The sequence below is a fragment of the Pseudoalteromonas sp. S8-8 genome (assembly GCF_000497875.1).
GTDB classification, from domain to species: Bacteria; Pseudomonadota; Gammaproteobacteria; order Enterobacterales; family Alteromonadaceae; genus Pseudoalteromonas; species Pseudoalteromonas arctica.
The window spans coordinates 1-57,671 of record NZ_AUTR01000046.1; the positions used below are offsets into that span (position 1 = coordinate 1).

Here is a 57,671-nt window from a genome sequence, read left to right on the forward strand (position 1 = left end):
TTGAGGATGGAAAAACGTGTTGATAGCTAGGCAAAAAATTCGCTATTTAGTTGTTCTAAATGAGAATTTTTTAACGCAGGTAGTGACACGTTTAGCCCCTAAAAATGATTAAGTATTATTGCGGGTTGGTATTAATTCAACCATCTAAAAACTGCGTTTTTAAACGCCTGCAAGCAGCGCGTCTACAGGTGGATTTTAGCCACCGCGTTAAGTTTTCCACGTAGGCGCAGAGCTCGCTCGCGCGAGAAGCGCAGCTTCTAATTACTTAATCACCCACCCTAAAAACTACGTTTTTAAACGCCCGCAAGCAGCGCGTCTACAAGTGAATTTTAACCACCGCGTTAAGTTTTCCACGTAGGCGCAGAGCTTGCTCGCGCGCGAAGCGCAGCTTCTAATTACTTAATCACCCATCCTAAAAACTACGTTTTTAAACGCCCGCAAGCAGCGCGTCTACAAGTGAATTTTAACCACCGCGTTAAGTTTTCCACGTAGGCGCAGAGCTTGCTCGCGCGCGAAGCGTAGCTTCTAATTACTTAATTACACAACAAACTTAACCTTTAAAAACAAAAAAGGGCCAAGGCCCTTTTTTATGATGTTGCGCCTAATCATACAGGCCAAATACTGAGTGCTTAAACAACTTCACCAGCTACTATAGTATTAAAGCTGTCGTTGTCATGTAAGCTTGCAAATGCGCTCTCATGTAATAGCTCATTACGTAAATTTGGAGAGTATTCAAGTGCCATTTTAATGTCGGCTAATGCATCAGCATGCTTATGTGTTAGCGCATAAGCACATGCTCGTTGCCAATAGGCATAACCATAGACACTATCTATATCAATGGCTTGATTACACAACTCAATGGCTTGCGCTGTTTCATTTATTTCTAATAACGCATCGGCCTTATAAGCAATGGCTTCAACATCCTCTGGTTTACGTTTTAAAATCTCATCAAATATTTCAATTTTATTAGCAAAATCACTTTCTAAATTGGCACGCATCCATAACGAATGAACCTCGTTGGTAACCGATATGCGCTCTTGGTTACTGAGTATTTCTTCTGAGCGTACGCGTAGTTTTTCTTCAAGAATTTTTAATCGGTCTTCATACTCGTCAGTAATTACACTTACACGTGTATTTACAATATCTTCTACTTTGTTTTTAACATCACGTAGTGAGTTCCAGCCCACTAAAACCAAAATAGAAGCCGTAGCGGTAATTATAAAAAATACATTATTAATAGTGTCGGTAGTGTACGTTAATGCGCGATCTGCAGTATCAAGCTGTGCATGAGTAACTTGCTTAGTTACATCCTCACGGAGTTTTTGTTGATCTTGCCTTACGGCTTTTAGCTCGTCGAGTATGTAGCGCTCCATTAGCGGTTTAAACATAGACTCTTTAAGTTGTTTGAGGGCTTGTTGCTCTTGTTGTGCTGTAGGGGCTGCTGGTTTTTGTTCAGCAGAATTTACTATGCCCGAAAAAAAAGTTAAACAAACAAAAAGTGTAGATAGGTAATAACGCATCGGTACGCCTAATTAAATTAATTACTGTAATAACTTTAACATGCAGGGCTGAATGGCACTAGGGCGCGTTGACTTTTCAGGATTAAAATTGACCTAATTTAGATAGGAGCAATAGTTGTAAGAATTTTTTAGCCCAGTGAGCTTAGCAATAATAGGGTAAAGCATGAGCATTTTGCTAATACTTAGGTGGTTTTAAGAAAAAATAGGCAAAAAAAACCAGCTCAATATGAGCTGGCAAAAACTGCTTAAAACAACAATATGTCGTAGGGATTCACAGGAGAACAACTTCATACTAACTGAATCTTTATGAACAAATACTTAATTCAATTCAATTAGTTAAAAATATAAGAATACTCAAAGTATTCGGTTTATAAAGTAAAGGTGCATTGGGCTTAAGTAATGCACCTTTATAATTATAACTATATAACTATATAACTACAATTTCATGGTGAAGGGGGGTATTCCAATGTGCGCTTTAAATAAATTAAAGCCACTTTCAAACCCTTCACATACCATTACGCCGAAATTTTTCAATTCGATCACAGGTCTAGTGAAAAGGTTAAGGTTAATTCACTAATTTGTTTTTTTATCTTACGTAATACCTTACACGAGCGTCATCAGATTTATTTTTACTATTATTCTGAACGTAATTACAAAGCTATTGTTAAATACATCATTAGCAAAAGGCTAATCAAAAATATAAATTGGAGCAATCGTTTTAAATAGTATGTTGAGGCTGGCGTAGCATAATTTATGCGCCTATATTAAGGATACGTAAGTGTTTAGGCAGGCACACTAAATAATAAGCAAGCCGATTAAATAAAAATAACCGTTACTTTTTAAAAAGTTATAAATACATAAGCAACAATACTGATTGATTAAGTATTTTACTTTTCTATTATAAGGATTCCACAATGAGCAACCCTAAAGCAGGCCAATGTCCGGTCATGCACGGCAGTAATACTAAAACGTCTAATCCCAATACTGATTGGTGGCCAAATGCCCTAAACTTAGACATTCTTCATCAGCACGACACCAAATCAAACCCATACAATAGCGACTTTAATTACGCTGAAGCATTTAAATCAATCGATCTTGACGCGCTAAAAACAGACGTAAAAAGCTTAATGACCGATAGCCAAGATTGGTGGCCAGCCGATTGGGGACATTACGGCGGTTTAATGATTCGCCTAGCATGGCACTCAGCGGGTTCATACCGTTTAGCCGATGGTAGAGGCGGCGGCGGTACAGGTAATCAACGTTTTGCGCCACTAAATTCATGGCCTGATAACGGTAACCTCGACAAAGCGCGCCGTTTACTTTGGCCAATAAAGAAAAAATACGGTAACAAGCTTTCATGGGCCGACTTAATTATTTTAGCAGGCAACATGGCATACGAATCAATGGGTTTAAAAACCTTTGGTTTTGCCGGCGGCCGAGAAGATATTTGGCATCCTGAAAAAGACGTTTACTGGGGAGCTGAAAAAGAATGGTTAGCGCCAAGTGATGGTCGTTACGAAAGTGTAGATAAACCAGATACCATGGAAAATCCATTAGCCGCAGTACAAATGGGCTTAATTTATGTAAACCCTGAAGGTGTAAATGGTATTCCTGATCCGCTTAAAACAGCAGCCCAAATTCGCGAAACTTTTGCGCGTATGGCAATGGATGACGAAGAAACCGCTGCATTAACGGTAGGCGGGCACACAGTAGGTAAAGCACATGGTAATGGCAAAGCAGAAAACTTAGGACCTGAGCCAGAAGCTGCTGACGTACACGAGCAAGGCCTTGGTTGGAATAACACTACAACACGTGGGATTGGCCGCGATACAGTTACATCAGGTGTAGAGGGCGCATGGACTACGCACCCAACACAATGGGATAACGAATACTGTAAGCTTTTATTAACCTACGAATGGGAACTCACTAAAAGCCCTGCAGGCGCTCATCAGTGGGAGCCTATTAATATTAAAGAAGAAGACAAGCCTGTCGATGTAGAAGATTCATCAATTCGTTTGAACCCAATGATGACAGATGCTGATATGGCCATGAAAGTGGACCCAACGTACCGTAAAATTATTGAGCGTTTTTATAACGACTTTGAATACTTTTCAGACGTGTTTGCACGTGCCTGGTTTAAACTAACTCACCGCGATTTAGGTCCTAAATCGTGTTACTTAGGTGCTGACGTACCAAGCGAAGACTTAATTTGGCAAGATCCAATTCCAGCCGTTGATTACACATTAACAGACGACGAAATTAGCAATCTAAAAACCACATTATTAAATTGTGGTGTTAGTGCCGCTGATTTAATAAATACAGCTTGGGATAGCGCACGTACTTATCGTGGTTCTGATAAACGTGGCGGCGCAAATGGTGCACGCATTCGTTTAGCACCGCAAAAAGATTGGCAAGGTAATGAGCCAGAACGTTTAGCATCAGTACTTAGTGCGCTTGAAAAAGTGCAGGCTGGCTTGAGTAAACCTGTTAGCATCGCCGACTTAATTGTTTTAGGTGGTACAGCAGCCGTAGAACAAGCTGCAAAACAAGCCGGTGTTGATGTAAACGTGCCGTTTGCTCCAGGACGTGGAGATGCAACAGATGAAATGACTGATGCAGAATCGTTTGATGTACTAGAACCCATTCACGATGGTTTTAGAAACTGGCTGAAAAAAGATTACGCAGTATCAGCTGAAGAGTTATTACTAGAGCGCAGCCAACTAATGGGATTAAGTGCACCAGAAATGTCGGTACTTATTGGTGGGATGCGAGTACTAGGTACTAACTATGCTGGCAGCGAACATGGCGTATTTACAAATAGCGTAGGCTCATTAACCAACGACTTCTTTGTAAACTTAACTGACATGTCAAACCGTTGGGAGCCAACTCAAAAAGGTTTATACAATATAGTAGACCGTAAAAGTGGCACTACAAAATGGACTGCAACACGCGTTGATTTAGTATTTGGATCAAACTCTATATTGCGCGCACTTGCTGAGTTTTATGCACAAGACGACAACAAAGAGCGCTTTGTACATGACTTTGTAAACGCATGGGTAAAAGTAATGAACGCAGACAGATTCGATCTTAAATAATCTGTACGCTAAATAAAAACGGGGGAGTAATAATTTACTCCCCCGTTTTTGCATATAGTCCCGGTCAGTATTACTTATAAAATATTGTAATTTATCTAAGTCATATAAAAATTAGGCATTAAAAAAGGCGGCAAAAGCCACCTTTTTATAAAACAATAAAACTTATAGAAGTGCAAAAAGCTTTTGTAGTTGTGGCATGTATTCGCTCACAAGTTCAAGGTTGCTTTCGCTTACTAAAGACTCTGTAGACTCCTCAGCTGCGCTTGACGATTTACCAAACGAACCCATTAACGAACTAGCGCCTTTATCTTTAGCACTTTTCATGCTTTGAAAACCGCCCATTACTTTATTCGCTGTTTCTTGATTATCAGCAGATAAACCCGATTTAAGGTTTTCGATATAAGCCATTGATACTTCAGAACCTACAGTTACTAGTTGCTCTGGTGTAAAGCCGTAGCGGCCTGTAACACCCGCGAAGCTTTTGTATAGGTCTTGCTCTTTAATCATGCTTAGTGCGCTATTAGCTAAAGAGCTTTGTTCGTCAACACTTTGATCTGCAGAACCACCTAACATACTTGCTAAGTCTAAGTCTTTTAAAGACTCTTGGCTGCTTGCCCAGCTCGTTACAGCTGGCAGTGCTTTCATATAGCTTTGAAGTTGACCTTCGTTAATATCTACTGCAAGGCTTGAGAAACTCATTGCTAATAAGCTAAGTGATACAAGTATTTTTTTCATTGAGCATTTCCTAGTATTAAAGTTGTGCCAATTAGAAACTAATAAGCAACACTTGCCAACACAAAATAATATATTGGCTGATTTTATAGTACAATTTATGAGAATTTATTTAAGTTCTAAGAATTTAGTTCATTCACCACAAGCTAATGTACTGATGATATAATACATTTTTGACAAATAGAGCTGAACACAATGTTAACAATTTCAAATACTGTCACTATCGATGAATGGGAACTAGAGCTAACGGCTATTCGTTCGCAAGGTGCCGGTGGTCAAAATGTTAACAAAGTCGCAAGTGCAATTCATTTACGCTTTGATATTAACCGCTCTAAATTACCTGATTTTTATAAAGAGCGTTTGCTAGCCTTAAATGATACAAGAATTACCAAAGAGGGCGTTTTAATAATTAAAGCGCAAAGCCACCGTACGCAAGAGCTAAACCGAGAAGATGCCCTTAAGCGCTTAAAAGATTTAATTCTTAGTGCTACCGTTGTTAATAAAGCGCGTCGTGCCACCAAGCCTAGCCGTAATTCACAGCGAAAGCGCATGGACAAAAAAACTAAACACGGCCAAAACAAAGCGCTACGCGGCAACATAAAGTTTTAGTTTTAAACGGTATTAATAAAGTAGAGAAGGGACTTGATGCCTATATGCAGGCACCATTTTTACATCGTATTGTACGTATAAAAATATAAGTGAGGGGTAGCCTCACTTATATTTAATAACTATTAATACCTACTTAGCCATTTCTAAATCAGATTCTGCATTTGCCAACATTGCAAACTCTTCATCAGCGCTTTTAGCAACCAAGTGTTTTGAGCTATAGCCAAAGTAATATGCGGCGCCCACAATAAACAGCACCATAGTGTATAAAAATGCACGAGGGTCAAACGCATACACACCCGTTAATGCTATAAGCGAAAGTACTAAAGCAATACTTGACGTAACTACGCCACCTGGAGTTTTGTACGGGCGAGGTAAATCAGGTTGTTTAACGCGAAGTAAAATATGGCTCAGCGCCATTAATGCATACGAGAGCGTTGCACCTACTACTGCCATTGCAAGTATTAAGTCACCCTCACCACTGAGTGATACTAAAAAGCCAAATACTGCCGGTACAATCAACGCACGTGCTGGCACTTTGCGATTAGTCGTAATAGACAACGAACGTGGTAAATAACCGGCTCTAGATAAAGCAAACACTAAGCGACTATAACCATAAATAATAGAGAAAAACGAAGCAACTAAACCCGCAAGCCCTAATATATTTACAACGGTTGCTAAGCCCTCACTACCCGATGCATTTAATGCATCAACTAAAGGCACTGCACTTGCCCCCATTGCAGCAGCACCGCCAGCACCAGGCACTAAAACAACAACTAAAAAAGCAGTAAATAACAAAAAGATCATTGCACCAATAATGCCTTTTGGCACATCTTTAGCGGGATCTTTTGCTTCTTCAGCAGCAAGCGGTACACCTTCAACCGCTAAAAATAACCACATGGCAAACGGTAATGCAGCCCAAACCCCGTACCAACCTAAAGGTAAAAACTCACTGGCTCCCACTGCATTTGTTACGGGGACGTCAAATAAGCGCGATGCATCAAAATTTGTGATTAAAACAAAAGCCGTTGCAATAATAGCTAATACCGCTAAACCACTTATTACCATCATTACTTTAAGCGCTTCTCCTACGCCCGCTAAATGAATTCCCACAAATAGTAAGTAAAATAATGCATATACCCATGGGCCATTAAATCCGGTGAGGGCTTCAACTGCCGAGCCTATAAAAATAACAATAGCAGCGGGTGCTAAGGCATATTCAATTAATACGGCAAGCCCGGTTAAATAGCCTCCCGCTGGCCCCATAGCTTGACGCGCAAAACTATAACCACCGCCTGCAGCAGGTATTGCAGCTGACATTTCAGCAAGCGATAGTACAAGCGCTAAATACATAACGGCCATTAATACTGCAGCAATGGCAAAACCACCCCAACCGGCTTCGGCGATACCAAAGTTCCAGCCTGCAAAGTCACCCGATATTACATACGACACACCCAAACCTGCGAGCAATAACCACCCCGCAGTACCTCGTTTTAACTGTCTTTTAGCAAGGTACTCTGTATTATTATTAGTAGACATAACCTTTCTCCGTTGATGTTTAGTTTTTATTTTTTTATTTCATGTGTTTTTAATTCCTAGATTAAAATTACTCAGCAATTAAAAAGTTAGTGGTTGAAACCTGGTGCTCAATTACATCATCTTGTGTGCGGTCTTTTAAATTAACCCCAGTTAGTTTTAGTTTTTTAGCTTCACGTAATAAGTACAGTGCGCGTCGCGCCGCTTCTGTATAAGGTAGGCCTGCAGGGCGAATATTCGATATGCAATTACGACATGCATCGTTAAGTCCTGTTTTGGGCTCCCATGTCAAATATAAGCCAAGGCTATCTGGCGAACTAAGTCCTGGGCGCTCTCCTATTAACACCATAACCACCTGCGCATTTAGCAACTCACCTATATCATCTCCAATCGCTACTCGCCCTTGCTCAACCAAAGTAATGGGAGCAATTTTAAATTGCTTGTCTGTTGTAAGGTGCGTTAATAGCTCTGTTATAAATGGGTATGCATTTTTTTGTACCGCCAACGACGAAAGTCCATCAACCACTACAATCGCTAAATCGTATTTAGCCTGCGTAGTGTGCTTTTGTTTATTCATATAGCTGAGAAGTACTTGCCTACCATTTTCATCAAGTTTGCGGCCTAAATCGGGTCGCTGAAGGTAAGTAACCCTGTCAACGGCTTGGCTGTGTAAATGCAGGGGAGGGGCAACCTCTTTTAATACGCTAATACTGCCTAGTTGCTCAGTCATTTCGTTAATATCAAGCGGAAAACTCACCGCATCACGCGCTTGTGCATGAGATAGCTGAAAAGCCAGCATTTCTGAGGTTGGCAAACTTATACCAGCGCGACCAAGCCCAATACGGGCGTCGGTAAAACGCCGTAAATCACTCCAAGGGTTGTGCACTACATTACCGTTATTTTTATGCTCATTTACTGAGTTATCTAATGGAGTGGTCGGTTTTGAACGTGATTTCATGAGCCACCTCCAGCAATTGCACCCAGAGGTTTAGCAAAAGCGGGAGGCAAGGTATCTGAAAGTGTGATGTCGGTAGTGCTTTGCATAATTTTCATTTTGCTTAGCCATGCTTCAAACTCAGGGGCGGGTCTAGAGCCAAGAACTCGACGCACATATAATGCATCATGAAACGACGTAGTTTGGTAGTTAAGCATAATATCGTCAGAGCCAGGTATTCCCATTACAAACGAGCAACCTGCAACACCTAATAGCGTTAGCAAATTATCCATATCGTTTTGATCGGCCTCTGCATGATTGGTGTAACACACGTCGCACCCCATCGGTATGCCTAGTAACTTAGCGCAAAAGTGATCCTCAAGTCCTGCTCGGGTAATTTCTTTACCATCAAACAAATATTCAGGGCCAATAAACCCCACCACGGTATTAACCAGTAACGGATTAAACTTACGAGCAACTGCATAAGCGCGAGCTTCACACGTTTGCTGATCAAGCCCATGATGCGCATTTGCTGAAAGCGAACTGCCTTGCCCGGTTTCAAAATACATCACGTTATTGCCAACAGTACCGCGCTTTAAACTCAAGGCCGCATCTTGCGCTTCGGCTAAGGTATTTAAATTAAAGCCAAAACTTGAGTTAGTAGCCTCTGTGCCGCCAATCGACTGAAATACCAAATCAACCGGTGCGCCAGCTTCTATACATTCAATAGTGTTAGTAACATGGGTAAGCACACAGCTTTGCGTCGGTATGGCGTATTTTTGAATAACATCATCCATTAATGTCATTAATTTAATGGCTTGGGCAACGTTATCGGTTGCTGGGTTTATACCTATTACGGCATCGCCATTACCGTATAGCAGCCCATCAAGCATGCATGCAGCAATACCGTTAATATCGTCAGTTGGATGATTTGGTTGTAAACGTGTAGATAAATGCCCAGAGAGGCCAATAGTGTTTCTAAAAGCACTCGTAACATGGCACTTTTTAGCAATTAATATGAGATCTTGATTGCGCATTATTTTGCTAACAGCAGCAGCCATTTCAGGCGTAATACCTTGCCTTATACTTGCAAGTACAGCGGGTGTTGCAAAGTCACTTAAAAGCCAATTACGAAAGTCACCTACGGTTAAATGTGCAATAGCCATAAAGGCATTGGCATCGTGCTCGTCAATAATTAAGCGTGTAATTTCGTCATCTTCGTAGGGAATAAGTACCTCATTTAAAAATGTTTTAAGAGGTACATCGGCCAATGTCATTTGTGCCACAGCACGTTCTTGTGCTGATTGTGCAATTACGCCCGCTAAGCGATCACCCGAACGTTGCGGCGTTGCTTTAGCCATCAACTGCGCTAAGTTCTTGAATTTATAAGTGTGTGTGCCTAAAGTGTAACTGTACGCTTGCCCCATGATTTACTCCACATAACTAATATGATAAACCTTGGTATAGGTTTTGCTGCATCTTTAGCTATAAATCAATTTTCAATAGTTACAAGACAGCTTATTTTGTACCAAGTAACTATCGAATTTCGGCAAAAGATTATTTATTAATCCAATTCAATTGGTTACATACGCAAAGCGGTGTTAACTTAACCATAATAAAAGTGTAACGAAAAAGAGCATCCCCTATATGGCGCAGCAAAATAGGTACGGCGCACCACTTAAGAGCAAGGTGCAAACACATGACATAGACGAGCAAGCGCATAGCCTTACTCAATGGCAGCAAAAATACGATCAAATGAGCGACGGCAGCTTTTATGGTTTTATTGAAGAAACAGATTATGCCAATATTCATGTGTTTAAAGAATACACCGAGCGAGCGCTTCGTCAGCAATGTAACATCGCCCCCAATTCGGTTTGGCTTGGCATTCCTTGTCAGTCGCAGCAAAGTAAGATTAATGGTCTAAGTGTGGTAAGTAATCAATTTATGTGCCGCACAAGTGATAATGACTTTGAGCTGATAACCCCTGAGCAATTTAATATTTATGGTTTGGTAATCGATTGGAATTCAATTGAATATATGGCGCAGCTACAAGGCGTAACATTGAAAAACCTGTCATCTGCACAATCAGCTCGCTTATCGGTAAGCAACTCATCATTGCAAACGGCAAGGCAAATAATTAATAGCATGGTTGTAGGCAAGGGCTTTGGACTTAAAACCGAATCACAACAAGATATGCTAAACATGTTGGCACTACACTTATTACAAGCAGATAATCCACAACAAAATATTGCGCCAAGTTATAAGCACCGAAAAGCCGTAGTAGATAAAGTAAAAGATTACGTGGCCACAAATCCACAAAACCCAATAACCATAACCGAGCTGTGCGAGCTTGCTTTTGTAAGTAGGCGCACACTTCAGTATAGTTTTGAGAGTATTTTAGGAATTAACCCTTTGCGGTTTTTACGTTTAACACGTTTAAATAATGTAAGGCGGGAACTAAAAAAATTAAACCAAGATAAGCCAATTTCAGTAATAGCAGCCAATTGGGGATTTTGGCATGCGGGACAATTTGCTAAAGATTACACGCAACTATTTGGTGAAAACCCATCACAAACAGTTAAAAATAATAGTTTTAAAGGTTAGAAACTACACTTCTAACGTGAGCAAGTTCCTTCTACAGACGATACTCTAACTTGAGTATAAGCACCTGTAGACGCGCAGCTTGCTGGCGTTTAAAAGCACCGCTTTTACATTTAGTCGGATGCATTAGTAAACAAGTAATTAAATCACCACCGAGAAGTGAAGGAGGAAACAAGGAGCAGTGACTAACCATTACTCGTATTTTCTCTGTGTAGCGCACAGCGCCTCGATGGTGAAATATCATATAACTTAAAAAAAATGGACTTTGTCTGCTCATTTACTCCTCTTTTTCTTCTCTTTGTGCATTCATATTTTAAGGGCTGTTATCCACAAAGAGGTTTAGAGGCGCTGCGCTTTTAGAGGGTAGCTTGGGAGTTAAAATAATAAAGAACTAAAAGTAAAAGCGAGGTATAAAACCTCACCTACATCGTGCAAACACCAAACCCGTAGGTGCGAATTTACTTCGCGCTCATGTAACGTGGCTTAAATGCTTTAAAGGTAAAAGCGAGGTATAAAACCTCGCTTACTATATTCAAAAGCCCTATTTGATCGGTGCTATTTAAGCCGCGATTAAATAGGACTCTTGTCCTGAATGTTTGTTGCTGCGTTTAAACGAGCCTTTGCCTTTTTTAGCTTTAACCACTTGTGGTTTAAATAATTTAGAGGTGACCAACGCTGCTAGTGCATTGTGGTTTATAACGCCTCGCCCTGTATCTACCGCGCTGTTGCTTGCGGTTTTTGCTTTAGATTTTTTAGTCATATATTTCCTATCAACTAATGGTTATTTTAAGTTAAATAATAAAGAGGCTTTTATGTTGGCCTATTTTAGAGATGGCGATTGTAGGCTTAATTTTCAACCGCGCAAGTATTTTTAATGCCCAAAAGGTACTTTTTTAATAATAAAAAAGCATAAAAAAAGCGCAGTTAATAACTGCGCTTAATATTACTTTAGTTTGCTTTATAAATTAAAAACTAAAGCTTACTTTTGCGTAGTACGTTCTGCCGTCAAAACCGTATGGTAATGCGCGTACAGGGTATTTAAATGCACCGTTGGTGATAAAGTTAAGTACTTCGTCGTCGCCTAGCTCGTCTGGCGTTTCGTCAAATACGTTATCGGCACCTACCGAAAGCGCAAACATGTCGTTAATTTGGTAGCTAACATTTAAATCAACTAACACAGCAGACTCAACCGTACTTGTTGGTTTAAATGAACCCGTAGGCGAAAGCTCACCTGGTAATGAAATATGGTCGTTACCAAAGTATTTTACGTCTGTTTCGCCAAAGTAGTTAAAGCGAATGGTTGATGTGTAGGCATCGCGTTCGTAGTCAAACGTAAGCGTTGCACGTTCACTAGGTTGTCCGTCGGTAAAAAAGCTACGTTGTAAATCATCAAAAGCAACCGCTTCAGGAATACCGTCTTCAGCATTTACGCCGTCAATTTTAGTATCGTTTAGGTTACCCGCAAAGGTTACTCCTAAATTGCCGCCTTCAACTTCAGTGCGGTACGATGCAATAATATCAACACCTTGCGTAGTAGAATCAACCGAGTTTGAGAAGTAGTTAGCTTGCACTGCTCCTGTTGCTTGAAGCGCTGCAACTGCTTCTGAGCTAAACGATACGTCGTCAGCCGTAAGTAAGCTGCCAAGAGTAATACGGTCTTCAATTTCTACGCGGTAAAAATCAACCGTTAACGAAAGCTCGCTTGTTACATCGTAAACAAAACCAGCACTGTAGTTTGTTGAAGTTTCAAGCTTTAAGCTATCTACGCCTAACGCACTTGGGAAAGCTGTACCGGTGTTTGCCGTGAACGACTGCGTTAATGTACCGTCTGAACCTAAGTTAGTTGTAAAGGCTGTATAACCACTTTGTTGAAGTGATGGTGCTCTAAAACCAGTGGATACCGCACCACGTACAGCAAAGTCATCTGAAAATTCATAACGTGTTGCTAATTTACCAATTAAATCATCCCCTGCATCTGAGAAATCTTCATAACGTAGCGCACCACTGACGTTCCATGCATCGGTGATCATAGTTTCTACGTCTACATAAACTGCGTAGCTGTTACGGTCGCTGTCGTTAGCCGCTTCAGGGCGTAGGCCGTTATAAGCCTGAAAACCACACTGTGCAAATTGGTCCGGATCGTTTACTGATGGGTACGAGGTATCCATATTTGCTAGTCCACAGGCGTATGATGCTTCATCGCCAGGTACTATTTCGTAGTTTTCTTTACGGTATTCAGCGCCTACTGTTACATATAAAGGTTCACCACGGCCAATATCTACAATACCGTTTACATCAAGGTTAACCGTTGTTTGATCAAATCTAAAACCACCTGAGTAACCGCCACTAGGGCCTGAATTTGCTGCAATATCGGCATCGCTTGCACTTGGGTTATTAAATAAATACTCAGCCGCGTAAGAAGCGTTTAATGTATTGCGTGATGTAAAGTCGTATTGGTTTTCACCATAAACGGCCGAAACATCGTAATTCCAATCTGTGTTTATATCGCCTTTAAAACCAAGCGCGACTGAAATATCTTGTGCTTCGTTATATATGCGCGGTAAAAAACCATCGCTGTATACTTGTATTACGTTTTTAGAGGCTTCGTTAAAGTTACGGTAAAAACCATTACCCAGCGCCGTGCGCTCTGAGTAGCCACCAAACGAGTAAAGCTCGCCGTCGCCCATTGGTAATGCCATGTTGTAAAATAACGATGTAAATTCACTTTCTGAGTTACCTTGGCCCCAGCGTACATCTTCACTTAACGTACCTGGTTCAACATTAAGCGAACCCCCCGTATCACGCTCGGCGCGGTTAGTGCCATCGGCATCACGGTACTCAAGCGATAGGTTAATAAAGCCGCCTTCGCTGCCTATATCAAAACCACGGTTTAAACCTGCTGAAATAGTGTCGCCGTCACCTTCACTTGTGCCGCCGTATTGTACAAAACCCGTTGTAATACCGGTTGAGTTATTAAGAGATAAGTTAATTACGCCTGCAATAGCATCAGAGCCATATTGCGCCGCTGCGCCATCGCGTAATACTTCAACGCCTTTAAGGGCCGTTAGCGGAATGGCATTCATATCGGTACCCGCAGCGCCTGCGCCTACTGTACCGTTAAGGCCAAAAATTGATTGGTTATGACGACGTTTACCATTTACTAATACAAGAGTTTGATCTGGCTGTAAGCCACGAAGTGTGGCGGGTCTAAATAAATCAGAACCGTCAGATACTTGTGTACGCGAAAAGTTAAATGAAGGCGCTGTCGCTTGCAGGCTTTGGCCAAGCTCGGTAAAGCCACCTTTGGTTAAATCATCTGCGTCAATTAAATCAATAGGAGAAGAAGACTCAGTAGAAGTACGGTTAGATACACGCGATCCTAATACAGATATTTGCTCAATGTTTTTAGCAGCTTGCACTGGTGCTTCTTCTGCGTTAACAATGCTTGGTGCGCTAAACGCGAAAGCAACGGCTACAGCAAGTGTGTTTAAACGGTATGTTGGCATAGTGACGACCCTGTTTTTTTGTGTTCTTATAATATGTGTGTGGTTATGGTGCTCATAACCTGTTGCAAACATCCTAGCAACATATGCAAACAAAAAGAAATGAAAAAAACTAAATATTTGGTCTAAGTATGCAAATAAATTTCAAGATAAGAAAAAACCACGTTTAATCGATTAAAATACATGCTGCAAGGGCATTAAACTTCAAAAAAAGATATATTAACTTTTTATTTACATTGTGGTTTTGTTCGTTAGTTTACGCTTTTAAAGGTAATAGGCAGCGGATGGTCGTACCTGTCCCTAATGTGCTGTTAACTTCTATTTTTCCGCCATGATCGCTCACCATAGCGTATACAAGTGTCATACCCATACCGGTACCTTCTCCAACTTCTTTTGTTGTATAAAAAGGGTCAAACATATGCGCTATTGTGTCTTCACTCATTCCACAGCCATTATCTTTTACCTCAATACAGATATTTGTGTCTAGTTCAAAAATGTTGACCTCAATAATGCAGCCTTTTTCTAAATCAAGCTCGCATGCTTGCCAAGCATTCATTAAGAGATTTACAAAAATTTGATTAATTGATGATAAATTGCACCAAATAAGTGGTAGGGGTTCAAACCGCGTTTTTATCTCGCATAGTTTGAGTTTGTTACTTAATAACCTTAAAGCATTATTAGCACCCGTTGTTACATCGGTTAGTTGCTTATCTTGCGAGGAGGAGGGGTGGGCAAAGTTTAATAAGTCATGCACAATTTGTTTTATTCGTTTGAGCCCTTCAACGCTGTCGTTAACTTGTCCCTGCAAATTGTTATAAAGCCACGCATACGGATACTGTAAATTGAGTATGTCGATTTCGTGTTTAAAACGGCTCTCTTTAATTTCGTTGTTTAAGTATTGCTCGTTAAGCTTTAGCAACGTGATGAGCAAAGGGGTAGAATTTTGTAAGCTTTCTATATTACTCATTGCATAGGCAAGCGGGGTATTTATTTCATGGGCTACGCCTGCACAAAGCGTTCCTAAGGTTGCCATTTTTTCGGTTTGCACAAACAGCATTTGCTGGTGTTCTAAATCGGCTACTTTTTTTTGTAATTCATTATTTATGGCAACTAAAACGGTGCTTTTATCTTTGAGTAATTGTTCTGCGGCCAAGCGCAGCTTTTGTTCGTTTAAAAAAGCACGTTCAAAATTACCATCTGATCCATTCATTCCTTTCATCCATATAGATAACTTTATACTTAACGTTTAGTCGTCTACATGCAAATTTGCAACTTTAGTGTGAGCATTTATCTACTTATAGATAATAACCACATTAGGTGACTCCTACTCTATATAAAAGGTAAGCATAAACAGGTCACGGATGTTTTTTTAAGCTATTATTTAGCCAGAAGTAATTTAAAGGCGGCGCAATGACTCAAGTAACACCAAACACACCCATGAATCAGGTTGATGTACTTTGTATTGATGATGACGAAATAGTACTACGTACGTTAACACGACTACTTGAAGTAAATGGCTTAACGGTTATTGTTTGCGATAATCCGCAAAACGCACTAACACTTTTTAAAAATCATGAATTTGGTTTAATTATTAGCGACATGCGGATGCCGGTAATGAACGGTGCCGAGTTTTTAGAAAAAGCGCGTGCGCTGGCACCCGACACTCAACGCATTTTATTAACCGGTTACGCCGATATACAAACAACCCTAGCGGCTGTTAATCAAGGGCAAATAAATGGTTATATTCAAAAACCATGGCAAAACGATTTATTACTTCGAAGCATTAAAGATAGCCTAGAAAAATTTGCGCTAAAAAAGCAAAACAAAAAATTAGAAACACAAGTTAAGGCACAAAACCAAGAACTACTTGAGCTAAACAACACGTTAGAGCAACGAGTAGAAAAACGTACCTTACAAATCAAACAAGTTTTAAAAAAGCTTGAAGACGCCAACGAACGCGAAAAACAAGAGCACAAATCAACCGTTGAGCTGCTATATAATTTTGTTAACGCAAATCCTTACCTTGATGGCAACAAAGCACAAAATATTGCAAATACCTGCACACAAATAGCGCTTTACTTAAACCTGTCGCAAAAAAGCATCGATCTTGCCCCAATGGCGGGTTATTTAGCACAAATAGGTTTACTTGCTATGGATCCTGAACTTTATAAAAAACCGCTAAATCGGCTAAATGAGCAACAACGTAAGACCTTTTATACTCACCCAAGTACTGCACAATTAATGCTAATGCCAGCAATACATTTACACGATTTGTCGGATGCTATTTATTATCAGTTTGAACGTTTTAACGGAAATGGAATGCCCAAAGGCCTTGCTGGAAACGACATACCGATAGGGGCTATGGTATTAGGGTTAGCGCGCGATTACTGGGATGCGTTTGAACAAAGTAATGCAAGCGATGAAAAGCAGCGCCATGAGGACGCACTCGAAAGTGTAAAACTTTATAGTGGTTCGTTTTACCACCCTAAAATAGTTCGTGCGCTTGAAGCAAGCCATGCAAAACTACACGAACAAAAAAGTTCAGCAGGATCAGTACTAATTTGTAATGCCCATGAACTCAAAGAGCAAATGATACTCGGCCATGCTCTGCACAGCCATTCGGGTATAATGTTGCTGCCTAAAGGTCATGTATTTAGCCGTAAATCAATAGAAAAACTGCAGCAACTAGAATCTAAAAAACCAGCCCCATTTAGAATTATGGTTAAAACTGCTAAATGATTGATCTAAACGGCAGTTTTTTTCGTTACAATGTGCATAAAATACATTATTGAATTTGCTTGAAGGAGCACTCTGTGTCGCGATTTTCTGCGGTTACTGACAATCCCCATGATGGGCGTTTTAACCAAAAAACGGGAATACTGCTTACTAACCTAGGTAGCCCTGATGCACCAACAGCTGCTGCGCTTCGTATATACTTACGTGAGTTTTTATCAGATCCACGCATTGTAGAAATACCACGCCTAGTATGGATGATAATTTTACATGGCATTATTTTGCGTGTGCGCCCTAAGCGTTCAGCTAAATTATACGAAAGTATATGGACCGAAAATGGCTCACCGCTTACTCACATTACTCGCCAACAAAGCGTAAAGCTAAATACCTTATTAAAAGAGCAAGGTTATACCAATACCGAAGTCGTAATGGCTATGCGCTATGGCAATCCCTCAATAGAGGCCGGCCTTGAGGAGCTTCGTGATAAAGGCTTAACGCGTATTATTATTTTACCAATGTACCCGCAATATTCTAGCCCAACCACGGGTTCAACGTTCGATGCTGTATCGAGCGTACTGCGTAAATGGCGCTGGGTGCCAGAGCTGCACTTTATTAATGGCTATCATAAAAACACCCGTTATATTGAGTCACTTGCTAATAGTATTAGTGAGGATTTAGAAGCGAATGGTATGCCACAAAAAATTGTTTTTTCGTATCACGGTATGCCTAAACTATTTTTAGAGCGAGGCGATCCGTACCATTGCCTATGTTTACAAACCACGCGCTTAGTTGTAGAAAAACTAGGCCTTGATAAAGACAAAGTAATTAGTACTTTTCAAAGTCGATTTGGTAAAGCCGAGTGGTTAAAGCCTTACACCGACGCAACGCTTGAAGCCCTGCCTGATGAGGGTATTACCGATGTAGCCATTATCAGTCCTGCTTTTAGCGCCGACTGCCTAGAAACACTTGAAGAGCTAGAAGGCGAAAATCGTGAAATATTCGAAAACGCAGGCGGCAAAAAGTACCGTTACATAGCGGCACTAAACGACAGAGACGACCATATAGAAGCTGTGTTTGATGTTATAAAACCTATGTTGTAACCCAAGCTTACTAAAGTATATAGCTAAATATATTTCGCATTAAGCGGTGTTAAAATTAACACCGCTTTTTTTGTTTTTAGGGCTTTTAAAATATTTAGTTAATTAATTCACAAAGAGGTTAAGAGGCGCTGCGCTTTTAGAGTAGTGATAAAACATAAATATACTGGTTTTTGTTTTTAGCTTTTCTCATTTACTCCTCTTTTACTTCTCATTGTGCAAATAAAAGCTTTTAAAGAGCTAATTAATTCACAAATAGGTTAAGAGGCGCTGCGCTTTTAGAGTAATGATAAAACATAAAAATACTGGTTTTTGTTTTTGGCTTTTCTCATTTACTCCCATTTTACTTCTCATCGTGCAAATAAAAGCTTTTAAAGGGCTAATTAATTCACAAAGAGGTTAGAAGCGCTGCGCTTTTAGAGTAGTGATAAAACATAAAAATACTGGTTTTTGTTTTTGGCTTTTCTCATTTACTCCTCTTTTACTTCTCATTGTGCAAATAAAAGCTTTTAAAGAGCTAATTAATTCACAAAGAGGTTAAGAGGCACTGCGCTTTTAGAGTAAGTGATACATATTGGCCGATCTGGTTTTTCTCAGTTATTACTGATTACTTTATCTTTGTGGAAGAAATTACTTATACTTTTAATAATAATTAAAATAAATAAAAACGCATTGTGGAGGGGAAGAATACCTAAGCAACAGCAATTAAACGCTATCGCTTAAAGTATAAATCAATCGCTTTAGTGAGGAGCTCGTCGAGTTGCTCTTCAAATTCTTCAATATTAATATCAAAGTGCTTTAAGTAAGCTCGAGCCTGCACAAGAGATAAATTACGGCTGTTAACGCTATATTGTCGCTCGTCTATGGCTTTATCGTAACGAGGTAAAAATACAAATTGGCCATAAAATGGTGACTTAATATGTTTATTTGCAAAACGACAAAAATCTTCAACATGCTCAGCACCCTTAGGGCCAAGGCAACCGGGCTCGATGCGATACATTAAGCGAATTTTTTTGTCGTCATTTATTTGCATATAAAGCCTTTATCTAAAAAACAGTACGCGTACTATTTTTCCATCTTTAATTTGGTAACTCGAAATAAGTTCTGAACGTTTATCAACTACCTTTTCGTCAGTTGAGCAGGTTTCTGATAGTTCGTGATCAATCACTATATCACCGTGCACTATGCGCTTAATGGGTGATGAGTGAATACACTTTAACTTTTTAAACATTAGCCCATAACGTTCTATTAGTTTTTCTTTACCTTTAAATAATAGCTCATTAGGGAAAATATAAAACTCAACATCTTCGGCATATACCCGCAGAAACTCTTCAATGTTACGCGCGTTATACGCTTTAACTAACTGCTCTACTACCGCAAGTGATTCGCGCGATTGCTTAGCTTTAGTTTGTTGCTTAACTGTCAGCGCTTCTTTTGCTTGCGTAACTGCTTTTTCAGCTTCGGCTACAGCCACTGCTTTTTCTATTTTATTTTTAGGCTTTTCAGTCGGTTTAATCTGCTCGTTACCCAATACCTTTGAATCGTCTGGTTTAGTCGCATCAATTGTTGGCTTTTTAAGCTCAGGTGCTTTGTATTCAAGCGTATTTACTTTGTCGTCAGCTTTGACTTGAGTTACTGATTGCTCATCTTCAACTTTTGGTTTTTCAGCGTTTGCTTGAGCTTCAACTTGCTTCTCTTTTTGCTCAGGCTCGCTTTGTTCTGCGGCGTAAGTAATAAGCGCAACGGTGGTAATTAACGAGGCAAAAATAATAGATAACGGTTTCATAACTTTCCTAAAATGAACACTAAACACGTGTAATACCAATTACATTAAATAAGCGATCTATTATAGCGTTAAGAAAATAGCACTATAACAAGGCGAAAATTATGACATATAGTTGTTCTATATGAATAATTTTTAACGCAGTTAGTGAGTTATTTAATGCGATAGAATGATCATATTTTTGATGAAATTGGCATAAGGGTGCAACATAGCAAATTTTAACGTTATCGGGTAGTTAATACCACCACTGTAGCTTACCAGTACTGCTCTACGGTAATGTTACCGGGTGCTTTGCGGCGGTTACGCGTAAAGTTTTTATCGAGAAGTAGCGCGGTGGTGTCTTTTACCATTTGTGGGTTTCCGCAAATCATAAATTGTGCATTACTAGGCTCAGGGTTTAATTTTACATGTTCAAACAAGCCGTTGCTCTCAATTGCGTTAGTAATCCGCCCACTTAAGCCTTGTAATGGCTCTTCTCTACTTACAACAGGAATATAGTTGAGTTGCTCGGGGTACACTCTTAATAACTCGTTAATAAGTGCTTGATAGCTTAAATCGTTATTAAAACGTACACCATGCACTAAGTTTATGCTTTTGTATTTTTTCCACACATCGGGCTGTTGCAATATTGATAAAAAAGGCCCTATGGCAGTGCCAGTACCTAACATCCAAAGCTGATCGCTTTGTGGTATTTCATCAAGGGTAAAAAAGCCAGTTGCGCGTTGTTCTATTAATACGGTTTCGCCAGGTTGTAATGTAGCTAAACGAGGAGAAAGCAAACCGTCAATAACGTTAATAAGGTAAAATTCAAGATCGGGGTTTTCAGGGGCATTCACATATGAATAAGCCCGAGCAATACGCTTGTCGCCATCCATAATAGAAAGCTTTGTAAATTGCCCTGCTTTAAACGGCTCTACATTAGCATTAACGGTTAAGCTAAAGAGCGTTTCGCTCCACCATGTTACGCTTTTTACTGTTGCTTCAACCCAATTAGACATAGTTACCTCTTGGTTTAGCCATTAAAGTTTTAAATAACTCACTCCATAAACATTAGCATTAAGTGACAAAGACTTACAGGAGAATATGACTAGATTTAAAGCAGTGATGTATGCAGTATTTACCAATAAAATAATGTGAATAATTAGCTCTGCGATGCTGTATACGTTGAGCTTGCTCACGTCAGAAGTGAAGCTTCTAATTACTTAACTCATGATCACAAAGATAAACACAATCCCAAAATGGATATTCACCAACATCATTTACAAGCTCAGCGCGTAACGGGTTTGAAATGATATAGCGTGCTTGGTTAATTAAATCATCTTCTGCTCTAAGCTGGTGCTCAAAATAGTTTTGTTGCCAAACTGGCCCTGTAGAGCAATTGAGCTTATTTATTTTCACAGTGGTAATGCTTTTATACTGCTTCATAACATCAGCAAGCGGTAAATCTTTCAATTGAAATAACCAATGAAGATGATCTGGCATTAAGGTATAACAAATTGTATCCACCTTATTTTGCATATAAACCAAGCCTCTTGTCGCAGTACATGCATTTTCAAAGTTTTTAAATAACGGAATTCTTTGTTTTGTGCATATTGTTACAGAGTAAAATTTATTTTTAGAAGAGTGGCGCCCAACTAATAATTTTTTAGAGGAGTACATAAAGGTTTTAATTTATTGGTTTTTATAAATATAGATAAAAAAGGGTGTTCAACAAGTTAAATTAAACCACAGCGTTAAGTTTCACGGTAGGCGTAGAGCTTGCTCACGCGAGAAGCGCAGCTTCTAATTACTCAACCACCTATTGTAAAAGCGTTGCTTTTAAACGCTAGCAAGCTGCGCGTCTACAAGTTAAATCAAACCGCAGTGTTAAATTTTGTTGTAGGCGTAGAGCTTGCTCACGCGAGAAGCGCAGCTTCTAATTACTCAACCACCTATTGTAAAAGCGTTGCTTTTAAACGCCAGCAAGCTGCGCGTCTACAGGGGTTATGGCCTCTAAAAATTTAACTTTCACCACACATAAAAAAACGGCGCTAAATTTAGCACCGCTTTATAAGCAATAAGAAAAAGTTTACGCTTTTTTCTCTTCACAACTTGCTAGGTATTCGTCAAACGTACCTTGGAAGTCGATTACTTTTTTATCTTTAATATCAATGATACGCGTAGCTAATGACGATACAAACTCGCGGTCATGGCTTACAAAAATAAGCGTACCTTCAAAGTCTTTAAGCGCATTGTTAAGCGCTTCAATGGCTTCCATATCCATGTGGTTAGTTGGTTCGTCCATAACAAGCACATTAACGTCTTGCATCATTAACTTACCAAATAACAGGCGGTTTTTTTCACCACCAGAACAGTTACGCGCTTTTTTGTTTGAATCGTCTGCTGTAAACAACAAACGGCCTAACATGCCACGAACCATTAAATCGTTGTGCTTAGCTGTACGCCATTGCGACATCCAATCAAACAACGTTAAATCGTTTTCAAAATCTTTAGTGCTGTCTTGCGGGCAATAACCAAAGGTCGCATTTTCAGACCATTTAATTTCGCCTTCATTACTTTTAAGCTCGTCTACTAAACAGCGTAAAAATGTAGTTTTACCCACACCATTTTCGCCAATTACAGCAAGCTTAGCGCCAGCTTCTAGTAGTAAGTCGCCACCAGTAAATAATGTTTCGCCATCAAAACCATGGCCAAGCTTATTAACTTCAAGCGCTTGACGATACATTTTTTTACCTTCGTCAAACGAAAGTGATGGGCTCATACGGCTTGAAGATTTAACTTCATCAAGCTTAATTTTATCCATTTTTTTAGCGCGCGAACTTGCTTGTTTAGCTTTAGAAGCGTTAGCACCAAAACGGTTAACAAAGTCTTGTAGCTCGTCAATCTCAGCGCTCTTTTTAGCGTTTTCAGCTAAAAGTTGCTCGCGTTGTAGGCCCGCAGCATCTAAAAATTTCTCGTAGTTACCAGGGTAAATACGCAGCTCGCCGTAATCAATGTCGGCCATGTGTGTACATACCGAGTTTAAAAAGTGACGGTCATGCGAAATAATAATCATCGTACATTTACGTTTGTTAAGCTCGTTAGCAAGCCACGTAATTGTATGAATGTCCAAGTTATTGGTAGGCTCATCCAGTAGCAAAATGTCAGGATTTGCAAATAACGCTTGTGCTAAAAGCACACGTAGTTTCCAACCTGGAGCAACGTTTGCCATTAACCCGTAATGAAATTCTTTATCGATACCCGCTTCAAGCAAAATTTCTTCAGCGCGGCTCTCTGCCGTGTAACCGTCCATTTCAGCAAATATGCTTTCAAGATCGGCTACTTTCATACCGTCGTCTTCGCTCATTTCTGGTAACGAGTAAATACGTTCGCGCTCTTGCTTTACTTTCCAAAGCTCCACGTCGCCCATAATTACCGCGTCTACAACGCTGTATTGCTCAAAAGCAAACTGGTCTTGGCTTAGGTTACCTAATTTCAACCCTGGAGTAATAGATACATTACCCGCACTTGGAACAAGCGCACCGCTTAAAATTTTCATGAAAGTCGACTTGCCGCAGCCGTTAGCGCCAATTAAACCGTAACGGTTACCGTTACCAAATTTAGCTGAAATGTTTTCAAACAACGGCTCTGCGCCAAACTGCATCGTAATATTTGCGGTGGAGATCAAAAAGGGTAATCCTAGATTAGTACTGACAGGAGTACGCTGCAGCAAAACGCCACAAACAAGAACCAGACAATAGGGTAAATTAGCTGGCGAATTATACAGATCAGCCACAACGAATGAAAGATAAAAGGCAGCTAATTTATAACCAAGCGAAAATAACGGCAATTCTCGATTTTAAGCCACTATTTTTAGCGTGAGCGGTGTTGCTTACTTACAGAGGGGAGCGTAAGCACCACCGACAGTAATATTAAAGAAGTGTTGCAGTCAAAGAGCTAAGTTATTACCCATGCTTTAATGCACAGGTTGATAAATTAACTTTATAGCGGCTGCATTTTTAGTAATTAATTGATTAACGGTTGCCACGTCATCAAGAGTTAGCGACTCTTTACTTAGCATAAAATGTACGTTGTTAACGTTAATCGGTGTAATAGACTTTACCTGCGTAATTGAGGGATGTTTTTTTACAAAGTACTGTGCAACAGCAGAGTCTTCAATAACATAGTCAATTCGTTTTTTATCTAACATACTAAATCGATTATTTGCTTGAGCAGTAAGCACCACCTGTGTTGGATACTTAGTTTTTAACTGTTCAAGCTCGTTACCAAAAAAGCTCCCACGGTTAATACCAGCTGTAAACTTTTTACTAAAAAGCTCAGCTAAGCTTGTTACATCAGGCGTATCTTTATGTTTATAAAGCCGCATAACCTCGTCGCGGTAAGGCAAGCTAAAATGCGCATATTGAGCGCGTTGTTCTGTATAACTTGCCGCGTAGGTCATATCTACTCGGCCATTTTTAAGCTCAGCTTGAACACGTGAAAAACTCGGAAAATAAGTCCATTTAATACAAAATTTTGAATCTTTAAAAATAGCGTTTGCAGCATCCACTTCTGCGCCTAAAAATGTATCACCTTGCTTAACAAGGTAAGGCGGCCAATTAGTTTCGTTAGTGCCCATTACTAATGTTTTTGAACACGCAAGGGCATTAAAGTGAGTAAATAGCAGTGTAGTAAATGCTAAAAATAAAGTTTTCATTACACTCCTTAAATTAGTGTTCAAACAACGCTTTAAGTGCTGTTTTATTTTTGTTTATATATTCATTAATTACCGCAAGCTCAGTAACCGACACCGTTTGTTTGCTAAACATTAAATAAATGTCGTCCTTGTTTACATACTCAATATTGGTTACTAATTTTATATTTGAGCCTTTTTTGCCAAAATAAGCCCCCACTAACTCGTCTTCAATAGCAAAATCAATACGTTGTTTATTAAGCATTTCAAAGCGCTTACTAGTTGCACTAGTGTATTCAATCTGCTTTTTATATTTAGTTTTATATTGCTCAAATTCCTCGCCGTAATAGCTTCCAAAGTTAGCGCCCACGGTAAGGCCTTGTTTAAAAATATCTTCGAGGTTTTTAACGTTATGCTGATTGTTTGTATTTTCGTACAAACGCATAACTTCAGTTCGGTAGGTATCACTAAAGTGCACATATTTAGCGCGTTTATCGGTATAACTTGCTGCCCATCCTAAATCAATACGGCCGTATTTAAGCTCAATAAAAGCCCGCTTAGAATTTGGTAGTAACTTAACTTCAAAACAAAAAGGGGAGTCAGCAAATATAATGTTAAGCGCATCAACCTCCGAGCCTTGCAGTTTACCGTTAATACCCATTACATAAGGTGGCCAAAAAGCATCGTGCGATGCCACGCTAAAGGTTCTCTCACAAGCAAACACATTAAACGGAGCCGTAAACAGCAAACATAAAAATACAGTAATTAATTTATTCATTGCGCCTCATAGTTATTATTTTTGCTTATTATTACAACAGTATAAACCAGCTTTTGTATTTTAGCGGCGCGGGCTTGTTAAATTTGTAAATATTCCGTTAAAAATTCATTTTTAGGATAAAACAACTAAACTAGCGTTGTTGGTAGCTTTATCTATGGGTACACTAATAATAAATTTATACATAGCAGGGCACGTTATGTCACCAGCCAAAATACGCAGTGATGTTATAAAACTCAGTGAATTAAGCACTAAAAAACCAGATTATTACTTTATCCAAGGCTACTTAATGGGATTAGGTGTATTACCTCAACTACTTGTTCCCAGTGAGTGGCACCCAGATCTATTTGGAGAGTTTAATATTCAAAACGAGACTGAGCTAAAATACCTCGAAAGCTTAATGGCTCTGTATAACCAAAGCATGGATAAAATAATTCAAAACGAATTAAAAATGCCAGCAAAATGCAGCCTATCTAAACAAGACTACCGTGAGTCACTAAAGCCGAATATGCCCCTACCAAATTACTGTAAAGGGGTTTTACAGGCGCTTAAAAATATAAATAAACGCATGCTCAATACAGAGCAAAAACGTTCTATAAACAGCTTTACTACAGTGTTAAAAGCATTTACAAGCCCCAAAATCGCCGCAAAAGAGTTTGGTGAATTTGCCCAATACAACGCCCAAGAATATAAACGTAATTATGTTTATTTTATGGCCGACGCTATTTTTGAACTTCGATTTAGTAACGAGCGAGCAGTATTTGATGAAAACGAAGCCGAATTTAACAACCACTTTTTAGACGAAGAGCCAAATGAATTAGATGAATTTGATGAACTACTTGAACTAGTACTTGCCGATACCGAGCTAAAAGCACTTGAGCCAATGCAAATGCTTTTAGAAATAATGGAAAGTGGGCTCATAACAAAGCAGTTTATTAAAGACAACACCGGGTACTTTTGGGGTTTGCACGAAACCCGACCTTATATGATGCTTCGCGCGCATCGAGCAAAAATACACGCACTGCATGGTTATACCCAAAAAGCGCAATCAGAACTCGAAGAGTTATTAAAGCTAAACCCAAACGACAATCAAGCAAACCGCTTTTTATTAATGAACTGCCTAATTATTAATAAACAATGGGAAAAGTTAGAAGCGCTATTGGCCGACTTTGATTTTCAAGAACTACACACAACAGCAAGCCGTGCGCTAAGTGCTTTTGTAATGCATGGTGATTCAAAACCCGCTAACGAATACAAAAAAATGCTCCAGCAGCAAAATAAACACTTTAGCAAAATACTCACCGGACAAGAAAAACTAAAAGAACAACAGCCGTCATATTTCAGCCCAGGCAGTAAAGAAGAAGTAGCTGTTTACCTTGATTCGTTAGGTAAGCAGGCGTGGATTTCGGTGCCTGCGAGTCTTTTTTGGCTAAGAAAAAAGTAACAAAAAACGTTTAGCGTGATTTATATCGCGCTAAACATAACGCAGATTCAATTTTGAAGTGCATAACCGCTTTTTGAGTTTTTTATTCAATAGTAGAAATCACGCTTGTTAAGCGTGCAGCATCAATGTCGCTTGTGTTCGTAAAGCGCCATACTTGAAATAATAAATTTCAAACCCGTCAATAAACACATAACATTCAGAAGTCATCGTTAATAACCTGCGCTTTATTGGTTTTACGTTGCCGTGCATTGTAGCCACCTACATCGGCGGCTAATTCATTAATTTCATCAAGGAGCGATCCTTGTAATTGCAACACGACTAAAGCTTCAAATAAAATATCGCTTTTAACTGTCTCGCCTTGCTCAAGTTTTTGCACAGTAGAGCGCGACACACCAATCATTTTTGCAAAGGTGCTTTGCGTGTAATGCAAAGTGCGGTGCTGGCGTATTAAATCCCCTAATCGCTGCGCCATTTTTAAAGCTTGTTCCGATCTCATTAATGAGTGCCTACTCGGTCATTAAGGTGTTAATGATTATTTTAGCGGTATTTGGCTTGTTTGCAAATAAAAGTGATGATTTAAAAGTTATTGGTAATTTGTTTGTTGGTGTTTTAGAGCAGAGATTTTTAATGAGAGGCGGCTTAATATCTCGTTACTAAGGATTGCAAGCGCCCTTGGAATCTGACAACACACTAGAGGAACACAGATAAGGGCGTTTGTATTGCATTTTAAATTTTATACTGCGTATGTATCACTCAGCATCAGTGCTTAATAACAACGGCGTATTAATTTAAAAATTTCTACTTATTAAGCCTATATTTAATGCGCTTGTTCCTGTAGATTAAACAAATAATGAATGCAGTATTAACAGCGCCTTAGCTGTTAAACGATTAGCCAAGGAGCGGTGAGTCTCGTGTCAAACACCACACTTACTTATTACAACCAAAACGCCAAAGCTTTTAGCGACTCAACACTTAACGTTGATATGTCGGCGCTTTATGCTGAGTTTTTACCGCACGTTGCACAACGCGGGAGTATTTTAGATGCCGGTTGTGGCAGTGCGCGCGATGCCGCATTTTTTAAAGCGCAGGGTTTCACTGTAAGTGCGTTTGATGCAAGCCCAGAGCTGGCAGAGTTGGCAAGCAGTTACTTACAGCAACCTGTGGCGGTTAAAACATTCCAAGAGCTAAATAGTGTAAATCAATACGACGGGATTTGGTGCTGCGCTAGTTTATTGCACGTTCCAAAGGCTGAGTTACCGCAGGTGTTTTTAAACCTACAAAATGCGCTTAAACCGAATGGCGTTTTGTATATATCGTTTAAATATGGCGATACAGAACGTGTGCATAATGGTCGTGAATTTACCGATTTAACCGAGCAATTATTAAGTGATTTAATCAATCAGCACACGCAATTGAGCATAATGAAGCACTGGCAAAGTGTTGATCAGCGCCCAGGGCGCGAAAGCGAAGTATGGTTAAATGCCTTGTTAACGCATAGCAAAGCGAAATTATAAGTGAATAGTTTTAGCGAACATCAACACCTGCAGAATAATAACCGACAGCTTATTACGGGTGATAATGATCCGTTATTACCCAACCTTGTACATGCCATAAACAATGCCACTGAGATTGAAATTACAGTTTCATTTATTCAGCCAAGTGGCTTAGCACTGTTGTTCGACCCCCTAAGCGAAGCTTTACAAAGCGGCGCAACGCTCAAACTACTTACCTCAGACTACCTTGATATTACTCACCCTAATGCGTTGAGAGAACTTATGGCATTAGTAGATCGTGGAGCCGATGTGCGTATTTACCAAACGCACAGTAATCAAAGTTTTCATATGAAGTCGTATATTTTTATAAAAACAAACGACCAAAAAGAGATTACTGATGGCTGTGCCTTTATTGGCTCAAGTAATATTAGTGCCAGCGCATTAACCAAAGGTCATGAGTGGAATTTTAGACACGATTATACACAACCAAAAACAAGCCAAGCAGCAAAGCAGTTTTTAAGTATTCGCACAGCTTTTGAAAATATTTTTAATCACGAATTTGTTACCCATTTAAGCCATGAATGGATAAATAGCTACATTACTAGGCGTAAAACACAGCAGTTTGTATCGGTAAACCACGCTGATACAGCTGAGCAAGTTATTGAAAAGAATGAAGCTAAAACACCAAGGCCAGCTCAAATTGAAGCGCTTAATGCCCTAGCGCAAACCCGTACAGAGGGTTTTAAACGTGGTTTAGTGGTATTAGCAACGGGCATGGGTAAAACATGGTTAAGTGCATTTGATGTAAAACAATTCAAAGCTAAACGCGTTTTATTTGTAGCGCATCGCGAAGAAATACTTTTGCAAGCACAGCGTACTTTTTCTGAATTACTTACTCTATCTACTGGGTTTTATAACGGTAAACAGCGAGACAAAAACGCTGAGTGTTTATTTGCCTCTATTCAAACCATTGGCCGAAGTAATCACTTAAAGCAGTTTGCACCAACAGCATTTGATTACATTATTGTTGACGAATTTCATCATGCAAGTGCGCGCGTATATCGCCAGCTTTTAAACTACTTTGAACCCAAGTTTTTACTGGGTTTAACAGCTACACCAGAGCGTACCGACCAAGCTGATATTTTAGGGTTATGCGACAACAACCTAGTATTTGAGCGTAACTTAACGCAGGGGATAGACCAAAAAACGTTAGTTCCATTTCATTACTACGGTATTTGGGATGAAAACGTAAACTACCAAGCTATTCCGTGGCGTAATGGCCGATTTGATCCAACAGCACTTGAAAACAAATTTGCAACCGAAAAACGGGCAGACCACGCACTTTTACAGTGGCAGCAATACAAACAGCAGCGCACATTAGGTTTTTGTATATCTACTAAACATGCTGATTATATGGCGGCTGCATTTAATAATGCGGGTGTAAAAGCGCTATCTGTACATAACCAGTCAAAAGTACGCCGTAATGATGCACTAAAACAATTAGAACAGCGTCAAGTTGAAGTATTATTTACCGTTGATTTGTTTAACGAGGGGACTGATTTACCAAGCATTGATACCATATTAATGTTGCGCCCAAGCGACTCTAAAATACTCTTTTTACAGCAATTAGGGCGGGGTTTACGCACCCTCGAAGGTAAAACACATTTAGTGGTGCTCGATTTTATTGGTAACCACCACAGCTTTTTAAATAAACCTTATGCGCTACTTCATGAAACCACGCCAACTGGTGTAGTTAAAAAGCTTAAAAAACCAAACCTTGCTGATGGCTGCTTTATAAATATTGATTTAAAAGTTACCGACTTTTGGCAACAACTTGCTAAATCACAACGCACCACAGCGTTAGAAGATATAATGCAACTGGCTGAACAACTTGGGCATTTACCCACATTAAGTGAGTTTTACTACCACTACGGCGATATAAAAAAGATAAACAGCAACTATACTAGTTGGTTTGAGCTAATTGCTAAAACACAAAACATTGATGACGAAGCACAGCAAAGTGCTGAGCAATTAGCGCCGTTTTACGACTTTTTACATAAAGGCATACAAACAACCAGTATGACCAAATGCTTCAAAGCTATTTTGCTTGAAGCTTATGTCGCTTTAAATGGCTTTGCTAAATCCCCAACAGTTGCAGAACTTGCAGCCATGAGCGCAAAGGTACTCGCGCGCCATCCAAATTTAAAGCAACACGATTTACCTATTAAAGAACAGCAAGCAGCTGCAGATTCCCAAACATGGCAAAGCTACTGGCGTAAAAATCCAATTAAAGCCTACACCAATAAAAATAAAGACGGCACTCAATGGTTTACCTTACAAAACGACACCGTAAAAGCCATGTTTGACGTAACCGCAGAAAAACGCGAATTACTAAACAGCGCCGTGTTAGAGCTGGTTGAATACACCTTAGCTAAATACAGCCAGCGACTAAAAGTTAAAACGCCAACCACGAAACAAAATACAGAGCAAAAAGCTGACAATGTAACTCAGTTAGAGTTTAAAGATCTTGCAGATACAGTAAAAGAGCAAGATAACGCATTAAAACTACCGTACTTCCCCAATATTAAAATTGCCTGCGGACATTTTAAAACAGGGGATGAAAGCGATATGGAATTAATGGACGCACCATTTGGCGCGGGCAAGCTTGATCCAAACGTGCATTTTTTAGCACGCGCATCGGGCAACTCTATGAACGGTGGTAAAAACCCAATTTACGATGGCGATTTACTGCTACTTGAGCTTATAACATCCGATAAAGCCGGATCGTTACGTGGCCAAATTGTCGCGATAGAGCGAGATGATATAGGCGGAGATGACCAGTACTTATTGCGCAAAGTTAATAAACTATCGAATGGGCAATACGAGCTAATTGCTCAAAATCCAGATTACGAAGTAATGATTGCAGATGAAAACATGCGAACGTTCGCACGGTTTAAACAAATAGTACCAGAGTAATTTGATCATTTTTAGGTGCGCAGCTTCCAGGCAAAGCTTTAAATTGCAGTTTATTTTTGCGTTGTATAAATTAAAAGTAATCATTTCAAAAAGGAAAATAAAAAATGAAATGTAAAAAAATCCATAGAACTGCTGCCTTAGTGCTTGCAGCTCCGTTAGTACTAAGCGGTTGTGCTGCTACAAATAATATATCTAACACAACTATAGGGTGTGTTGGTGGGGCTGTAGTTGGTGCGTTAGGTACTTTTTTGGTAACAGGCGATCCAAAAAAAGCAGTCATGGGCGCAGGGGTAGGTTTTATTGCTGGATGTGGCGCAGGCTACTATTTAGATAAAAGAGAAGAGGAGTTAGCCAAACTTGCAGAGGAAAGCTCATTAAAACCAGAATTTGAGCGTATCTCTAATAACGAAGCTAATGGGGCTAGCTTTTCAGAAAACGCCACTGAAAACGTGATAGCGTCTCAGCTTTCATTATCCACCGAAAAGCCAATGTTCGACTCAGGAAAAGCCCAAATAACAGATTCTGAACAACTTGCAAACTTACAAAAATTTCTCAAAGGTTATGTAAAATCACTTGATCCAGCTTCAAAACTATATGTTGTTGGGCATACAGACAGTTCAGGGTCTGCAGCGTTTAACCAACGCTTATCAGAAAAGCGCGCAAAATTTATTGCTAATGAACTTGTAAATGCTGGCGTAAATGAGAACCGTCTGTTTTTTGAAGGTGTGGGCGAGTCACAACCTGTAGCGAGTAACTTAACGAATGAAGGAAAAAGCAAAAATCGTCGCTTTGAAATAATAGACGTGCTCATAGATACAACCGGCGAGTCGGCTCAAGCGAATACTGTATCAGATGAGCAGGTTATCCAAGTTGCAAGTGCAAAGAAAACACGTATTGAAAATGTAATAAATGACCTTCCTGTTAAAGTTAAAACTAAAAAATCACTACCTACCCCCACCGTGTCTGTAAGTAATAATCAGCACTCTACAAGCCTTGGGTTACAGGGAGTTAAACTTGAAGAGTTTGATAAGAGTTATGTGATAACAGCTTTGGGTGAAAGAGAAGAAGAGTCGTTTATGACTTTTTTTACAGCTGCAAATGCTGACGATTCCGAATTTATGGGAAGTTGTGCCTATGCGGCACCAGTTGTTCAATCTTCACTTAAACCATATAACGGAAGGCCTATTCAGAAAGCTAAAGTTGCAGACAGTATTAGTAATCTTTTTGGAACTGCATGGTACGGTATGGCTGGTTCTACAGCAATAACACTTGGTCCTATCGGTATAGAAAAGAATAATCTTAACCCTACGCATAAACCATATTTCAGTTTCTATAAACAATATGATGGCAGCGCAACTAAGGCTGATCTTAAATACCCTGTAAGTGTAGAAACATACCGTGGAGACGGAACTGTTTTAGTTCGTATGTTTGCTCAGGATGATAATGCACTAATGCGCTGTAGTGATGTGGTATTTAGTACCAATGGTTCTACTCAGACACAAGCTAGTGCTGTTATTTATCAAGAAAATAATGAATTAATGGCAAAAGCATTCAACATGAATTTAGTAAAAGGATAAAACGATGGACTTATTCAGTGTATTACAAACTTATCGCGATATTCTTATTGTTATCGCTGCTACGCTTTCTATTTTTGCGTACATTGCATACACCAACTGGGATGCTGTTAGTTTGTGGTGGAAAGGATTTAAATATCATAACTTTTTATTTAGTAAATTACGTTCACTGGCTAAAAACCCAGATACTGCCGGACGCTGGTTTCATTCAGAAACAGTTGTCTGTCAAGACTATGGTGAATTGTACTCTCAAATTCATAAAGATGGAGATTATTACGAATCTAGTAAAAAATATTTATCAATTGTAGGTGAATCAGGGAGGAAGCCCTTAGGTACATTATTGATGCTTGGCTTGTTTGCAGTTCTCGTTTTAGAAGCTTGGGGTTTTAGCTACACAATGGCTGGTTTCATTGACTTAAGCGCATCTGAAAATACACGAGTTACAATGACTTGGATTGTGGCAATTGCTTTTGCAGTTATTCTTGCATTTTTGACTCATATGATGGGTCATGAGCTTTATCGTAACGGCATTCTTGGTCGTATACGTAATAACTGGCAAGTTGATGATACAGAAAGTAGACCTAGAACTTTAGATGATATCGATTTTGACTACGAAATTGACAATTTTACTGATGAAAATGGACCAAAATATAAGCAACGGCTTAATCGGTTAGATGTTAATTCTCCAAGGAAGAAACATACATTTACAATAGGTGCTTTAGTCGCAATTATTGCTATAGGTATCATCATTACTTTTGTTCGAGTTAAAACACTCGAAGTTGCACAAACACAAGATGCAATGTGCCAACCTAGTTCAGCAACATCAAATGCAGCTTTAACAAGCTTGGATGACCTATATAGTTCAACACCACCACCTCCGCTTGAGTCTCAGAAAGTTTCAGCAGAAGCTGTAGGAAAAGGTGAAAGTGAGATCTGTCAGGCAACAAAAGAAGGTAGCTGGGCTACATTTGGTATGCTTGCTATTTTATTTATTGTTTTACAAGCATTCGCTACTTGGGTTTCTTTTAAGTTTGGTTTTGTAGGTAAACATTCAAAGTCGGCTTGGAAGAATACACACAAGTTCAACACAAAAAATCAATATGAAGCTGCAATGGATGCAAAGAGCAAGAGAATATCACAACGTGCTCAAAAAACACTTGGAGACTTGCAATCTCGTATGGCCAAAGTGCTTATAGATAGCACTATGAATAGCAGTGTATCAGATTTACTTAAGAAGGCATCTGACCGAACTTTCCTTAGGTATGTAGAGCAAGAGTCAGAACAGTCTTTATCAAGTCGAAATCGACAAACACAAACTATGCTTGAGAGAGAGCGTGAGCACTCAGATATTATTTCTAAGTCTGCTAGCCAAGTTACGGCGGATGAATTTAAAGCTGTGAGCTCTAATTCTCGGATTGAACAACCTACAGATGAAGAGATTGAGAGCCAGATTCTTACCGAAACAAAAGAGCAATCGTTAAGTGATGAAGAACTAGAAAAGCAGATTCTTGCCGAAGCACAGGCTAAGAAACAAGAAACTCCAGAAGAGCAGAGAGCTCGTGTTCTTGAAAAATTAAAAGCAGAAGGTAAATTATGATTAAGCAATTGATGTTGCTAGCAGTAATGACTAGCTCTTTAGCCTTTGCTGAGACGGATAGAGATGACATTATTTCTTGTTATACTTACGCTGATATGACTGAATTAAAACCAGCTACCTCAATTAGAGATGTTGTTGTTTTAGTCGATCAGACAGTGAATTTAGATACAAATCTTAAAAAAAGTGTCCATAAACAAGTGCAGCAACTTTTAGGTCCTGGTGATCGCATTCGAATAGTTTCCTTTTCAGCAAATGCACAAGGTCACTATACCGACATTGCATTTGAAGGAGAATTTGACCAGCCTCTCAAGGAGGAACAGCGCAATGCAATGAACCGTATAAAATTAGGGAAATTTGATAAATGTATGGAGATGCAAAGCAATAAAGCTATTGATCTGGTTCATGAAAAACTGAAAGCTTCATTCCACGATAGCGATCAAAGTTATCCTAAAACTGAGCTTGTGGGATCAATACTGGATGTATCTTCAGCTATTTATATTAAAAATAATACTCAACGTAGAATAATGATTCTTGTATCTGATATGTTGGAAAATTCTGATATTTCTAGTTTTTATGCTTCAGGCAGTATTAGAGCCATTAATGCGGATGATGAATTTGCAAAGTATTCAGCAGTTGTTTCTCCAACTGCGCTAGCTCAAGTAGATGTATTTGTTATAGGTGGCGGCTACGCAAACGGTGGGCGAGCATATTCTTCTCAAGCAGACCTTAATTCACTTAAATTGTTTTGGTTGAAAGTTATTGAGCAGGCGGGTGGCTCGCTAAAGCAATTTGGTACCCCAAAACTTTTAACCGATATTGAGTGATGTTCACACTTAAAATATAGCAGTCATTTTTTGTCTGCTTTATTTATCATCCAACCGCTAACTTCCCAGCCTCATGCCACATTTCACTTGGCATGGGGTTGGTTAACTCCCACGTTATATTCATTGGCTGGCTACCGTTGTGGTGTTGGTATTTAACCTCGCCGTAGTTTACAAATCCCATAGTTCTGCCGTTTTCATCTTTGCCTTGTTCGCGCACAAATAACAGGATGGTTTTGCCTGTTTTTTGGTGCTGAATATAACTAAGGCCACGGCCGTGTTCTGGGCGGGCGCTGTTTTGCGTTTGCCAATGGAACAAAGTAGGGCTGATTGCGTAGTCGTGATACAGCGTTGTGGGCGAGTAGGTTTTTTCGCATTTATTCAGCGTTACAAATAACAGCTCTAGGTTTTGATTTTTTAATTCTAAAACGCCTTCGCGAGCGGTCGATTTTTTATTAAACGAGTGCGCCCTAAATGCTGCGAGTATTTGTTGGCGTGTGTAGCGGCTGTGTAATTTTATTGCGTGATTAGATAGGCATGCTAAATCGCTTTCTTGCTGGTGTATGCGGTTTATTAATAGCGTAATTACTTGAGCAAGTTCGTGCTGTAGCTCTTTGTGTTTAAGTGCTTGTAAGCTTTGTTCAAGCGTTTTAAATCCCAAGCTTTTACCAGTGCCATCCCAAAAATTGTAATGCGCCATAAGCGCGTACTGTTGGTTTTGTGCTGTTGGCATAAAGCTAAAGTTGTTATTACATAAATCACGTAAAAAGCACAAGTAACTGAGCGAGTCGCAGCCGAGTAATTGGGTGTTGATTGCGCGGTAATACGCGGCATAAATATCGGTTTGTTCTACTGGAATTTCATCGCCTTTTAGCCAATGCCAGCCGCCGATCTTTTTGTCTTTTGGTTTGTAAATATCTTCAAGAGTAACTTGCGGGTTTATACGTAAAAAATTGCTTAGCGTAAGCGCGTCATTAGTGTGTTGCGAATAGCTATTTATAAGTTGCTGTAAACGGCGTTTAGAGTTTATAGCTTGCTGAATATTTTTTAATATTGTTTGTTGAGTATGCTTTTGTAGCTCAATACGGCAACCCAGCGGTAAATGCGGGAAGTTGTTTTCAATCTCGGTTTTTATCGGTTGGTTGCTTTTACCAATGAGTGCGCGAAATTTACTGGCAAAGTCGTATTCTGGGCGAGCATTACCTACAAAGTCAAGCACGGTACAGCATTGCTTTTGGCTGTTGTCGGGTAAACGCAAACCACGGCCTAGTTGCTGCAAAAACAGCGTTAGGCTTTCAGTTGGGCGTAAAAACAGTAAAGTATCGACTTCTGGAATATCGACACCTTCGTTGAAAATATCAACCACGCAAAGTATTTGTATTTCGCCTTGGCGCAGTGCTTGTTGTTTGGCTGCACGCTCATTGGTGTTTTTGCTGGTGAGTACATCGGCGTTTATATCTGCTAAGTTAAACTTTTTAGCCATAAATTCAGCGTGTTTTTGGCTTACGCAAAACGCGAGTGCTTTAATGGTTTGAACATTGGTTACGATATCAGCAAGGCTCGATATAATTTTGTTAGCGCGGCTGTTCTCCCCTGTATAAAGGTTACTTAGCTCACTTATATCGTAACGGCCACCACGCCATGTCATTTGGCTTAGGTCGGTGTCGTCATCCAATCCAAAGTATTGAAATGGGCATAAATGGCGTTGATTTATTGCCTCTGGTAAGCGAATTTCAGCGGCTATTACCCCGCAAAAATCATCGAGTATATTTGCACCATCTTGTCGCTCTGGTGTAGCGGTTAAGCCAAGTAATATTGCGGGCGTAAAGTGGTTTAATATTGCGCGATAACTAGCAGCGCTTACGTGGTGTACTTCGTCTATTACTATGTAGTCGTAGTAATCATGCGTTAAATTAAGCGATTCAATTTGGCTATTAAGCGTTTGGATGGATGCAAATAATTGGTTATAGCGTTGTGGTTTGTAGTTACCTACCCACAGCTCGCCAAAGTCGTTATTTTTAAGCACGCCACGGTAAGCGCTTTGCGCTTGTTTTAGTATTTCTTCGCGGTGGGCTACAAACAAAAAGTGTGCGTTTGGGTTTTTATCGTAAACAGTTTTAAAGTCGAACGCCGATATTATTGTTTTACCTGTGCCGGTTGCGGCAACTACTAAGTTTTTAAAACGCTTATGTACGCTGCGCTCAGCACTTAGTTTTTCTAAAATAGCGAGCTGATGCGTTTTTGGTGTTATATCAAAATAAAACTGGCTGCTTGATTGCCCAACACCGCGTTGCTCGTTAAGTGAATTAATGAGCTTTTCTTTACACTCAACAGCGCCTGTAAATAGCTCGAAGTCTTTTGATTCCCAGTAGGTTTCAAACGTACTTTTGGTTTTAGCTATTATATGCGGGATTTCTTGTGCGGTAATTTTTAAGTTCCATTCAAGGCCGCTGGTAAGCGCCGAATGCGATAAGTTAGACGAGCCAATATATCCTGTATGAAAACCCGTATTGCGCATAAATAAGTAGGATTTAGCATGTAGGCGTTCTTGCTGATTGTTATAACTTAGCTTTACTTCGGTATTTGGTAGGTTTGCTAAAAACTCAACGGCTTTAGCATCCGTTGCGCCCATGTACGAAGTAGTAATAACTTTGAGTTTATTACCGCTTTTAGTAAACGCTTCAAGCTCATTTTTAAAAATGCGCAGCCCCGTCCATTTTATAAATGAGACAAGCCAGTAAATAGTGTCGGACGATTTAATCTCGCGCTTTAGCTCGGTTTCGAGCGATATACCTGCATTAGCACCGCTAAATAACTCGCTTTGCGTAAGGCCTGTGAGTGGGAATATATCGCTTGAGTAATCTTTGAGGTTGGCCGCAATAGGGTTTTGGGTATTAAATAGCGCGGTAAGTATTCGGCCTTGGCTGTCGATAAGATTTTCGTTAATTAGCTCGTCATCGCGAATATGATCTTTAAGCCAAAGTACAAGGCTGTTAGCTAGGCTAATCTGTTCTTGTAGGCGCTCGTTCGAGTTGGGAATGGCATTTATTGCATGCTCAACAAGCTTACTTAAAAAGCGTGAAAGCCATGTTGCGGCTTCGGCCGTTTCAAGCTGGCGCTCACCCACATAAAATTGATCACGATTTAAGTTTTGCTTAATTACTTGCGTAATTAACTGCTCGTAAATACCAATTTGCTGCATTAAAACCACTCCCTGTTTGCGAGTAGTTAGTTTACTTAAATGCGGTACAGCTACAAGTATTAATCGACTAAGTTACTAGTAATTAAGTACAAACGTGTGAGTTAAGTATTAGCCGAGAGAGTAATCAAATGATGATGCTAAGAAATTATCCCCTTCAACTTCACCTGCAAACACATAATTAATGAGTAATTCATGGATTCGAGGAAAGCGATGCTTGCACATGGATGTGCGTTCATCGCGTTTACGTTCATATTAATTATTTGTTTAAGGGTAAGTGAACTTGAGGGGTGCCGTGTGATTCCAAAGAGAGACCGGCGCTTGTCTTTCTTTGGTTGCCATCGCCAACGCGATATTTGTAAATTATTTTAAAAGCTACGCTTTTCGCGCGAGCAAGCTGAGCGCCTACAGGTGTTTAGGTGAGCTTTGCTTGTTGATTGGGGGAATGAGCTAGTTACTAAAGAGAAAGCGCGATGTAAAATCCTACCTACGGTTTTGTTGAGTGTGGTGGTTTAATTATTGTAGGTGAGGTTTTATACTTTGCAGGTGTTTTATAAAAACCAAGACACAAGGTGAACTCAACCCATAGCTTTAATTTTGCTTTTTGGATTAGTAATGTTGATGTGTTTTTTCACATTTATAGGTACACTATTTTAAAGTTTTAATTCAGGGAATGAATAATGATTAAATGGATTTTACTGGTATTTATTAGCGTATTTACAACTTTTCCTCAAGCTGGTGAGGCTTACACACAAGCTCAATGCGATAGCATTAAAAAGCAGCGCGAAGCTATTCGGTCTCAATTTAGAAGTGGCTACAGTAATAAAGAAGGTGAGCGTTTAACTGCGCGCGATAAAACGCTATTTACCTTACTTGCTAATCACTGCAGTAAGCCTAAAAAGAGTGGTAGTGCTTATCAGGCTACTTCTTCTACCCCAACCCGTACGCCTAATAGCAATTGGTTACTCAATCAAAAAGTATCAAACATGTCTTTGCACAGCGATAGCTATAAAGATGCCGCTAAGCTTGATGCTTGGTCAAAATTTTATAAATTGCCCAAACGTTGCCGTAAGAAAGGGATGAATTCGGCCGACTTTGTATGGTGTAGCGAATATAGGGGTAAGCAAAAAGAGTTGTTTGAAGCACAGTGGCAAGGGCGCCCATAAAGATGTTTAAAACAAAATTGCGCGTGGTGTTTGTATTTTTTGTGCTGCTAATTGCATCGGCGCTCATTGCTAATCATTTTACTGGGCGGGTATTTAATTATCACGATCCTATAGGCGAGGTTAAACGAATTTATAGTAGTTTATCGTCGCAGGTAACTACTGAACCTTTAGCAACTAAACAGCTCAAAAATATAAGCACGGCTACTTTACAAAGTGTATCAGTACCTGCCGATAATCACTTATTGCAAGCTAACAATACGCGCTGCGTGGATGTGTCGTTGGGTAAGGTTAAATATAAACGTAATGGCGATATATTTACGTGGACAGACAGTGACGGTGTGCCGCATTTTAGTGATAAAAAACCGGATTTTGCAGTAGCAACTTACGATACTGGTTTTATTGAACCGTTAGATTACTTTGACCTAACTTTAAATACGCCTAATTTACCTTCGTCATTTAACCAAGAGTTACGTATAAAACTTAATACTGTATTTAAAGTATACGGGCAGATTATTGGCGTGCATGCACTTAAAAAGGTAAAGCTTAATTTAACGGTATTGCCTACGCGTCGTGCTTATGAGGCAGCAATTAAGCAACGCGGTGGTGACTCTACAAACACTGCGGGTATGTATTTTCACGCGAGTAATTCTGCTTTTATTCATTATGATAATGCACACAGTGCAATGCGAACTGCGGTACATGAGGCAGTGCACGCCATTAATAAAGCAGTTTTAGGTTACACCTCTAGATGGTTTAATGAGGGGTTTGCTGAATACTTTGAGCTTACTAAAAATAATATGCAAACAGCTAGGGCGTGTTGACCTTTCGTGATTGATTTTGCAGCTGTATGTTTGGTTTTTAGGCAAGGCAGAGCCTATGTAGTGTGGTTATTCCCCATAAATAGGCGATAACGCAGCATAAATGCCAAACATGCGCTGCCCTTTGGGTTCTTTCTAGGGACGATTAACTCTTTGTTGCTCGGTTTTTACTTAGCCCACTAGGTTACAAACCTCGCGCCGCGATTAAATCGCCCCTAGATTGAACAAATTTCAATCCACAAAGGTCAACACGCCCTAGTGTTGAGTCGAATAGTTCATGGACGAAAAATAACAATATTACTAAAAGTGTATTTTTGATTGATTCGTTAGTGGGTTTGGATGACTCATGGAAAAAAGGTGACATCAGTAAGTTGTATGCAAGCAGTTGGGCTGCAATTTACTTTTTAATGGATACTCAAGCAGGGAGAGTGTTACTTAAGAATATAATGCTTGCTGAGCAAGAATCCCTCTGTAATAAGCTATCTGAAAAGCAATTAAAAACGATGATGTATAAGCAATTTCCTAATCTTAATCGTGAATATTCTCAGCGGTTAAAAAAGCCTTTAAAAGCGCATATATTTTAAATGAGGTAAAAGTTTAAAAGCTACGCTTTTCGCGCGAGCAAGCTGGGCGCCTACAGGTGTTTAGCTTGGCTATTAAGCTCAAAATGTCATTAACTTTCCATAAGTAACCTATATTTTACTTATGGAGTTGGGTTTTATTTTACTGCCTATAAGTAAGTTAAGGTTTACTTATGGGTAGTAAATATACGTTCAAACTTAAAAGTAAGTTATATTTGACTTTTGGATTGGCTACCCTAAAATAAATTGTATAAGTAAACTATAGTTGACCTTTAATGAGTGAATTACCAGCAAAAAAAACACTTGGAAGAGTTGTTAAACGCACTGAAATGCCTGATCTATCAAAGCCGTTTTCGTCGGTGCGACTCGCTAAAGCGATTACTTCAAAGCGAACAGGCATGAAGCTTACGCTGGTTGATGTATCGCAAGCACTTAATATTTCAAAGCCTACGCTGATAAAAATAGAAAAAGGTGATGTGAATGTGCAGTTTTTTAATGTACTCAAAGTGATGGAATACTTGGGGTTGTCGTTTAGCCTTGTCAGTGATGACGAGTCGCACCACAATAACAACGAAGAGGTGAGCGATGAGCAGTGGTATTAAAAAAAACAGCTTGGATGTATTTATTGGGCATACGCAGAAGATAGGTGCGATAGCCCTTGATATAGGCTCTGAAAATGAAATTACATTTACCTATGAGCCTGAGTGGATTAATAAGGGGTTTGCTATTTCACCACACTTACCGCTCAATGGTGATTTTGACTCACGTGATGTGCGTAATTATTTACAAAACTTATTACCCGAGGGCAAAGGTCTTGATGAGATTATAAGTAGTACTACTATCTCTAAAAATAATACGTTTGGTTTGATTAAAGTAATTGGCGAGGAAACGTCAGGCGCTTTGTCGTTTAGAGCAAGTAACAGTGCTTTAAAGCAAACATCTTTTCGTGAAGTAACTAGGGTCTGTTGATCTTTGCGGATTAAAATTTGTCCAAACTAGGAGCTATTTAATCGCGGCGCGAGATTTGCAACCTAGTGGGCTAAGTAAAAACCGAGCAACAAAGAGTAAATAGCTCCTAGGAAGAACCCTTTGGGCAGCGCCTGTTTGGCATTAATGCTACGTTATCGCCCATTTATGGGGAATACCACACTGCATAGGCTCTGCCTTGCCTAAATACCAAACAGGCTGCTGCAAATTTAACCTTGAAAGAACAACAGACCCTAGTGACGAGCTAAGCCAAAAACTTAAACGCTTTGTACAAGTTGGCGAGTCAATTACTCATTGGGATGGCCGAACTCGGCTCTCTGTTGCTGGCGTTCAAGACAAACTAAACCTACTCGAAATCGATAGTAAATTAGGATTTGGTGAAGGGGAGCTATGTTCTAATAAAATTTTTAAATTTGAAACAGGTACCGCTCCTTTCATTGCAGTAAATGAACTTTTTACCATGCTTTTGGCAAAAGAGTCGGGGCTCAATGTTCCCCATGTTGAGTTGCGCACTTATGCAGATGTAAGAGTATTTGTAATAGATCGCTTTGATAGGCGCGTTACACAAGATCAAAACCGTGTATTACGTCGTCATATTATTGATGGTTGCCAAGCCACTAATTTACCTCCTTCTTATAAATATGAGCGTCAGCATGGTGATGATGGGGATGGTATTTATATTCGAGATGGCGTTTCTTTTGCAAAACTATTTAATGTTAAAACAACGAATGTACAAGCGTATGAGGCTCAGCTTATTCGTTGGATGACATTTAATATTTTAGTACGTAATTACGATGCTCATGGCAAAAACATTAGTTTTTTTGTTGGTAAAAATGGTTTAGAGCTTACGCCGTTTTACGACTTGGTAAATATAGAGGCTATTATTGAGCAGGGAAGCATTGACCGTGATATGGGCTATCTACAGCCCAAAATATCAAGGTGTTATGCTATGTCAGTGGGTGAGCATAATTCGCAAAGTGCAGGCAATTTTACTAATGAGATTACAGCTTACATGTTAGCTGATTTTGCTGATGAATTTGCTATTTCACTACCACGGATGCAACTACTTATGAGTCAAACTGTTGACTCTGTATTAGCTGCAATTGATACGGCTAAAGTTTCTGCTGTTAAAAATAACTTGTCTACTGCTGAATTAGCACACATTGATTTGTGCATAAAAATAATTAATAAAACTGCAAATAAGCTGAGTGAGCAAATAATACAACTACCAAATATGGATGCATTTATTTAAATTTTAGAAAATAAATACACGCATTTTGAGTAAGTAATTCATATTTTGGTTGCCAGCATCAACGCGATATTTACAAATTAAAATTAAAAGCGCGAGATAAATTCCGGCTTACAATTTAAAAGCTACGCTTTTCGCGCGAGCAAGCTGGGCGCCTACAGGTGTTGAGCTTGGCCTTATTTAAAAGCCAAAGCGCGATATAAAATCGCACCTACGCTTTTGTTGAGAGTGGTGTTTGCAATGATGTAGGTGAGGTTTTATACCTCGCTTATAAATGGATTGTTTTTACCATTGAAAAATGAATTATTGTTCTGTTTAACGCTTAAAAGTAATGAGGCAATTAACTCTTCTATTCGCCTCATTGCATGAGGCAAATAAATAACATAGACTGAAGCTAATTAACTTTAGGACTAAAGACTATGTGGATATGGCAACAGCAAAACTGGCCAAACTTTACGTGGGATGCTGCGGCGCTTGCTCCTTTACTAAGGGAGCTTTCATATAATCAAGGTTTATTAGTAGGGCGTATGGGCGCGCAAAGTGCTCAACAAAAGCAGCAGGCCCTTGATACTTTACTTGCAAATATTATTCACTCCAGTGCGATTGAGGGCGAAAAGCTCAATGCATTTTCGGTTCGCTCTTCGCTTGCTAAAAAGCTCAATATTAATGAGCAACCTTACCCAACAACAGTGCAAAGCGATAATCTTGCAGAGATTATGCTTGATGCAATAAATAACACAGACTCACCGCTTAATTTAGAGCGATTGCTTAATTGGCATCGCTTATTGTTTGCAGGTGAGCAAAGCTTATTTACTAAAATTGAGGGCGGGCAATTGCGTGCTGACGAGCCAATGCAAGTGGTATCGGGGCGCTTAGATAAACCGGTATTACATTTTACGGCGCCTCCTAAAGAGCGAGTAAATAAAGAGCTGTCGCTATTTTTTAACTGGTTTAACAAAACGCAAAACGATCCTCAAATAGACCCTTTTATTCGGGCAGCTATCGCACATTTATGGTTTGTAACAATACATCCACTTGAGGATGGTAATGGGCGTATTACACGGCTTATAACCGACCTGGCATTAGCGCAAGAACATGCTGAGTCAATTCGGTTTTACGCTATGTCGGTGGCTATTTTAGAAGACAGAAAAAGCTACTACGAAGTGCTTGAAGCCACTCAACGTGGAGAGCTTTGTATTACAAAATGGATTAAGTGGTTTTTACGTACGCTTAATAATGCGATACACCATACGCTTAATAATATTGAGCAAACAATTTTTAAAACCAATTACTGGGCAAGTAAAGATCAAACAAAGTTAGGTGAGCAGCAAGTAAAAGTGCTTAATAAGTTACTTGATGGCCAATTTGAACAGGGTATTAGTGCGAGTCAGTATCAAAAGGTGGCTAAGGTTAGCCGTGCAACCGCAACACGCCATTTATCGGACTTGCAAACGCTTGGGTTTTTAACAAAAACCGCCGCAGGTGGGCGTAGTACACGTTATAAAATTGCCCAATGAGGCAATTACTCATATTATTCGACTCATTACGTGAGGCGAATAGGTGTTTTAAATTGTTACAGGTGAGGTTTTATACCTCGCGGGTGTTTTTATAAAGCCAAAGCGCGATGTAAAATCGCACCTACCATTTAAAAGCTTCGCTTTTCGCGCGAGCAAGCTGGGCGCCTACTGTTGTTTAGGCGGGCTTTGTAGCGTTGATTGGGAGTTATGAGCCGTTACTAAAGAACAAAGCGCGATGTAAAATCGCACCTACGGTTTTGTTGATTGTGGTGTTTGAATTATTGTAGGTGAGGTTTTATACCTCGCATGGTGTTTTTATAAAGCCAAAGCGCGAGATAAACTCACGCCTACAATTTTAAATACTGTGCAACCTCTTATCCCAGCCGCGTTACTTTCACTTTTATTTTACCTGCATTAGCGCCATAAAAGCGGCTTAGGTCGTTTGCAAATGGACAAAACTCGCCTGATTTATCTATTTTAATATCGGCGCCGTTGGCTATTTCAAAAAGGTGGTCGTCGTTTTTATTAATAGCACCAATGAGTGAAAACCATTGTGCGCGAGGAAATCGTCTAAATGGTTCAAGCACAGCCATTGGGATTTCTTTTACGCCAAGTTGTACGTTATCGCGGTTCCAGCCTAATGGCGTGCACTTTATGCCATCGTCAAACCAGTATTGATTTGGGTATGGGGTAAAGCGGTACGTAGCGCCTTGCTCTAGCATGAGGCCGGTTGCGTTGTATTGCTCAGAGGCAAATACCATTACATCTTGGCTTTGGTTAATGCTCAGCACACTCATGTTTTGATTAGCCAGTTCTATATGTTGGCTTAAACCAATAAAACTAAGCGTGGTGTTGTCGTTATAGCTAATTTTGTAATGCAGTTTTTTAAGCGATTCTGGGCGATAACTGGTTAGCTTATTAATTCGTTCGGCTACGCTGAAGTGCACCAAAGGCTCAAGGTTGCTGGCTTCGTCATTAATTAATACATAGCACTGCCTATCTACTAATTTAAAAAACGGGTTAAACCAAAAGTAATTTTGTTGATGACTTAATGCGAGCGGATCGGGCGTTACGGTTACGTCATCTTGTGCTACTAAGTTGCTATCGGGGAGTAGGGTTTCGTAATCTATATCGTGGCTAGTGAGTAACGATATATCAAGTGGTTGTTCTATTAACCACTCAAGTGCATAGCGCAAGCTAATATCGGCTAGGCCATCGCGGTAGTAACCGCCGCCAATGTCTGAATGCGCACCTGCAAACCATAGCTCGGTAATATTGTTTTGATGGTTCATGAGTGTGGGTTCAAAGGCGCGGCGTTTTTCGTCAAGGGCTACGCAGTGCAGCGCGTGAGTAATGTTGTTGGCAATGGTGTGGTTTTCAAAAATAACGTGTTCTGCGCCGCGTGTAGCTTTACTTACTTTAGATAAACCAATAGAGGCGACGGTATCAAACACACATACATACACGTTGTTGCTTATTAAGGGTTCTAAACATTTAGCAAAACGTCTGGCAAGCGCAGCGCCTCGGCTAAAGCCCGTTAGCAGTATGGTATCGCCTATTAGGTAGTGAGCTTTAAAGTCGCTTAACGCTTGATTTAAAATACTGGCTACGTCGTCACCACGAGGTGCAAGGGTTTGGTTTAAAATGCGTTTAAGGCGGCTGCCTTTAGTGCCAATACCTTGATAATAAAAACTGAGTTGGTTAGCAAAAGGAGTAATGGGGGAGTCTTCTAATTTACCGCCAAGCAGCAAATGTAGTTTTAGAATGTTGGTAATATTAGAGTCTTCTTTAAAATGATCTGAGCTAAATTGTTCTGCGTCACGGGGCTCGTTTCCTGTGCCGTCAAAGTTAAAAATTAGCGTTTTACCCGTCATAACCCAATTCCCTTAGTTGTTTTAAATACTCTACACAGACAATGTTAAAAATTAAAGACAGTGATAACGCTCACTGTCTTTAATTTAGTATATATAGATTAGTGCAATTTCATTTTTGGGCGCACTACACGCAGTACTTTTTCGCTTATCCATAATGCAAAGGTTTTTGCGCTGCCATGTATGGCGCGTTGGTGCATACGGTATAAAGATATATACATAAAGCGGGCAATTTTACCTTCAATAAAAAAGGTATTGCTGGTTAGGTTACCCATTAAGTTACCCACGGTGCTGTAGCTCGATAAGTTAACCAACGAGCCATGGTCGCTGTATTTAAAGCCGCGTAGTGGTTGCTGCTTTAATGTTGCTATGAGATTTTTTTCGACGCATAACGCCATTTGATGCGCCGATTGTGCGCGTGGTGGTACTTGCTTGCCGTCGGCTTGGGTAAATGCGCAGCAATCGCCTAATACAAAAATGCTTTCGTCAACGGTGCTTTGTAAAAACTCATTTACTTGAATTTGATTGCTACGAGTAAGCTCAAAAACACCTAAGTCTTTAATAAAATCAGGTGCTTTTACGCCTGCCGCCCACACCATTATATCGGCATCAATATGTTCTTCATCTTTGGTGATAAAGCCTTGCGCAGTGCCTTCTTTCACTTGCGTTTGTTCGCGCACGTTTACGCCAAGCTTTAATAGCTCACGCTTGGCACTTACGGCAATACGCTCAGGTAATGCAGGTAAAATACGCGGGCCAGCTTCAATTAAATGAATGTGTAAACGCTTAGACGACATATTTGTTAAACCATAAAGCTTTAATAGCTCAGACACATGGTAAAGCTCAGCTGAGAGTTCAACACCCGTAGCACCGCCGCCTACAATGGCAATATTAAGTGATTGCTGTTGGTTGTCGTCTTGGTGAAGGCGCGTAAAGCTATCTAGTAATGAGTGTTGAAAGCGCTCTGCTTGTTGGCTTGAATCTAAAAAGTAGCAATGCTCTTTTATACCAGGGGTATTAAAGTCGTTACTTACGCTGCCAATGGCAATAACAAGGTGATCGTAACGAACTGTACGGCCAGGTAAAATAGTGTGGCCTAACTCGTCGTTTAATGGGGAGAGGGTAATTGTTTTATTGCTTTGGTCTATGTTGCAAAAAGTACCAAGTTGAAAACGATAATGATGTTTTGCGGCATGGGCTGAATACACAACGCCATCTAAATCAGGGTCAATAGAGCCTGTCGCTACTTCGTGCAGTAACGGCTTCCATATGTGGGTACGGTTTTTGTCTATTAACAGTATATCTGCTTGTTTTTTTTTCCCTAGCTTATGCCCCAGTTGGGTTGCAAGTTCTAATCCGCCAGCACCACCGCCAATAACGACGATTTTAGGTATTGTAATACTCATAACGTTGCCCTTAAAAATAATATACCCAAGTGATCTGTATTTTTTATTAGTTTTTTAAGGTGACTTGGGTATCAATAAATTATTTTGGCAACAAGTAGTTACTACTCATTTTATGGGTGCCTAGTTTGCGCCTAAATAAAACCGATGTCAGCAATAAATAATGTTATTTGTTGTATACTTATACCCAAACCGTCTCAATATGCAGAATTCAGCGTTTCACAGGGGCTTAATATCAAGGCGTTACTTTGCAAGAATGGCAGCCCCCTTTTAAGAAGTAACAACGATGAGAGTAAGTGCCTGTGAAACGCCCAATGGGTTGGTTTAAAAGCGATTTATACTGCGTTATTGATTTTAACAATAGAACCACTATTATTTGCAATCAATGCCTTGCCTAAATCGCTTTTAACTCCAACTGAAACTCTCATCTTGAGATGGTTTGGGTATACATGCAAATATTTCATCTACACTGCATTTTTATAAGCATGACTATTGTTTAGCCATCAAAAGGACATTTATGACCACGCCACTAATTCAATCACTTGAGCAGCACTTTGGTTTTAGCCAATTTAGAACAGGGCAACAACAAACTATAGAGCAGCTTTTAAATGGTCAATCGTCGTTGGCTATATTTCCGACCGGCTCGGGTAAATCGTTGTGCTATCAATTAACTGCGTTGCATTTACCAAATTTAACCTTAGTGGTTTCGCCTTTGCTTGCATTGATGAAAGATCAAATTAGCTTTTTAAATAGCAAAGGTATTTATGCTGCCAGCCTTGATTCGAGCCAAGATCAAATGCAAAGCAGCACCGTAATGAATGATGTGCGAAACGGTAAAATTAAAGTATTAATGGTGTCGGTTGAGCGCTTTAAAAACGAGCGTTTTAGAGAGTTTATAAGCCAAGTGGCGCTTTCGATGTTAGTGGTAGACGAAGCGCACTGTATATCAGAATGGGGCCATAACTTTAGACCCGACTACCTTAAACTGCCGCGTTACCGCGAAGAGCTTAATATTCCTTTAGTGTTGTTACTTACAGCAACGGCCACTAAAAAAGTAAAACGCGATATGGCAGAGCGCTTTGCTATTGCGCCTGAGTGCATTGTGCAAACGGGCTTTTACCGCGCTAATTTAGATTTAAGTGTGTTGAGCGTTAAAACCGCCGATAAAAACACCGAGCTTACCAACATAGTGCGTGCGCAAAGTGGCCCAGGTATTGTGTATGTAACGCTACAGCAAAGCGCTGAGCAAGTTGCTAATGTGCTAAGTGCTCAAGGTGTGCACGCGGTGGCGTATCATGCGGGGCTTGAAGATACGCTACGCTGGCAAATTCAAGATGACTTTATGGGCGGTAAAATTAACGTCGTAGTGGCAACCATAGCCTTTGGTATGGGCGTTGATAAATCGGATATTCGCTTTGTTATACATTACGATTTACCAAAATCGATAGAAAACTACAGCCAAGAAATTGGCCGAGCAGGACGCGATGGCGATCCATCAAATTGTTACACGCTTGCTAACCTAGACGGCCTAAATACGGTAGAAAACTTTGTATATGGCGACACGCCAGAGCTTAGCGGTATTGAATATGTAATTAACGATATTCGCCAAAGCCACCAGCAATGGGAAATGCAAGAATATAGCCTTTCAAGCGAAAGTAATATTAGGCAACTGGCACTTAAAACCTTACTTGTACAGCTTGAAATACAAGGCGCTATAACGCCGCAATATGCTTACTACGCCGATTTTAAATATAAATTTTTGGTTGATAAAAACGAGCTACTTGGTCATTTTGATGAGCAACGCCAAGCATTTTTAACACAAATATTTAGCCATACCGATTTTAAAAAAATATGGGGCACGCTAAATTTTGACTCCCTTACGCAAGCCGCGCAGGTTGATCGAAAACGCGTAGTGGCAGCCCTTGATTACCTAGCCGAAAAAAACCTAATAACGCTCGAAACCAAACGTATTACCCAAGTATACAAAGTGCATGGAGAGGTTATAAATAACCCTGAACTTGCCCAGCAACTTCACGACTATTTTACCGATAAAGAACAAGCCGAAATTAAACGTATTGCTGCACTGGTACGCTTTTTTGAGCTACAAAGTTGCTTAAGCTATAACTTAGCGCGCTATTTTGACGATCAAAATGCACCTGAGCAATGTGGGCATTGTAGTGTGTGTAGAGGGCATGCGGTTAAGCTTGAGTACTCTATAGAGCCTGCATATATTGACGAGCAACTTATTTATCAAAAGGTAGATGAGTTTTTAGCGCATATGGCAGGCAAGGGTAATCATAATGTGGGGATTGAAACCCAATGCCGCTTTTTAGCGGGGATGAGTGTGCCGTTATTTGCGCGTAATAAAGTGCGCCAACTGAGTGGTTTTGCGCTGTGCGAGCAAATGCGTTACAGCGATATTAAAGCAAAACTACTAGCGCGTTAAATTAGTTACTGTATCCTAGTGGCTTATTCAAAAAAGTAAGCCACTATGCCTCATATTGTTATTCCCGTTGAAAATATTGCTACTACCCCAGAGCCCGTTACGTGTGCTAACTGCCAAGCCTGTTGTTGCCAATTAGAAGTGCGCATAGTAACCGACACCGGCGTGCCTTTCAACTATATAGAATACGATAAATGGGGCAGCGAAGTAATGAAACGCGCTGACGACGGTTGGTGCCAAGCACTCGACCGCAATACGCTTATGTGCTCCATTTACGAAAACCGCCCATTAGTTTGCCGCGAGTTTGAAATGGCGTCGGGTGAGTGTATTACCGAGCGCGATTTAGCGGGTATATAGTCCGCTATTATAAATGTACATAAACAACAAAGGGGCTTAAAAGCCCCTTTGTTTATTGCTTACTATAAAAATTAAACTTTAAAGTAGCTAATATACTTTTTAAGTGTGTTTGAAAGGTCAGCTAATGCAACAGCTTCTTGTGCGTTACTGTTAAGCGACATGCTGGTTTCTTTGGACATACTGGCAATTTCTTCTACGCCGGTACTAATTTGCGCCACAGTGGCTACTTGGTTTGATGTTGATTCAACAATTTCAAGCACGTTACTTAATGAGTCATTAGCTTGTTGCTGTATTTGATGCAGTAGCTCGTTTGCTTCGTGAGTAAGTGTTAGGCCATTTTCTACTTGTGGTACTGTGGTTTCCATAGCTGTTACCGACGCTTGCGTGTTTTCTTGTACTTGCAAAATCATCTTTTCGATATCGCCAGTTGCATCACCAGTACGCTGGGCAAGTTGCCTTACTTCGTCAGCAACAACAGCAAACCCTCGGCCTGTTTCGCCTGCTCTTGCAGCTTCTATTGCTGCATTTAGTGCAAGCAAGTTTGTTTGATCAGAAATACTGCGGATCACACTTAAAATATCGCCAATGTGTTTTACATGTTCTTGCAGCACGTTTACTTGGGTAACTGTGGCTTTTACGGTTACTGAGATTTGCTCAATTTCGGCCGCTACTTTTTGCACTGCAATACTACCTTGCTGCGATAATTGCGCGGTTATTTTTGAGTTATCTTCTGTTTGCCTAACTGAGTCGGCTACAGCATGGATACTACGGCTCATTTCTTCTAGGCTGCTTACTGCCGAGTTTGTATAAGTTACTTGTGCGTCAGCGGCACTAAGTGCTTGCTGCGAGCCAGACGCTACGCTTGCAGAGTGAGTAGAAAGCTCTTCAGATGAGTTAATAATGCTATCTACAATGGTTTTTAATTTAGATTGCATCACCCCTACAGAAGCCATCATGCTATTTGGGCAACACGACTGTACATCACCTCTTAAGTCGCCTTGGGCAATAAGGGCAATTACTTCAGCGGCTTCTTGTGGTTCGCCACCTACTGAATTTCTGATCAGTTGGCTAATAACATACGCAACGCTTATGCCTATTAAAAAGGCAAGTGAGGTGAGCGAAATCATCCAAATTTTAAATGAACTGGCAATATCTAGAGTATCGATAGTGGTGGTTTGATTTGCTTGCTCTTGCAGGTTTATAAATTGGTTTATAACATTTAGCCACTGGGTAAACGCAGGGCGTGCATCGGTCAATAAAATGCGCTCAGCTTCGTTTAGGTTTCCTGCATTTTTAGCGTTTATAACACCTTGAATGAAAGGTTGAGTGCGCTGCTCTATTTGATTTATTTTATTAATTAAAGCGCGTTCTTCATTATTCATATTACCCATTAGCTCGGCCATAGACCGGCTTGACGTTTGGTAAAATGCGTTTAGCTCTTTTATGCTCTTTAACACGGAGCTTAAACTGCTTTGATCGGTAATTAGCACTACATCGCGCACGGCTATTGCTCTGTCGTGTACGCTGCCTCTAAAGTTAATTGCGTAACGTTGCTTTACCGAATTTACGTCGGTCATGTGGGTAATGTTATTATTAATGAGGCTAACGCGCGAAATGCCAATAATGGTTAAAATAAGCATCATTGATAAAATTACGCCAAAGCCGGTCGTTAAACGCATGTTTATGGTCATGGTTGATCCCAAGTGTGAGTCAATACGCGCAAGAGCAGCTTGTATTATTAGTGATTATTCTAAAACAATAGCAGCATTATGCCTTATTAATTAAAGTTTTATTAGCAATAAGGGATTATTTGTTAATTTAGTTTACAAGCGTAACTTTAATGAGGAGTGTTTTTCAGGCATTAAAAAAGGGGCTAAATGCCCCTTAGTGTTATATAAAAATATTATATAAAAGTAGTTAGTCGTACTTTGCTTCTAGCTCATTAGCTGTATGAAACTTCTCATGACTTTGTAATTGCTCGTCGTATTTAACGAGGTTTTTAAAGTGCGCTAATTGACCTGAGTTTTTAACTATTTCAACAATAAACGACATCATAAAGTCAGCGCCCGTTAGGGTATCGCCCACTAAATAACGTTTACCTTCAAGGCGGTCGTTAAAGTAGCTAATTACTTTAGCTGTTTCAGCGTCAGCATAGCCTTCTAAAAACTGCGTTTTAGCGCCGTCTTTTAGTACAAACATTTTAAGTAAAAGCGGTAAAATTGCTGAGCTTTCTGCAAAGTGCAGCCATTGCTGGTAGTCAACATATTCAGCGGTATCTACTTTTGGAGCAAATTTACCGTTACCGTATTTGGTAATAAGGTAGTCTGTAATAGCGCCTGATTCAGCAATAATTAAACCGCCGTCTTCAATTACCGGTGACTTACCAAGTTGATGAATATGCTTTAGTTCGTCAGGAGCTAGGAAGGTGTCTTTATTACGCTGATAAGCCACAATTTCGTAGTCAACATTTAGCTCTTCTAAAAGCCAAATTACGCGTTTAGAACGTGATTTATTTAAATGGTGTAGTTTGATCATGTCAGTCCTTTTGTGGCTTNCTTTGCCTTACAAGCCGTATAAAATTAAAGTGGCTTATTAATTTTAACCACAGTTTTACCAAAGTTTTTACCGCATATCATATCGTTGAACGCGTCTACTGTATTTTCGATGCCTTCTACCATGTGCTCACGGTATTGAATTTTTCCGTCTTGTAGCCATTTTTGCATGTCTTGTGCAAACTCGTCGTAACGGTCGCCGTAATCATCAAAAATGATAAAGCCTTGCATTTTAATACGCTTAGTAAGCAATTGACCCATTAGCATACCTAAACGGTCTGGGCCTTCTGGCAAGCTAGTAGCGTTATATTGCGATACTAAACCACACAATGGTACGCGCGCTGCGGTATTTAGTAATGGTAGTACGGCGTCGAATACTTTACCGCCCACATTTTCGTAGTAAACATCAATGCCTTTATCACAGGCTTTTTCTAACTGCTCTGCAAAGTCATCAGCTTTGTGATCAATACAGGCATCAAACCCTAGTTTTTCAACGGCGTGTGCACATTTTTCGCTACCACCAGCAACACCGACTACTTTACAGCCTTTAATTTTAGCTATTTGCCCAACCGTTGCACCTACTGGGCCTGTTGCTGCTGCAACAACTACGGTTTCGCCTTCTTTAGGCTGGCCAATATCAAGTAAACCCATGTAAGCAGTAAAGCCAGGCATACCCATAATACCTAATGCGTATGAAGGGTTTGCAGGCTCTTTACCTAACTGCATTAAGCCTTCACCGTCGGTAATGGCGTAGTCTTGCCAACCTGTGTAGGCAAGTACCCATTCACCGATCCTAAATTTATCGTTTTTAGACTCTTCTACTTGGCACACTGTTGCGCCAACCATTACATCGCCAATATTAACTGGGTCAGCGTACGACTTAGCATCACTCATACGACCACGCATATACGGGTCTAGTGATAGGTAAATAGTACGTAGTAAAACTTCGCCGTCTTTTAATGCAGGAAGCTCTACCGTTTTTAATTTAAAGTTTTCATCTGTTGGAGCGCCATTAGGGCGTGATTCAAGAGTAAGTTGGCGACTAGTCGTAGACATAAAAGATCTCCTATTAATATAAATAAACTACTTACCGAATGTTTACGCTTTAAAAATCGTGATCAGCTAAACAATAATGCGCGGCTAAGCAGTATGAATATGTACAATGCGTACCTTAATAAAGGAGTTTTGGGCGGGTGGTTGATAATTCAACCTTTGCGCAAATTTAATTAGAGTAATTAGTCTGCTTTGAGCTTGCTAAATATATGGTTGTTGTAAAATTGACCATTTTTATAAATGGCCTGTTTAAGCACAGCCTCTTGCTCAAAGCCACTTTTAATAAGTGCTTTCATAGAGCCGGTATTACCAGCAAACACAGCGCCAAAAATTCTGTTTAAGTGTGAGTTTGCAAACGCTTCTTCGCATATAAGTTCAATAGCGCGAGTAATAATACCTTGCCCCCAATAGGCTTTATTAAGCCAATAACCAATTTCGCCACTGTGGCTGTATTCAAATTCGCCGGGAGTTATACCAATACAGCCCGCAAATTGCCCATTTACAACAATGGCCTTAACCGTTGCATCAATTACGCCGTTTTTTGAGCCTTGGTTTATCCACCAATCAGCATCTGCTTGTGTATACGGAAACGGAATTTTTGACGATAAATAACGCGTTACCTGTTCATCATTTAAGGTGTTAATAATAAAAGGCGCGTCTTGGGCTTTAAACTCTCTGAGGGTGATCATATTTTTTCATAAATTTTTAGTATGCACACTAACTTAACAATCATTTTAACATTAAACAATCAGAACCTAAATTAAACGGTTTACGGCTATTACTTTGTTTTAAAGTCCTCTAATATAAGCAAAATATTACACCTATTTTAGATGCCATTATGCACCTTCACATTAAAGCGCTTTATAACAGCGCCCAAAAACCTAGCCGTTTAATTATTGGTTTAATGAGCGGTACCTCGTTGGACGGGCTTGATGTTGCACTGTGTAAAGTAACGGGCGCGGGCTTAAATACACACATTGAGGTTTTAAATTTTACTACTGTTGATTACAACGACGATTATAAAACTAAAATAAAGCAGGTATTTGCTAAACGAGAATGCGATTTAGAGCTTGTTACTTTACTGCACCCGTGGGTAGGTAAACTCCATGGCGATATGGTTAACCAGTGCTTAGCTAAGTGGAATATAAACCCTGCAAGTATTGATGTAATAGCAAGCCACGGGCAAACCATTTACCACTGCCCGCAGTCGCAGCATAATCACAAAAGCTTTACTAATGGCACCTTACAAATTGGCGATAGCGACCAAATAGCCGTTACTACGGGTATTACTACCATTGGTGACTTTAGGCAAAAACACATAGCCGCAGGAGGCGAGGGTGCACCACTTGCTGTGTATGGCGATTATTTGTATTTTTCGAGCGCTGTTGAGAGTCGGATTTTGCTAAATATGGGCGGCATAGCTAACTTAACGTTTTTACCCAAAAATGGTGATGCAAACGGCGTATTTAGCTCCGACATTGGCCCCGGTAATACCATTATGGATGCGTACGTACAGCAACATTTTAAAGATATGCATTATGACGATGGCGCAAAAATAGCAAAAGCAGGCAAGGTAAATACACCATTATTAAATGCATTATGTAATAACGCATTTTTTAAACTCCCAATGCCTAAAACCACAGGGCCAGAGGTATTTAACTTAGCGTATTTAAACGCCGCACAGCAGCTTACAAATACACAGCACTTAAGCCACGAAGATGTAATGGCCACCTTAAATACCTTTACTGCAACCGTTATAGCAAATGCATTAAACGAGTGTGCAGAGCGCGAACAAAATTGTGTGGTGTATGCAAGTGGTGGGGGTATTCATAATCCATTACTAATGGCGCAACTTACAGCGCTTTGCCCACGTATTAAGGCTTTTAAAAATACCGACGATTTAGGTATAAATCCCGATGCAAAAGAGGCTGTGTTATTTGCTATTTTAGCAAACGAATGCCTAGCAGGAGAGCAGCAACACCTAAGTAACACCGCGCAGGGTATCGCTGGAGTTACTATGGGTAAAGTAAGTTTTGCAGATTAATAACTTGTCGCATCGCGTAATTTAGGTGCAGTTAGCACTAAAACAGCGATAAAAACGTAGACCCCATACTCGCAAAGTAGCTACGAACGCCCTGTGACTTGGTATGTTCAGTTTTTATTTGCTCAGGAATATAGCCTTGCTCAAATGCTTTAATGTACACATCGAGTTGCTGGCTTTCTTTTAAGGTCGTATTTTTTCCGTGCAGCATCATTTGCACTACAAAACACTGGCTTTGTGTAATGTTACTTAAAGTTAGGTTTACAGTACCAGATTCAAGGTCCGCATTGCTCAGCGTTTTTTCAGTAAAATACTGCGCCCCACGTGCACTGGGCTGCGTTGCACTTAGTGAAATAACATCGCTCTCATTTGCGCCATCAGGCAACACACACTGCAGCGTAATGTTATGCGCAGCATTGGCTTTTAGCGATAGCTTTTCATATTCCATAGCGTGGCTCATCGCCGCAGACATAGAATCATCAAATGATTGCAGTGCAAATGTTAGTTGCACTAAGGGTGTACTCATCTTACTTAGTCTTCTTGAGTCTATTCATTTATCGGATAGAGATTATCGCGGATCAAGGTTACAGATTTATGACTAATTGCATTAATTAGTACAATTATTGAGTGGTTTGATCAAAGAGGATCTTTTTGTTCTAGGGCTGGAATTACGTGTTCAAACCTCTGTAAGATAATCTCACACGTCCAGAAATAATATAAATGCTTTATGATTTATTTTTAAAAGTACAAATAGCTTTAGTTGAGCCCGCAAGTTAATTTACGGCAGCTATGAGCGATAACCCAACGATCAATGATTACGATACCAGTTAAAGTTTACCCCTTTGTTGCCTTATTATTCTTCAGAAAGAGCTTTATATAAAATGAGGCGATAGCGATAGATTAGGTAAGTGAATCGAGCACGAAAATTTTAATTAGCAAATA

General features: G+C 39.9%; 46 protein-coding genes and 1 pseudogene. 22 read left to right on the forward strand and 25 right to left on the reverse strand.

Features of this window, described 5'->3' with window-relative positions:
• Window positions 1–629: 629 nt before the first annotated feature.
• Window positions 630–1,520 carry a tetratricopeptide repeat protein gene (locus L659_RS0115605; protein ID WP_007583526.1) on the reverse strand — a complete coding sequence of 297 codons (891 nt, stop codon included), beginning with the start codon at window positions 1,518–1,520 and terminating at the stop codon, window positions 630–632.
• Window positions 1,521–2,434: 914 nt separating this feature from the next.
• Here L659_RS0115605 and katG point away from each other — a divergent pair.
• Window positions 2,435–4,615, forward strand: coding sequence for a catalase/peroxidase HPI (gene katG, locus L659_RS0115610; protein WP_024591131.1), 2,181 nt, complete (start codon window positions 2,435–2,437; stop codon window positions 4,613–4,615).
• 162 nt (window positions 4,616–4,777) lie between these two features.
• Here katG and L659_RS0115615 read toward each other — a convergent pair whose 3' ends face one another.
• On the reverse strand, window positions 4,778–5,350 hold the full coding sequence (locus L659_RS0115615; RefSeq protein ID WP_010555231.1) for a hypothetical protein: 573 nt from the start codon (window positions 5,348–5,350) through the stop codon (window positions 4,778–4,780).
• Window positions 5,351–5,542: 192 nt separating this feature from the next.
• Between L659_RS0115615 and arfB the strand changes: the two genes are divergently transcribed.
• Window positions 5,543–5,956 carry an alternative ribosome rescue aminoacyl-tRNA hydrolase ArfB gene (arfB, locus tag L659_RS0115620; RefSeq protein WP_007583522.1) on the forward strand — a complete coding sequence of 138 codons (414 nt, stop codon included), beginning with the start codon at window positions 5,543–5,545 and terminating at the stop codon, window positions 5,954–5,956.
• Window positions 5,957–6,085: 129 nt separating this feature from the next.
• Here arfB and eat read toward each other — a convergent pair whose 3' ends face one another.
• The 3 genes from eat to L659_RS0115635 form a co-directional block, all read right to left on the reverse strand.
• Window positions 6,086–7,492 carry an ethanolamine permease gene (eat, locus tag L659_RS0115625; RefSeq protein ID WP_024591132.1) on the reverse strand — a complete coding sequence of 469 codons (1,407 nt, stop codon included), beginning with the start codon at window positions 7,490–7,492 and terminating at the stop codon, window positions 6,086–6,088.
• A 67-nt stretch (window positions 7,493–7,559) separates the two neighbouring features.
• Window positions 7,560–8,447 carry an ethanolamine ammonia-lyase subunit EutC gene (gene eutC / locus L659_RS0115630; RefSeq protein ID WP_024591133.1) on the reverse strand — a complete coding sequence of 296 codons (888 nt, stop codon included), beginning with the start codon at window positions 8,445–8,447 and terminating at the stop codon, window positions 7,560–7,562.
• Window positions 8,444–9,850, reverse strand: coding sequence for an ethanolamine ammonia-lyase subunit EutB (locus tag L659_RS0115635; protein WP_024591134.1), 1,407 nt, complete (start codon window positions 9,848–9,850; stop codon window positions 8,444–8,446). The genes eutC and L659_RS0115635 overlap by 4 nt, the downstream gene beginning before the upstream one ends.
• Before the next feature lie 220 nt (window positions 9,851–10,070).
• Here L659_RS0115635 and L659_RS0115640 point away from each other — a divergent pair, with 220 nt between their 5' ends.
• Window positions 10,071–11,027, forward strand: a complete 957-nt coding sequence (locus L659_RS0115640; protein WP_024591135.1) for a helix-turn-helix domain-containing protein — start codon at window positions 10,071–10,073, stop codon at window positions 11,025–11,027.
• Window positions 11,028–11,058: 31 nt separating this feature from the next.
• On the opposite strand, the gene L659_RS1000000123720 is transcribed toward L659_RS0115640, so the two are convergent.
• From L659_RS1000000123720 to L659_RS0115655, 4 genes are all read right to left on the reverse strand, one after another.
• Window positions 11,059–11,301, reverse strand: a complete 243-nt coding sequence (locus L659_RS1000000123720) for a hypothetical protein (RefSeq protein WP_155945827.1) — start codon at window positions 11,299–11,301, stop codon at window positions 11,059–11,061.
• Window positions 11,302–11,583: 282 nt separating this feature from the next.
• Window positions 11,584–11,784 carry a ribosome alternative rescue factor ArfA gene (arfA, locus tag L659_RS0115645; RefSeq protein ID WP_024591136.1) on the reverse strand — a complete coding sequence of 67 codons (201 nt, stop codon included), beginning with the start codon at window positions 11,782–11,784 and terminating at the stop codon, window positions 11,584–11,586.
• A gap of 205 nt (window positions 11,785–11,989) precedes the next feature.
• Window positions 11,990–14,530, reverse strand: a complete 2,541-nt coding sequence (locus L659_RS0115650) for a TonB-dependent receptor plug domain-containing protein (RefSeq protein ID WP_024591137.1) — start codon at window positions 14,528–14,530, stop codon at window positions 11,990–11,992.
• Window positions 14,531–14,783: 253 nt separating this feature from the next.
• The gene (locus L659_RS0115655) at window positions 14,784–15,737 is read right to left on the reverse strand and encodes a sensor histidine kinase (protein ID WP_024591138.1); all 954 of its coding nucleotides are present in this window, start codon (window positions 15,735–15,737) and stop codon (window positions 14,784–14,786) included.
• Between the two features lie 200 nt (window positions 15,738–15,937).
• Here L659_RS0115655 and L659_RS0115660 point away from each other — a divergent pair, with 200 nt between their 5' ends.
• Window positions 15,938–17,266, forward strand: a complete 1,329-nt coding sequence (locus L659_RS0115660) for an HD domain-containing phosphohydrolase (protein WP_024591139.1) — start codon at window positions 15,938–15,940, stop codon at window positions 17,264–17,266.
• A gap of 74 nt (window positions 17,267–17,340) precedes the next feature.
• Complete coding sequence (hemH, locus tag L659_RS0115665) at window positions 17,341–18,360, forward strand: ferrochelatase (protein WP_007583511.1); 1,020 nt, start codon at window positions 17,341–17,343, stop codon at window positions 18,358–18,360.
• A 709-nt stretch (window positions 18,361–19,069) separates the two neighbouring features.
• Here the strand turns inward: hemH and L659_RS0115670 are convergent.
• The 7 genes from L659_RS0115670 to L659_RS0115705 form a co-directional block, all read right to left on the reverse strand.
• Window positions 19,070–19,390: a hypothetical protein gene (locus L659_RS0115670; RefSeq protein WP_010555512.1), complete on the reverse strand. Its 321-nt coding sequence runs from the start codon at window positions 19,388–19,390 to the stop codon at window positions 19,070–19,072.
• Window positions 19,391–19,399: 9 nt separating this feature from the next.
• Entirely contained in the window at window positions 19,400–20,143 is a 744-nt protein-coding gene (locus tag L659_RS0115675) for a nuclear transport factor 2 family protein (protein WP_024591140.1), read from the reverse strand.
• A gap of 251 nt (window positions 20,144–20,394) precedes the next feature.
• Window positions 20,395–21,138, reverse strand: a complete 744-nt coding sequence (locus L659_RS0115680; RefSeq protein WP_024591141.1) for a ferredoxin--NADP reductase — start codon at window positions 21,136–21,138, stop codon at window positions 20,395–20,397.
• A gap of 196 nt (window positions 21,139–21,334) precedes the next feature.
• Window positions 21,335–21,799, reverse strand: coding sequence for an REP-associated tyrosine transposase (locus L659_RS0115685; protein WP_081709166.1), 465 nt, complete (start codon window positions 21,797–21,799; stop codon window positions 21,335–21,337).
• A 409-nt stretch (window positions 21,800–22,208) separates the two neighbouring features.
• Complete coding sequence (locus L659_RS0115695) at window positions 22,209–23,807, reverse strand: ABC-F family ATPase (RefSeq protein ID WP_076915521.1); 1,599 nt, start codon at window positions 23,805–23,807, stop codon at window positions 22,209–22,211.
• A 288-nt stretch (window positions 23,808–24,095) separates the two neighbouring features.
• On the reverse strand, window positions 24,096–24,836 hold the full coding sequence (locus L659_RS0115700; protein WP_024591145.1) for a substrate-binding periplasmic protein: 741 nt from the start codon (window positions 24,834–24,836) through the stop codon (window positions 24,096–24,098).
• 13 nt (window positions 24,837–24,849) lie between these two features.
• Window positions 24,850–25,590, reverse strand: a complete 741-nt coding sequence (locus L659_RS0115705) for a substrate-binding periplasmic protein (protein WP_024591146.1) — start codon at window positions 25,588–25,590, stop codon at window positions 24,850–24,852.
• A gap of 196 nt (window positions 25,591–25,786) precedes the next feature.
• Between L659_RS0115705 and L659_RS0115710 the strand changes: the two genes are divergently transcribed.
• Window positions 25,787–27,031, forward strand: coding sequence for a UPF0149 family protein (locus tag L659_RS0115710; protein ID WP_024591147.1), 1,245 nt, complete (start codon window positions 25,787–25,789; stop codon window positions 27,029–27,031).
• Between the two features lie 196 nt (window positions 27,032–27,227).
• Here L659_RS0115710 and L659_RS0115715 read toward each other — a convergent pair whose 3' ends face one another.
• A complete protein-coding gene (locus tag L659_RS0115715) occupies window positions 27,228–27,527 on the reverse strand; it encodes a helix-turn-helix domain-containing protein (RefSeq protein WP_024591148.1) in 300 nt (99 codons plus the stop codon).
• Window positions 27,528–27,559: 32 nt separating this feature from the next.
• Here L659_RS0115715 and L659_RS1000000124070 point away from each other — a divergent pair, with 32 nt between their 5' ends.
• The 6 genes from L659_RS1000000124070 to L659_RS0115745 all read left to right on the forward strand — a co-directional run bounded on the left by L659_RS1000000124070 (window position 27,560) and on the right by L659_RS0115745 (window position 35,495).
• Window positions 27,560–27,688 carry a hypothetical protein gene (locus L659_RS1000000124070; protein WP_269208791.1) on the forward strand — a complete coding sequence of 43 codons (129 nt, stop codon included), beginning with the start codon at window positions 27,560–27,562 and terminating at the stop codon, window positions 27,686–27,688.
• A 254-nt stretch (window positions 27,689–27,942) separates the two neighbouring features.
• Window positions 27,943–28,545 carry a class I SAM-dependent methyltransferase gene (locus L659_RS0115725; RefSeq protein ID WP_024591149.1) on the forward strand — a complete coding sequence of 201 codons (603 nt, stop codon included), beginning with the start codon at window positions 27,943–27,945 and terminating at the stop codon, window positions 28,543–28,545.
• Window positions 28,546–31,500 carry a DEAD/DEAH box helicase family protein gene (locus L659_RS0115730; RefSeq protein ID WP_024591150.1) on the forward strand — a complete coding sequence of 985 codons (2,955 nt, stop codon included), beginning with the start codon at window positions 28,546–28,548 and terminating at the stop codon, window positions 31,498–31,500.
• Window positions 31,501–31,604: 104 nt separating this feature from the next.
• Window positions 31,605–33,077: an OmpA family protein gene (locus L659_RS0115735; protein WP_024591151.1), complete on the forward strand. Its 1,473-nt coding sequence runs from the start codon at window positions 31,605–31,607 to the stop codon at window positions 33,075–33,077.
• A gap of 4 nt (window positions 33,078–33,081) precedes the next feature.
• Window positions 33,082–34,671, forward strand: coding sequence for a hypothetical protein (locus tag L659_RS0115740; protein WP_024591152.1), 1,590 nt, complete (start codon window positions 33,082–33,084; stop codon window positions 34,669–34,671).
• Window positions 34,668–35,495 carry a hypothetical protein gene (locus tag L659_RS0115745; protein WP_024591153.1) on the forward strand — a complete coding sequence of 276 codons (828 nt, stop codon included), beginning with the start codon at window positions 34,668–34,670 and terminating at the stop codon, window positions 35,493–35,495. The genes L659_RS0115740 and L659_RS0115745 overlap by 4 nt, the downstream gene beginning before the upstream one ends.
• A 46-nt stretch (window positions 35,496–35,541) precedes the next feature.
• Here the strand turns inward: L659_RS0115745 and L659_RS0115750 are convergent, their stop codons facing one another.
• Complete coding sequence (locus L659_RS0115750) at window positions 35,542–38,694, reverse strand: DUF3427 domain-containing protein (RefSeq protein ID WP_024591154.1); 3,153 nt, start codon at window positions 38,692–38,694, stop codon at window positions 35,542–35,544.
• Window positions 38,695–39,371: 677 nt separating this feature from the next.
• On the opposite strand from L659_RS0115750, the gene L659_RS0115755 reads away from it, so the two are divergent.
• The 7 genes and pseudogenes from L659_RS0115755 (at window position 39,372) to L659_RS0115785 (ending at window position 45,009) form a co-directional block, all read left to right on the forward strand.
• The gene (locus tag L659_RS0115755) at window positions 39,372–39,857 is read left to right on the forward strand and encodes a hypothetical protein (RefSeq protein ID WP_024591155.1); all 486 of its coding nucleotides are present in this window, start codon (window positions 39,372–39,374) and stop codon (window positions 39,855–39,857) included.
• 2 nt (window positions 39,858–39,859) lie between these two features.
• Window positions 39,860–40,663 (forward strand): annotated as a pseudogene (locus L659_RS0115760) (hypothetical protein); the annotation flags it as partial.
• A 326-nt stretch (window positions 40,664–40,989) separates the two neighbouring features.
• Entirely contained in the window at window positions 40,990–41,259 is a 270-nt protein-coding gene (locus L659_RS0115765) for a hypothetical protein (RefSeq protein ID WP_029769920.1), read from the forward strand.
• A gap of 272 nt (window positions 41,260–41,531) precedes the next feature.
• The gene (locus tag L659_RS0115770; protein WP_029750805.1) at window positions 41,532–41,858 is read left to right on the forward strand and encodes a helix-turn-helix domain-containing protein; all 327 of its coding nucleotides are present in this window, start codon (window positions 41,532–41,534) and stop codon (window positions 41,856–41,858) included.
• Window positions 41,842–42,225, forward strand: a complete 384-nt coding sequence (locus L659_RS0115775) for a HipA N-terminal domain-containing protein (RefSeq protein WP_029769921.1) — start codon at window positions 41,842–41,844, stop codon at window positions 42,223–42,225. The genes L659_RS0115770 and L659_RS0115775 overlap by 17 nt, the downstream gene beginning before the upstream one ends.
• A gap of 196 nt (window positions 42,226–42,421) precedes the next feature.
• Window positions 42,422–43,495, forward strand: a complete 1,074-nt coding sequence (locus tag L659_RS0115780; protein ID WP_231388448.1) for a HipA domain-containing protein — start codon at window positions 42,422–42,424, stop codon at window positions 43,493–43,495.
• 416 nt (window positions 43,496–43,911) lie between these two features.
• Complete coding sequence (locus L659_RS0115785; RefSeq protein ID WP_024591157.1) at window positions 43,912–45,009, forward strand: Fic family protein; 1,098 nt, start codon at window positions 43,912–43,914, stop codon at window positions 45,007–45,009.
• A gap of 374 nt (window positions 45,010–45,383) precedes the next feature.
• On the opposite strand, the gene L659_RS0115790 is transcribed toward L659_RS0115785, so the two are convergent.
• Together L659_RS0115790 and L659_RS0115795 are read right to left on the reverse strand one after the other, a co-directional pair.
• Window positions 45,384–46,883, reverse strand: coding sequence for a phospholipase effector Tle1 domain-containing protein (locus L659_RS0115790; protein WP_024591158.1), 1,500 nt, complete (start codon window positions 46,881–46,883; stop codon window positions 45,384–45,386).
• A gap of 98 nt (window positions 46,884–46,981) precedes the next feature.
• Window positions 46,982–48,286, reverse strand: coding sequence for an NAD(P)/FAD-dependent oxidoreductase (locus L659_RS0115795; RefSeq protein ID WP_007583476.1), 1,305 nt, complete (start codon window positions 48,284–48,286; stop codon window positions 46,982–46,984).
• Between the two features lie 514 nt (window positions 48,287–48,800).
• Between L659_RS0115795 and L659_RS0115800 the strand changes: the two genes are divergently transcribed.
• Together L659_RS0115800 and L659_RS0115805 are read left to right on the forward strand one after the other, a co-directional pair.
• Window positions 48,801–50,729, forward strand: a complete 1,929-nt coding sequence (locus L659_RS0115800) for a RecQ family ATP-dependent DNA helicase (RefSeq protein WP_024591159.1) — start codon at window positions 48,801–48,803, stop codon at window positions 50,727–50,729.
• 45 nt (window positions 50,730–50,774) lie between these two features.
• Complete coding sequence (locus L659_RS0115805) at window positions 50,775–51,083, forward strand: YkgJ family cysteine cluster protein (protein ID WP_032827102.1); 309 nt, start codon at window positions 50,775–50,777, stop codon at window positions 51,081–51,083.
• A gap of 71 nt (window positions 51,084–51,154) precedes the next feature.
• On the opposite strand, the gene L659_RS0115810 is transcribed toward L659_RS0115805, so the two are convergent.
• From L659_RS0115810 to L659_RS0115825, 4 genes are all read right to left on the reverse strand, one after another.
• Complete coding sequence (locus L659_RS0115810; RefSeq protein WP_024591161.1) at window positions 51,155–52,774, reverse strand: methyl-accepting chemotaxis protein; 1,620 nt, start codon at window positions 52,772–52,774, stop codon at window positions 51,155–51,157.
• Between the two features lie 226 nt (window positions 52,775–53,000).
• Entirely contained in the window at window positions 53,001–53,618 is a 618-nt protein-coding gene (locus tag L659_RS0115815; RefSeq protein ID WP_010554991.1) for a glutathione S-transferase family protein, read from the reverse strand.
• Between the two features lie 44 nt (window positions 53,619–53,662).
• Entirely contained in the window at window positions 53,663–54,691 is a 1,029-nt protein-coding gene (locus L659_RS0115820) for an NADP-dependent oxidoreductase (protein WP_010554990.1), read from the reverse strand.
• 179 nt (window positions 54,692–54,870) lie between these two features.
• A complete protein-coding gene (locus L659_RS0115825) occupies window positions 54,871–55,377 on the reverse strand; it encodes a GNAT family N-acetyltransferase (RefSeq protein WP_024591162.1) in 507 nt (168 codons plus the stop codon).
• Window positions 55,378–55,526: 149 nt separating this feature from the next.
• Here L659_RS0115825 and L659_RS0115830 point away from each other — a divergent pair, with 149 nt between their 5' ends.
• Entirely contained in the window at window positions 55,527–56,732 is a 1,206-nt protein-coding gene (locus tag L659_RS0115830) for an anhydro-N-acetylmuramic acid kinase (protein ID WP_024591163.1), read from the forward strand.
• A 37-nt stretch (window positions 56,733–56,769) separates the two neighbouring features.
• Here L659_RS0115830 and L659_RS0115835 read toward each other — a convergent pair whose 3' ends face one another.
• Entirely contained in the window at window positions 56,770–57,255 is a 486-nt protein-coding gene (locus tag L659_RS0115835) for a hypothetical protein (protein ID WP_010554987.1), read from the reverse strand.
• Between the last annotated feature and the right edge of the window lie 416 nt (window positions 57,256–57,671).

What these genes read in the sequence shown, in the direction of transcription:
- L659_RS0115605 (WP_007583526.1), bottom strand. Translation starts at nt 1,520, where the DNA reads ATGCGTTATTACCTATCTACACTTTTTGTTTGTTTAACTTTTTTTTCG.
- katG (WP_024591131.1), top strand. Translation starts at nt 2,435, where the DNA reads ATGAGCAACCCTAAAGCAGGCCAATGTCCGGTCATGCACGGCAGTAAT.
- L659_RS0115615 (WP_010555231.1), bottom strand. Translation starts at nt 5,350, where the DNA reads ATGAAAAAAATACTTGTATCACTTAGCTTATTAGCAATGAGTTTCTCA.
- arfB (WP_007583522.1), top strand. Translation starts at nt 5,543, where the DNA reads ATGTTAACAATTTCAAATACTGTCACTATCGATGAATGGGAACTAGAG.
- eat (WP_024591132.1), bottom strand. Translation starts at nt 7,492, where the DNA reads ATGTCTACTAATAATAATACAGAGTACCTTGCTAAAAGACAGTTAAAA.
- eutC (WP_024591133.1), bottom strand. Translation starts at nt 8,447, where the DNA reads ATGAAATCACGTTCAAAACCGACCACTCCATTAGATAACTCAGTAAAT.
- L659_RS0115635 (WP_024591134.1), bottom strand. Translation starts at nt 9,850, where the DNA reads ATGGGGCAAGCGTACAGTTACACTTTAGGCACACACACTTATAAATTC.
- L659_RS0115640 (WP_024591135.1), top strand. Translation starts at nt 10,071, where the DNA reads ATGGCGCAGCAAAATAGGTACGGCGCACCACTTAAGAGCAAGGTGCAA.
- L659_RS1000000123720 (WP_155945827.1), bottom strand. Translation starts at nt 11,301, where the DNA reads ATGAGCAGACAAAGTCCATTTTTTTTAAGTTATATGATATTTCACCAT.
- arfA (WP_024591136.1), bottom strand. Translation starts at nt 11,784, where the DNA reads ATGACTAAAAAATCTAAAGCAAAAACCGCAAGCAACAGCGCGGTAGAT.
- L659_RS0115650 (WP_024591137.1), bottom strand. Translation starts at nt 14,530, where the DNA reads ATGCCAACATACCGTTTAAACACACTTGCTGTAGCCGTTGCTTTCGCG.
- L659_RS0115655 (WP_024591138.1), bottom strand. Translation starts at nt 15,737, where the DNA reads ATGAATGGATCAGATGGTAATTTTGAACGTGCTTTTTTAAACGAACAA.
- L659_RS0115660 (WP_024591139.1), top strand. Translation starts at nt 15,938, where the DNA reads ATGACTCAAGTAACACCAAACACACCCATGAATCAGGTTGATGTACTT.
- L659_RS0115670 (WP_010555512.1), bottom strand. Translation starts at nt 19,390, where the DNA reads ATGCAAATAAATGACGACAAAAAAATTCGCTTAATGTATCGCATCGAG.
- L659_RS0115675 (WP_024591140.1), bottom strand. Translation starts at nt 20,143, where the DNA reads ATGAAACCGTTATCTATTATTTTTGCCTCGTTAATTACCACCGTTGCG.
- L659_RS0115680 (WP_024591141.1), bottom strand. Translation starts at nt 21,138, where the DNA reads ATGTCTAATTGGGTTGAAGCAACAGTAAAAAGCGTAACATGGTGGAGC.
- L659_RS0115685 (WP_081709166.1), bottom strand. Translation starts at nt 21,799, where the DNA reads ATGTACTCCTCTAAAAAATTATTAGTTGGGCGCCACTCTTCTAAAAAT.
- L659_RS0115700 (WP_024591145.1), bottom strand. Translation starts at nt 24,836, where the DNA reads ATGAAAACTTTATTTTTAGCATTTACTACACTGCTATTTACTCACTTT.
- L659_RS0115705 (WP_024591146.1), bottom strand. Translation starts at nt 25,590, where the DNA reads ATGAATAAATTAATTACTGTATTTTTATGTTTGCTGTTTACGGCTCCG.
- L659_RS0115710 (WP_024591147.1), top strand. Translation starts at nt 25,787, where the DNA reads ATGTCACCAGCCAAAATACGCAGTGATGTTATAAAACTCAGTGAATTA.
- L659_RS0115715 (WP_024591148.1), bottom strand. Translation starts at nt 27,527, where the DNA reads ATGAGATCGGAACAAGCTTTAAAAATGGCGCAGCGATTAGGGGATTTA.
- L659_RS1000000124070 (WP_269208791.1), top strand. Translation starts at nt 27,560, where the DNA reads ATGATTATTTTAGCGGTATTTGGCTTGTTTGCAAATAAAAGTGATGAT.
- L659_RS0115735 (WP_024591151.1), top strand. Translation starts at nt 31,605, where the DNA reads ATGAAATGTAAAAAAATCCATAGAACTGCTGCCTTAGTGCTTGCAGCT.
- L659_RS0115740 (WP_024591152.1), top strand. Translation starts at nt 33,082, where the DNA reads ATGGACTTATTCAGTGTATTACAAACTTATCGCGATATTCTTATTGTT.
- L659_RS0115745 (WP_024591153.1), top strand. Translation starts at nt 34,668, where the DNA reads ATGATTAAGCAATTGATGTTGCTAGCAGTAATGACTAGCTCTTTAGCC.
- L659_RS0115750 (WP_024591154.1), bottom strand. Translation starts at nt 38,694, where the DNA reads ATGCAGCAAATTGGTATTTACGAGCAGTTAATTACGCAAGTAATTAAG.
- L659_RS0115755 (WP_024591155.1), top strand. Translation starts at nt 39,372, where the DNA reads ATGATTAAATGGATTTTACTGGTATTTATTAGCGTATTTACAACTTTT.
- L659_RS0115770 (WP_029750805.1), top strand. Translation starts at nt 41,532, where the DNA reads ATGAGTGAATTACCAGCAAAAAAAACACTTGGAAGAGTTGTTAAACGC.
- L659_RS0115775 (WP_029769921.1), top strand. Translation starts at nt 41,842, where the DNA reads ATGAGCAGTGGTATTAAAAAAAACAGCTTGGATGTATTTATTGGGCAT.
- L659_RS0115785 (WP_024591157.1), top strand. Translation starts at nt 43,912, where the DNA reads ATGTGGATATGGCAACAGCAAAACTGGCCAAACTTTACGTGGGATGCT.
- L659_RS0115790 (WP_024591158.1), bottom strand. Translation starts at nt 46,883, where the DNA reads ATGACGGGTAAAACGCTAATTTTTAACTTTGACGGCACAGGAAACGAG.
- L659_RS0115795 (WP_007583476.1), bottom strand. Translation starts at nt 48,286, where the DNA reads ATGAGTATTACAATACCTAAAATCGTCGTTATTGGCGGTGGTGCTGGC.
- L659_RS0115800 (WP_024591159.1), top strand. Translation starts at nt 48,801, where the DNA reads ATGACCACGCCACTAATTCAATCACTTGAGCAGCACTTTGGTTTTAGC.
- L659_RS0115805 (WP_032827102.1), top strand. Translation starts at nt 50,775, where the DNA reads ATGCCTCATATTGTTATTCCCGTTGAAAATATTGCTACTACCCCAGAG.
- L659_RS0115810 (WP_024591161.1), bottom strand. Translation starts at nt 52,774, where the DNA reads ATGACCATAAACATGCGTTTAACGACCGGCTTTGGCGTAATTTTATCA.
- L659_RS0115815 (WP_010554991.1), bottom strand. Translation starts at nt 53,618, where the DNA reads ATGATCAAACTACACCATTTAAATAAATCACGTTCTAAACGCGTAATT.
- L659_RS0115820 (WP_010554990.1), bottom strand. Translation starts at nt 54,691, where the DNA reads ATGTCTACGACTAGTCGCCAACTTACTCTTGAATCACGCCCTAATGGC.
- L659_RS0115825 (WP_024591162.1), bottom strand. Translation starts at nt 55,377, where the DNA reads ATGATCACCCTCAGAGAGTTTAAAGCCCAAGACGCGCCTTTTATTATT.
- L659_RS0115830 (WP_024591163.1), top strand. Translation starts at nt 55,527, where the DNA reads ATGCACCTTCACATTAAAGCGCTTTATAACAGCGCCCAAAAACCTAGC.
- L659_RS0115835 (WP_010554987.1), bottom strand. Translation starts at nt 57,255, where the DNA reads ATGAGTACACCCTTAGTGCAACTAACATTTGCACTGCAATCATTTGAT.